This window comes from Acinetobacter sp. YH01022 (assembly GCF_013420235.1).
GTDB lineage: Bacteria > Pseudomonadota > Gammaproteobacteria > Pseudomonadales > Moraxellaceae > Acinetobacter.
The window spans coordinates 1-56,334 of record NZ_VOYP01000004.1 but is presented as its reverse complement, the minus strand read 5'-3'; the positions used below and the strand labels follow the sequence as shown (position 1 = coordinate 56,334).

Below are 56,334 nucleotides of genomic sequence, written 5' to 3'. Positions count from 1 at the left end.
AGTTGTATGAGGGATAGGGGCAAATTGTAGGTTTTATCTCAGGTTCAAATTTAAGATTTTAGCAGCATTACAAACTCTACAATTTGCGTATAGTGGTAGCTAATCACTATATCAATCAAGATACAAGCAGCATTGCTGCGCAAGTTTCCTTTCTTGCACATCGTTTAAAGCAGTGCTTTAAACTCGTTCAGGAGAGGGGACATCACGTAAAATATTCTGTCATTAACTCAGACTTCGTGTAGTCAGTATTTTGATTTAGTAAAAAATGAATGACTAAGCAAAAGGGTTTCTCTCTCCTTGTAGGAGAAGGCTAGGGGGAGGTGAATAATTAAATACTGAATCAAATACTAGGAAAGCATTTATGAACACACCTGTAAAACTGGTTATTTTCGATTGGGATGGCACTTTATTTGATTCGGTCGGTCAAATTGTGGCGAGTTTGCAGTTCGCAGCACAACAATTCCAGCAACCCTTAACCGATGAAGATGCCAAAAGTATTATCGGGCTAGGTTTACCGGAAGTCGCACAGCGTTTATTTCCGGCTGTGCCTGAGTTACATGCCGATATTTTACAGTCCTATTCAGAGCACTATGTTGCCAATTCAACTGGTGATCAATGGTTCGCTGGTGTTGCCGACATGTTAGAAGCATTGGCTCAAGCAGGGGTGAAACTGGCAGTCGCTACAGGCAAAAGCCGTAAAGGTCTGGATCGTGTTTTGAAGCAGACACAAAGCATGGAGCTGTTTGCGGCGACACGTGCGGCCAGTGAAACCCGATCTAAACCCCATCCTTTAATGCTGGAAGAAATTTTGACCCAAACAGGTGTCCAGGCTGAACATGCGATTATGGTCGGTGATACTTCCTATGATCTGGAAATGGCACAAAATATTGCCATGCCGCGTATAGGGGTAAGTTATGGGGTCCATACTCCGGAAGTCCTTTCCCGCTATCATCCGCTGGCCATTGCAGATGAGGTCGCAGATTTGCATCAGCTTTTATTAAACCATGTGAATTTGAAACAGGCGGTTTGATCCAAGCTGAAGACTAAAAAGGGTGATGTAAAGTCACCTTTTTTTTGAACTTCTTTCATAAGGGTCTTTTATTTACCCCGATGGAAGAAATAAAGAGGGTCTCGGTAGTGATGAAACAAGTTTCATCTTTATTTCATTCTAAATTTTTGTAGTTCGGGTTTGTGATTGCCCCAACCCGTCCAGTAATTGGTGACGGTAACGGTTTTGTTTTGAATACTCATGATTTTATAAATTTCATTGCGTGGCGGTGAAATTTCATTGGGACGAATCACTTCAGTCATGACAAAAATTTCTGGTGCAATCCAGGTAATACGCCAGGCATCTTTATTATAGTAGCCGTGGCTGCAGTCCATTTCATTTTGCCATGCTGCAGCAGTCGCCTGGGCATTAAATTTTAAGCCTGCGCATTCAGCATCCGCTAAAACAAGGTATTTGCCTTTTAGTGACTGCTGATAATTCTGTGCGAAAGTTGAGCAGGAAAGGATGCTCAGTAAAATTGTACTGAAAATGGTTTTATGGTTCATAAAGTAGCTGTAGTTTTTTGATTTTAAAAAATATAAATAACATTTTTAGGTCTGCTGAAATAGGGTTTTTGTACTCAAAATAAGCATTCAATCTAGTCTTTTAGTCGTAGATCGATGGTTATTTCATGAATCTGACAATCTGACATTAAGTTCATATGGGAAAACAGTTTTTATATTTGGTTCATATGGCTGTTTTTTTAAAATAAAACCAAGTCAATTTATAGGAATTAGCTATTGTCATAAATAAAATAAGTATTGGCATAAAAAGCGCAATTTTCCGATTCTAAAACCGTTTATACATATACGCGTTTGCCAAGATGGGCAGCAGCCCTTTGCTGATGGCTTTGATCAGTTCACAGATTTCTTCTTGTTGTTCATCGCATTTCCATCGATAACGGTATAAGTCCAATTTTTGCAGTTTAAGGAAACATTGATGTCGAATTCTGCTGTTGTTGAATCAGTTGCGCAAGCATTACGTAACGCTGAATTATCAAAAACTGCGATTGCCCCTGTTCGCCCGCAACTTGGTGGCGAAAGTGCTGACGTGGATATCGCATACGCCGTTCAGGAAGTAAATACAGAGCGCGCATTATCTGAAGGTCGTCGTTTGGTTGGCCGTAAAATTGGTTTGACCTCTAAAGTTGTGCAAGCGCAGCTGGGTGTAGACCAACCGGACTTCGGTATGTTGTTTGCTGACATGGCTTATGGTGATGGCGAAGCGATTCCAGCGGGTCTATTGATTCAACCCAAAGTTGAAGCAGAAATCGCGTTAATCATCAACAAAGATTTAACCCAAGAAAAACACACTTATGCAGACATTATCAGTGCGACTGAATATGCACTGCCTGCTGTAGAAGTAGTCGATAGCCGGATTGAAAACTGGAAAATTTCATTGATTGATACGGTTGCAGATAACGCTTCTTCTGCGGCTTATGTTTTGGGTTCACGTCCTGTGAAACTTGAAAATCTTGATCTTGTAAATTGCAAAATGACCATGAAACGCGGTGAAGAAGTCGTGTCTCAAGGTGTGGGTAAAGCATGTCTGGCTAACCCGTTAAACGCTGCGGTTTGGCTGGCGGATGAAATGGTACGTCGTGGTCGTCCTTTACTTGCAGGCGACATCATCCTGACAGGTGCATTAGGTCCTATGGTTGTCGCTAACCCGGGTGATGAATTCGTGGTTGAAATTGAAGGTTTTGGTTCTGTAACTGCTGCATTCGCTGCTGAATAAGTCCAGATTTTAAGAGCGTTTTTTAAGAGAAATTGTTCATGAAGAAGATTAAATGTGCATTGATCGGTCCAGGCAACATTGGTACTGACTTGCTATATAAATTACAACGCAGTGAATTTCTAGAGCCAGTATGGATGGTGGGTATTGACCCAACTTCTGAAGGTTTGGCACGTGCTGCGAAAATGGGTTTAAAAACCACTGCTGACGGTGTAGACGGTTTACTTCCTCACGTTCTGGAAGACGACATCAAAATTGCATTCGATGCAACTTCTGCCTACGTTCATGCTGAAAACAGCCGCAAGTTGAATGAACTTGGCGTGTTGATGATTGACTTGACACCTGCTGCGATCGGTCCGTTCTGCATACCACCAGTAAACCTGGAAGCTTTGTTGGATGCGGGCGAAGTGCCAAACGTGAACATGGTGACTTGTGGCGGTCAGGCGACTATTCCTATGGTGGCTGCAATTTCGCGTGTTCAACCGGTTGAATATGGTGAAATCATCGCGACTGTATCGACTAAATCTGTCGGTCCGGGTACACGTAAAAACATTGACGAATTCACCCGTACCACAGCCGGTGCGATTGAAAAAGTCGGCGGTGCTAAAGCGGGTAAAGCGATCATCATTATTAACCCGGCAGAGCCACCACTGATGATGCGTGATACGGTTCACTGCCTGGTTGAAGGTGAGCCAGATCAGGCTGCAATCACAGAATCTGTGCATGCAATGATCAAGGAAGTTCAAAAATATGTACCAGGTTACAAACTGGTGAACGGTCCTGTATTTGATGGCAACCGTGTATCTATCTTCCTGGAAGTTGAAGGCCTGGGCGATTACCTGCCTAAATATGCCGGTAACCTCGACATTATGACTGCAGCAGCTGCGCGTACCGCAGAAATGTTTGCAGAACGTGTTTTAAGCGCAGTTGAAGCATAAGGAGCATCTTCATGTCTAAGATTATTATTAATGATATGACTTTACGTGATGGCATGCACCCAATGCGCCATCAAACTACACCTGAGCAAATGGTTGCGATTGCAACGGCTCTGGATGATGCAGGTGTACCTTTAATTGAAGTGACTCACGGTGACGGCTTAGGCGGTAACTCTGTGAACTACGGTTTTGCTGCGGCAACCGATGAAGAATATTTGAAGGCGGTGATTCCAAACCTGAAACAGGCTAAAGTGTCTGCACTTTTACTGCCAGGTATTGGTACCGTTGACCATTTGAAAATGGCGCATGATGTTGGTGTTGCAACTATTCGTGTTGCAACGCATTCAACTGAAGCTGACGTTTCTGAACAGCACATTACTGCTGCGCGTAAACTCGGTATGGACACTGTGGGCTTCTTGATGATGGCGCACATGGCTTCTCCAGAAAAACTGCTTGAAGAAGCACAAAAAATGGTGTCTTACGGTGCAAACTGTATCTATGTGACGGACTCTGCAGGCTATATGTTGCCTAAAGATGTAACCGATCGCGTAGGTATTTTACGTGCCAACCTGGGTTCAGACATCGAAATCGGTTTCCATGGTCACCATAACCTGGGCATGGGTGTAGCAAACTCGGTTGCAGCGGTTGAAGCGGGTGCAAAACGTGTCGATTTGGCTTCTGCCGGTCTGGGCGCGGGTGCGGGTAATACACCGCTTGAACTGTTTGTTGCGGTTGCCAACCGTATGCAGATGGAAACCGGTGTAGACCTGTTTAAGGTTCAAGACGTTGCGGAAGATCTGATCATTCCAATGATGACCCATCAGATTCGTGCTGACCGTGATGCAGCAACTCTAGGTTATGCAGGTGTTTACTCATCATTCCTGTTATTTGCTAAACGTGCCGAAGCGAAATATGGCGTGTCTGCACGTGAAATCCTGATGGAACTTGGTCGTCGTGGCACAGTCGGCGGTCAGGAAGACATGATTGAAGACTTGGCATTGACCATGTCTAAAGCAAAAGAAGCCAATGCTTAATTTATTTTAAGTCACAGCGAAAAAGAGCGTCCGAAAGGGCGCTTTTTTTATGGCTGGACCTTGATTTGACACTTGGCTTTATAGATAAAAAATATCATGAAATAGTTGTAATATATTAATATAATCAATTGCTTAAGTGATTTTTCGACTGGGTTAAACTTAAAAGCGATTAATCAGTTTTTTTTTGCGGTCAAAAAGCCTGAATTCTTTGAAAATAAACCCTGAAACAAAGGTTTAACAATAATGAAATGAAAGGAAGATAAAATGACTTATTGTTTAAAGTTCTTAACGTGGGCTTAATCTTTAAAATAAAAACCAGCGGAAATAGCCATAAAGGCAATAAATCTTAATACTCTGGTCGGATTTCGTTTCTTGTGATTGTTTAGCATGATGGCGCCATAGCTTAATTTGATCACTAAGGAATTCAGCCATGCGTCGTCAAAACTTATGGATAGCAATGCTTGCTGCGACAGCAACTTTAGGAACAACTGCATCGAATGCAGATTTTGTTGACGACAGTAATGTCCAATTAAAATTTAAAAACTTTTATTTAGACCGTGAATATAACCAAGATACAGCTGGAGTTTATAACCCAGGTTATGGCAACTGGACTCAAGCAGTCACTTTAGATGCTAAATCGGGTTATCACGATATTGGTGCAGGCATTCAAGTGGGCGCTGATTTATTAGCACAATATGCGATTGGTCTAAAATCACGTGGTAATGTGAATGACATTCATATGCCATACAATGAAAATGAGAAGAAAACTGAACGTGATAATGCTAAGTTAGGTGCAACTTTAAAAGTTAAAGTTTCTGAAACTGAATTAAAAGTAGGTGACTTACAGCCAATGTCACCTGTGGTGTTCTTTGATCCATCGCGCCAATTATTAACCACTTATAGCGGTGCTTGGTTGGAATCTAAAGAGCTTAAAGATACGAAGCTGACCTTGGCTTATATTGATGGCATCAATGCACGTTATGACAATCAATATCAAGATTTGACCTTGTTCCCACAAAATGATTTTGCTAAAGCAAAAGCGGCGAATAAGTCTACTGATGATGGCATGTACATTGTTGGCGTAGATCATCAATTTACACCAAAATTGGGTGGTAGCTACTGGTATGCAGATGTCACCAACATCTATCAACAGCATTATGTTGCTGCGAACTATAAAACGACTTTGGCTGAAAAAACCAAACTAGATACCCACGTTCGCTATTTTGACAATAGTGAATCTGGCGACAAACTATATGGCAAGATTGACAGCCAAGCCGTTTCTGCAGGTGCTAAAGTAAATCACGGTATGCACACTGTTCAGTTGGGTTATCAACAAATGTTTGGCGACTTTGGTGATGTCGCACTGTTCCCTACATTGGGCGGTTGGGTGCCACAACCATTCCTAGACAACTGGTCTGTTGCAAGTTTCATTCGTAAAGATGAGCGTTCATGGAGTTTAGGTTATACCTATAATTTTGCTGAAGCAGGTGTCCCTGGTCTAACTGCGACAGTACGTCACTTCCGTGGTGACAATATTGATCTAGGTGCAGGTAAGAAGGAAGGCAAAGAAAACGAAAATAACGTGATCGTAAACTATGTTGTACCTGAAGGTAAGTTAAAAGGCTTAGGCTTCAACTACATGTTCATCGATACCAACTATAACTTCGGTAACGACCTTCAAGAACACCGTGTAGCAACAACTTATACTTATAAGTTCTAATTAAGCGGTGTCATAAAAAAGCGGCTTTAAATCAGTCGCTTTTTTTTTGCTGTGTAGAAAGCTATTTTTTATTAAATGTCTTAATAAAAATAAGGGTTTGGTCTTTAATAAATTTTTTAAAAACAAATAGTTAAATTATCGTTTTTTTATAGTATTTGATCGTAAATTTGTATCAGTTTGACCGCTTTGAACAGGTAATATAAGGCGGTAAAAAAGTAAATTTCACCGAGTCAACTTGACGTTAAATTCTGAATCAAGATGGAAACGCAAGCTAAAGACTGTACGAGGAGTATGTATGAGCACTGTTCAAATCCCTGAATATACAACAGATCCATTCTTTGGCTTAGAAGACAAATGGATTGAAACTGCAGAAGGTGAGTTGACTCACTATCACGAAGTGGGTGAGGGTACACCTATCCTGTTCTTGCACGGTTCAGGTACCGGTGTATCTGCTGCGGCAAACTGGTGGCTAAACCTGCCATCAATTGGTGAACAGGCGCGTTGTATCGCTATCGACACTATTGGTTATGGTCAAACTGTAGTAGCGCCAGGTACAGCTTACGGTATCCGTGCCTGGGTAGACCATGCGGTGCGTACTTTAGATGCACTGGGCATTGAAAAAACCTGGTTGGTCGGTAACTCGCTCGGTGGCTGGTTAGCATTCCAGTTGGCTTTAGACTACCCTGAACGTGTACTTGGTATCGTATCTATGGGTACAGGCGGTGCAAAACAGACTGCTGCGCTGAAAGCACATGCCAACCCGGTATTGACTGAGGAAGGCATCAAGAAAACATTGTCTATGTTTGTAGTGAACAAAGACCTGATCACAGACGAACTGGTGAAAGTACGTTTTGCTTCTGCTGCAAATGACTATGCATCGAACCGTTTGATGGACGTAGTGGGCGCACGTGACCGTGACCGTTTCGAATTCCCGTTAGACTTCGAAAAAATGAAAGACATCACTGTGCCTGTATTGTTGATTCATGGTACTCAAGACGTGGTGATTCCAGTTTCTCGTACCTGGGATATCCTGAACATTGTACCCAATGCTGATGCACACATTTTCAGCCAGTGTGGCCACTGGTCTCAAGTGGAAAAAGCTGAAGAGTTCAATACAGTGATTAAAAACTATTTAACTGCTCGTGGCGTTTAATCCCGCCGTCTAGCCAATAAAAAGGATGACTTCGGTCATCCTTTTTTATGCTCTTGCTCAAGGACTGATAAAGTTCGCTGCCATATTGATCGTGATGGCCAGAATGGTGGTATTAAAGCCGTAAGCCAGCAGCAGGTGAAAAGTGTTTAAAACCCGCATTGCGGAGTGGGTAATAGAAACATCCGCTGTTTGTGCGGAAGTGCCGACGATGTAACTAAAATATAAAAAGTCGGGATAAGTCGGTCTAGGGGTTTTGGGGAACTCCAGCCCGCCTTCATTATTCTTGTCGAGTGCCAGATAGAAGTCATGTGCATAATGAATCGCAAAAATGGTATGCATCAGGAACCAGGCAGAGGTAATGGTCACCATGGATAAAATGATATGAGCGGTTTGAATGAGCGTATTGCTCGGCAAATTATTCACTTCAATAATAAGCGCAATGAAGCAGATGAATAAGGTCAGCAGGACCAGAAATAGAATCAGCCATTTACTTGCATCTTGTTCCTTCGCACGTTGCAGGATATGCGCATGATCAATGCGCCAGAGTTTTTTCAGGGTGAAAAATAAATAGGCATAGATGACCAGATTCCAGCTCATTAGCAGGCAGGTTGACCAGTTCCATGAGGTCATCAACTGAAAAGCAGCATACAGCACAGCAATAAACGGAAAGGTTAGAAAGAAATAAAGATGGTGCTGAATCCCTGTTTTTATACGGCGTAATAGATGCATGAGGGGGCAACCTTTTATCGTTATTGTTGTTTTTTAACATTTTAAAAAGTTTGTGGGAAATTTATTAGACTTAAGTTGTAATTCTCGATGATGAAATGTGATTTATAAATGGCTAAAGAAAAAGTTATGCGTTATTCCCTATAAATAGCGTGTTAATGATAAGAAAAAAGCGTAAGACTTAAGTCTAATCTGGACTAAAAATACACAAATTGAAATAAAAAAAACCACCATTATTTATTAGCAAAATAATGGTGGCTTCAATCCGGTGCAAAAGCATAAAAAAAATTTTTAAGTGCGGTTTATATTTAGATAGAACACATGGGTCAGCAATTCAATAAATTTCTTCACTGCGATAGAGCTGCTGTTTTTATGGTAACTCACATACAGGTCGAGGTAAGGCAGTTCTACATCTAAGGGGCGAATCACAGTATTTTCCATGGTTAGTGGTGCAACATAGCCCGGCAGAATGGTGCAGCCTAAACCCATCCCTACAGAATTGATGTTAAACAGGATGTTATCGGCCTTTTGTACAATATTGAATTCAATGCCATTGGCATGGGAAAAATCTATAATGGCATTATGTAATGTTAAGGACTGTTCTGCAGCAGGAATAATAAAGTCTATACCATTCAATTCTTTAACAGGAATGCGTTCATACTTAGCCAAGGGGTGGTCTTTCGGTAAAATAAAGATCAGTGGCTCACGTAACACAAATAGACTTTCAATTTCATCACTATTGAGATTGTGCCGGGTAAAGGTGACATCCAGTTCCCCTTTTTTCAGCAACTTCATTTGTTCACTGTTGTTTAAGCTGAGCAAATCGATTTTTAAATCAGGGTTTTGCACGCGTAAATTCGGCAGTACATAAGGAAAAATTTTCATTTCCGCCACCGGAACAAAGCCGATGCGCAGCATTTGCTGTTTGGCTTGCGAAACCTGGCGTGCCATGGCAATCGCTTTATCTGCCTGTGCCAGGGTTAAGCGCGCCTGCTCGAGAAATACGGCACCTTCTTCAGTCAGCTCAACCTTACGTTTAGTACGATAAAGCAGTTTTACCCCGACATCTTCTTCCAGATCTTTAATTTGCTGACTTAAAGAGGGCTGTGCGGTATAAAGCTTTAATGCAGCCTTACTGAAGTTAAGTTCTTCTGCAACGGTGATAAAATAGCGTAGGTGTCGTAATTCCATATAACTCGTCCAAAAGAGTAATCCAAAAAATGTCTTACTATATTTTTGTAGCAGTATAATCTATAAACAACTATTAGGTGAAGATTATTCTGCCATTTAGAAAATAAATGATCTTGTATTTTTCATTAGTGTTTAAATATATAAGCTACAGTTTTAAGTAATTCATAAAATATCTTAATTAAAACAAAAAAAATATTTCCCCAAAACTGGCTAAAAATCCATTATCGCTGAAAAGTTGAGTCTATTTACTTTGTGCCGTTACTGGTCACAGGAGAGCTTTTCATGAGTGGAAAAATTGATGTGCGCGAAATCGACGCTTTAGTCGATGCACAAAATGGACGTATCTCGCCATCTATCTATACAGACCCAGATCTATATGAACTAGAACTTGAACGCGTTTTTGGTCGTACATGGTTATTCCTTTGTCATGAAAGCCAGATTCCTAAGGCGGGTGACTTCTTCAATACCTACATGGGTGAAGATCCGATTATTGTGGCACGTCAAAAAGACGGTTCAATCAAAGCATTTTTAAACCAATGCCGTCACCGCTCTATGCGCGTGAGCTTCGCAGACTGTGGTAATACCCGTGCATTTACTTGCCCATACCACGGCTGGTCTTACGGTATTGACGGTTCTTTAAAAGACATCCCGCTTGAAGAGCGTGCTTACCCACAGGGTGCATGTAAAGAGCAATGGGGTCTGGTAGAAGTTAACCGTGTTAAATCTTACAAAGGCCTGGTATTTGGCTGCTGGGATGAAACAACACCTGACCTAGAAGAATACATGGGTGACATCGCTTGGTACCTGGATGGTGTTCTTGATCGTCGTCCTGGCGGTACTTGCATCGTTGGTGGTGTACACAAGTGGGAAATCGAGTGTAACTGGAAATTTGCTGCTGAACAGTTTGCATCTGACCAATACCATGCATTGTTCTCTCACGCATCTGCGGTACAAGTTCTTGGTGCAAAACCGGATGATGACGCGTCTAAACAGTTAGGTGCGGCACAAACGGCTCGTCCAGTTTGGGAAACAGCGAAAGATGCTCTTCAATACGGTCAACGTGGCCATGGTTCAGGCTTCTTCTTCACTGAAAAACCAGATGCAAACGTTTGGGTAGACGGTGAAGTAGCAAACTACTTCCGTGAAACTTACGAAGAAGTAAAAGACCGTTTAGGTGAAATCCGTGCGCTACGCCTTGCTGGTCACAACACCATGTTCCCGACATTGTCTTGGTTGAACGGTACTGCAACACTTCGTGTATGGCACCCACGTGGTCCAAACAAAACTGAAGTTTGGGCATTCTGTATCTGTGATGCTGATGCACCACAAGACGTAAAAGAAGCATTTGAACGTTCTGCAACCCGTGCTTTCGGTCCTGCTGGTTTCCTTGAGCAAGATGACTCTGAAAACTGGGTAGAAATTCAAAAAGTATTACGTGGTTATAAAGCTCGTCAAAACAAACTCATTATGGAAATGGGTAAAGGTAACGAAAAAGTACGTGAAGATGGTATTCCAGGTATTACCAACTACATCTTCTCTGAAACTGCTGCACGTGGCTTATACCGCCGTTGGGCAGACCTGCTGATCCATGAAAAATGGGAAGATGTTGAGAAAGCAGCTGAAGCATATGAGAAGGAGCTTGTGAAATGAGTCAAATCAGTTTAGAACTTCATCACGAAATCAGTCAGTTCCTTTACCGTGAAGCAAAATTGCTGGATGACTGGAAATTCCGCGAATGGCTGGACGTAATGGCGGAAGATATTTCGTACACGCTACGTACCACGCCAAACGCACAAACCCGTGACCGTCGTCGTTCAGTTGAGCCACCAACAACTTGGGTGTTCAATGACAACAAACATCTGTTGGAACGCCGTGTAGCGCGTCTGGAAACGGGTATGGCTTGGGCTGAAGAGCCTCCATCACGTACCACTCACATGGTGAGCAACGTGATTGTTGAGCCAACTGAAGTTGCAGGCGAATACGACGTGTACGTGACTTACCTGTTATACCGTTCTCAAAAAGAGAAAGATATTACGATTTACTGTGGTAAACGTCACGACAAGATCCGTAAAGTTGAAGGTGGTTTAGGCTGGCAAATTTTTGACCGCAAAATCACCCTAGACCAAGTGACTTATACCTCACATAACCTGAGTGTGTTCTTCTGATGAATAAGATTTTTGTTTGCCAAGTTGACGAATTGGACGAAGGCGAAGCATTGAAAGTGGATTGCGGCGTGAACGGTATCGAAGCGCTTGCAGTTTTTAACAATGGCGGTGAGTTCTTTGCAATGAACGACCGTTGTTCACACGGTAATGCTTCTATGTCGGAAGGTTATCTTGAAGATGACGGCACTGTGGAATGTCCACTGCATTCAGCACGTTTCTGTTTGAAAACTGGTCAAGCATTATGCTTACCAGCAACTGATCCAATCCAGACTTTCCCGGTGATTGTGGAAGATGGTCAGTTATTTGTAGAGATGGCAGGAGAGTAATCATGGGTTGGCTACAAGGCGAAGTTGCACTTATTACGGGTGGTGGTTCAGGTTTAGGCTGGGCACTGGTCGAACGTTTCCTGGAAGAGGGTGCACAAGTTGCTGTTCTTCAACGTTCACAGGCAAAAGTTGATGCATTGAAAGCCCATTTCGGTGATCGAGTATTAGCAATTGCCGGTGATGTAGCCAGCTATGAAGACAACGTCCGTGCCGTAAACGCAACAGTTGAGCGCTTCGGCAAGCTTGACTGTTTCGTTGGCAATGCTGGTATCTGGGATCATTATGCAGATATCGTCAATACATCGGGTGAGCAACTGGAAAAAGCCTTTGATGAAATCATGGGTATTAACACCAAGTCTTTAATTCTTGGTGCCAAAGCTGCGCTGGATGCATTGATAGCTTCTGAAGGTTCTATCATATTTACTTTGTCTAACTCTGCACTGTACTCGGCAGGCGGAGGCCCTGTGTACACGGCATCCAAGCATGCTGGTGTGGGTATTATGAAAGAACTGGCTTACGAGCTTGCGCCTAAAGTACGAGTGAACGCCGTTGCACCGTCAGGTATGAATGTCAATATCAAAGGGGCAGCATCATTAGGTCAGGAAAATCTTGGTCTGCTGGATGCGCGTGATCCTGAGAAAATTGCACGTGGCATGCCACTGAACTTTTTGCCTGAACCGGAAGACATGACGGGTTCATACGTGCTGTTGGCATCTCGTCAAAATAACCGTCCTTTGACTGGTGTTCTGATCAATGCAGAATGTGGTCTGGGAATTCGCGGCTTACGTCAGCCTCGTGCCGGTTTCTTTGACGAATAAAAATCTAGTCTAAATCAAATGGACTTATCGGCAGCCTGTTCTGGCTGCCTTCCTTTTAAGGAGTCTCTCATGGCCGTTAAACTTATTTGTGCTTCGCACAGTCCGTTAATGGAATTTGCTTCACCACAAGATCAGTCTAAAGAGCAGAAAGTCCGTGCTGCTTTTGAGAAATTGTCTGCTGAAGTCAAAGCTTACGACCCAACCCTGATCATTACCTTTGGTCCAGACCATTTCAATGGTTTCTTCTATGACCTGATGCCAAGTTTCTGTGTGGGCATTCGTGCCAAAGCGGCAGGTGACTGGGATTATGGTAAGGACAATGATCATATTGATGTGCCTGAAGACAAGGCGCTGGCGCTGGTTCGCCGCGTATTGGACGAAGGTGTGGACGTTGCATACTCATACCGTATGCAGGCGGATCATGGTGTGACTCAGCCTTTACATTTCCTGTGTGAAGGTCAGCTTGATCGTTATCCAACGATTCCAGTTTTTATTAATGGCGCTGCAGCACCCATGCCAACCACCAAGCGTACCATCGCTTTAGGTCGTGCTGTAGGTCAGTTTATCAAGTCTTTAAACCTTGAAAATGAACGTGTTCTTGTGCTGGGTACTGGTGGTTTGTCACACGATCCACCGACTCCGCAAATGGGTTCTGTTCCACCAGAAGTGGAAGAATTCCTGATTGCGGGTCGTAACCCAAGCCCTGAAGCACGTAATGCCCGTCAGGCCAAAGTGATTGCTGTAGGACAGAAGCTTGCTGCAGGGGATACCTCAGTTTCTGTACCATTAAGCCCGGAGTGGGATATTGCATTACTGGAGAAATTCAAGAATGCAGATTTCGCTGCACTGGAAGCCATGACTGAAGCTGACATCCGCCGTGACGGTGGCCGTGGTGGTCAGGAAGTCCGTTCATGGATGGCTGCATTCGCTGCCCTGCATGAAATGGGTGAATATGACATGACGACACATTGCTACGAAGACATCAGTGAGTGGATCGCTGGTTTCGGCATCGTATCTGCAGAGTTAAAAGGTTAATGACATGAGCAACATCGAAACCATCGTAATTGTAGGTGCTGGACAGGCAGGTGCAAGTGCGATTTTAGAACTTCGTGGCAATAAGTACGAAGGCAAAATCATTTTGATTGGTGATGAAACGCATCTGCCTTATGAGCGTCCACCATTATCCAAGGATGTGATTCTAAAACCTGAAGAAACCAAGATTGAAATTCTGTCAGAACAGAAACTGGCTGAACTTGGTGTAACAACTATTCGTGGCAATGGCGTGGCTAAAATCAATGCCGAGGCCCATACAGTTGAACTTCAAAACGGTGACGTTGTTGCTTATGACAAGCTATTGCTTGCAACAGGCGGTGCAGCACGTCGTTTACCAAACTTTGATGCGCTGGGTAAACATGTGTATACCCTGCGTAATCTTGAAGATTCACAAGCACTGGTACCTGTGCTTCAAGCCGGTCAACGTATTGTGTTGATTGGTGGTGGGGTGATTGGTCTTGAATTGGCATCATCTGCACGTTACAAAGAATGTGAAGTGACTGTGATTGAACAGGGGCCAATGGTGATGGGTCGTTCATCGCCACGTATCCTGAGCGAATTCTTGTTGGCACAACAACGTCGTGCTGGTGTAGATGTGCGTCTGGAAACTAAGATTGCAGACTGCAAGCTAGATGGTGAAGAAGTTGTCGTGACCCTTGAGGGTGGTGAAGAGCTTCGTGCCGATGCGGTCATTTACGGTATTGGTATCGTGCCGAATGCACAGCTGGCTGTTGAGGCTGGTCTGGATGTTGATTTTGCGGTTAAAGTCAATGAAAACTGCCAAACTTCAAATGCTGACATTTATGCAGCAGGTGACGTAGCGACTCAGCTTCGTGAAGATGGTGAATACCGCCGTGTCGAAACCTGGGAAAATGCCAACCTTCAGGCAGGTATTTTCGCGCGTCATGTGATGGGTGTAGAGCATCCGAAAGCCAATCCGGCATGGTTCTGGACTGATCAACTCGACATTAACTATCAGTTTGTGGGCGATATGGCTGCAGCTGAATGGCATGTTCGCGGTGAAATGGATGCAGCCAAAGGTGCAGACAATTCATTTGTGATGTATGGTGTGACTGGCGGTCAAATCGTTGCCGGTATTACGGTCAATGCCGCAAAAGAGATGCGTCATTTGAAAAAAATGATCAGTAAAAATACCGCATTTGAAGCGGAAAAACATCTTGATTTAAGCCTGGATTTACGCAAAGTGGCTTAAGTTTTATTGAGATATTTCTGGACAGACCTATGTTTTGCATAGGTCTGTTTTTTTATGGCTGTTATATGATTGAGGTAACAGCCTCAAATTAAATTATGAATTGAAATGCATTTGCGCAGGCGTTTTTTACTTTTCAAAGATGAAAAGTAACAAAAATCTTTTACTGATCTGAGGGTATGTCCATATACCCCAGATCAGTGGGCGACATCCCTGTCGCCTTTGACATCGTGTCGATAATGGGAAATAGGCGATTGGCAGTCTTATCCATTATTACAAAATCAAATTGAGCAATTTATGAATTCAAATTCATCTTCCATGATGGTCACGGCAAGTATTTACGCTTTATTGGTATTCATCTGGGCGACGACGCCGCTCGCGATTGTGTGGAGTGTGCAGGAAATTCACCCGATGTGGGTGCTGATCATCCGTTATTTCGGCGCATCGCTGATTGCCTTATTCCTTTTAAAGCTGATGCGTGACCCGCTGCCGTTTGATCAGACTTCGTTAAAAAGTTATGTGGCGGGTAGTCTGAATTTAATTGGTGCGCAGCTGTTTATTTATCTTGCAGCCAATTATCTGACTTCCGGGTTAATGGCGCTGATCTTTGGTTTTTCACCGCTGATTGCAGGCCTGATCGGACATGTGATTTTAAAAACGCAAAAACTGATCTGGCTACAATGGCTGGGTATGGCGATTGCGGTTTCCGGTCTAACCTTTGTCTTTGCCGATTCTGCCGACAGTAAAGTCAATCCAATTGGTGTGGTGTTGATGCTGATTAGCATGGTGTCTTATATCAGCTCGATTTTCTGGGTCAAACAGATTAATGCTCCACTCAAACCGATGTCTCAAGCGACCGGTTCACTGATGGTCTCAGCAGTGGGTTCACTACTGATCATTCCGTTTATCTGGCAGCATTTTCCAACTGTGCTGCCAAGTGGACGAGCCATGATTGGTTTTATCTTTACCATGATCATGTCTTCCATTGTGGCCATGCTGTGTTACTTCTGGCTGATCCGCCGTTTAAATGCCTCTACGGTTTCCCTAAGCAATGTCATGACCCCGGTGATTGCCCTGGTTCTAGGTGCCACCTTGAATAACGAACATATCAGTCCAAATGCCTTTTTCGGCATTGTGGTGGTGATGTTCGGCATTGTGCTGTACTTCTGGAAAGAATGGCGCCAGCAGTATTTTTCTAAGCTGCGTTAATACAACAGGATAAAAAAGGAAGTTTAGGCTTCCTTTTTATGAGCTTGCAATCTGCGTGAATTGTGAAAATGCATCATATTTCATCACAGCGTTTCACATGAAACATCAATATACTTACTGGCGAAATAATCAACAGTTACGCTAAAAACAACAAAAGAATAAACCACGACAACAAAAACATTGAGTACTATGCAAAGAGCTATAAAAATCAAATAGATCTATTTGATAATAACAACGCTTGACAAAAAAACACCCGGGACAAATTTGAATGTCTGATTCGAATAAGATTGTGGTCTATGCAGCACTGGCAGGTAATCTGGCAATTGCACTGGTCAAGTTTGTGGCCGCCTATATCACCAACAGTTCGGCCATGTTCAGTGAAGCTATTCACTCGGTGGTAGACACACTGAACGAAATTTTGCTGCTCTATGGCATGAAAAAATCCCAGCAGCCCGCCAACTATAAGCATCCTTTTGGTTATGGTCGTGAGCTGTATTTTTGGGCTTTTATTGTGGCATTGATGGTTTTTGCACTGGGTGCGATTGTGTCGATTTATCAGGGCATACAACATGTGCTGCATCCTGAAGCAATGCTGAATCCCACTATCAACTATATTGTGCTAAGCATCGCCATCTTGTGTGAAGGCACCTCGTGGTTGGTGGCCTTAAAAGCATTCCGTAAGGTGAAAGGCAAGCAGGGTTATTTCGAGGCTTTTCGACACAGTAAAGATCCCACTACCTTTACCGTACTGTTTGAAGATACTGCCGCGTTATGTGGTCTGTTGATTGCCCTGATCGGGATCTATCTGGCCCATGCCTTGAATATTCCTGAACTGGATGGCATGGCCTCGATCTTTATTGGTCTTGTATTGGCGGTTTCTGCTATTTTATTGGCACGTGAGACCAAGGGATTATTGTTGGGGGAAACGGCCGATCCGCAACTGCGTAATGATATCTTGCTGATTGCCCAGGAAGATGAAGCGGTACAGTCAGCCAATGGCGTGCTGACCGAACAGATGGGTGCGCATCAGGTGCTGGCATCATTAAGCCTGGAGTTTGAAGACAATTTAAGCTCTGATGACATTGAAGCTTGCGTCAATAGAATTGAAGCGAAAATCAAACAGATTCATCCGGAAATTGTGGCATTGTTTATCAAACCGCAAACTAAACAGGTGTGGTTGGAACGTATGCAAGGACGTTTAGAATAAAACGTGATATATATGTCAGTGCATTCAGAATACCGGATTTTGAATGTTGAGGTCAGACTAAGAAATTGAATCTACATGAAGCAGAAGCCTGAACAATTACACTTTCAACTCCCGACCAAAGCATGCTGGTCACATACCTGGCGTCAGCCTTCATTTCGGTTTATGCATTCCAGTCATCATGATGGTGAACAGTTCTTCAATGCCTTGCCCAGTCCTGCAGGGCGTGGACTGATCGAGCTGATCAAGTGGCTGCTTGGCCGCAAGTCATCGACCTGGAATGTTGATGTTCAAAAAGAACAAGCTGAATTCTATGCCAGCAAACGCGCCATTCCCCAGAACCGTCCAAACGCCAGTATAGATGACTGGCAAGTGTGGTTTGTCGGGCATGCTACGGTACTGTTGCAAATCGGGCCCTATAATCTGCTCACCGATCCGGTCTGGTGCGAACATGTCAGTCCCCAGCAGGGCAAAGGTCCGAAACGGGTCATCCCGGCGGGAATTGCCCTGGAAGAATTACCGACCATTCATGCGGTGCTGCTCAGTCACAATCATTATGACCATATGGATCTGGCCAGCCTGGAATGGCTGCATGATCAATTTGCCATGCCGATTTATACCGGACTAGGCAATGCGTGGTATTTGCCAAAAAGTTTTCATGTGCTGGAAATGGACTGGTGGCAATCGTCCTTATTGCATGATTTAAAAATTATCTATACTCCAGCACAACATTTTTCCGGTCGCGGCTTACGCGATCACAACCGGGCACTGTGGGGCGGTTTTTCAGTGCGTGCTGGAAAGGATCATTGTTTCTTTGCCGGAGATAGCGGCTATTCACCACATTTTAAAGAGATTCAAACCCGTTTGGGTGCACCGCGTATTTCATTGTTACCGATTGGTTCCTACCAGCCGCGTGAGCTGATGAACTATATGCATATGAATCCGCAGGAGGCTTTTCAGGCACATCAGGATTTACATTCTAAATGTTCGCTGGCGATTCATTACCACACTTTTCAGCTGACCGATGAAAGTCGGGAACAGCCTGAACTGGACTTAAAAGTGGCCATGAAAAATACCTCCAAATTGATGACCCCTTTTTACTGCATTCGCGAAGGGCGGCGTCTGGTGGTTTGATGTTGTGCAAGATGTTTGTTTCTTAAGATGAAGGTTGGCTCAGCTTTAACAGTTGAAGGGCAAGCATTGAAAGGCAAATCATGGCCATATTCATCACGACCGGGTTAAATGCAGAAGTGAGTTGCAAGGGACTGGTGAGCGCAATCAGCACTAATAATCCGGCTAAACCTAAAATATTCAGCTGATGGATGACGGCTGCTTTTTGCCAAATAAGGAAAGTACAGCCAAACATCATTTCAATTATGCCTGACAGGGTAACCGCCATTTTTGCCAGAGGGAGTTCTAAACCCATGCTTTGCCAAATGGCGATTTCTGCAGCTGACTGAAACAGAATTTTCGGAACCAACCCCTGATAAATCCAGAGTGCAGCAAGTGTGATCTGAATGAGCCGAAGCGGTTTTTCCAATAGAGGCTGATGATTCACGAATGGCAGGTTCCAGAAAATACGGTCTGTTCTCAGCAATAGCGATCATGCTTGATCGACATGATGTGAGGTATTCTTGCTTGTTACGACTTCACTATAGCACATTATTTTTAATCAGAAATATTGTCCAAAATCTCAAATCCTGATCGTCTTTATCACCAATTGATAAAGCAGTTCTAAAAATTTGATCTCTTGTTGTGAGGGTTGATAAATCCTGTTTTTAAGCCCGTTTTAGAATAGGCTTTTTCGATCGTTTTCATTCGTATAACTTGCTTTCTATTGTCATAAAAAACAGCTATTTTGATGATGAGTTAGAAATTTTTAACGGTTCATGACAATCGTCATTTTATGATTAATTTGGAGCTCAGATATGAATAATGATACGAAAACTGCAGGGAAATGCCCGTTCCATCAAGAAGGTGCGAATACCAATGCCGCCAGCTCAAATGCCGCTTGGTGGCCGAATGCTCTAAATCTTAACATTCTTGCTCAACACGATAAAAAAACCAATCCGATGGACCCGGATTTTGATTATGCCAAGGCATTCAATTCACTGGATTTGGAAGCAGTGAAACAGGATTTACGCGAACTGATTAACAGCAGCCAGGACTGGTGGCCATCGGACTACGGTAGCTACATTGGCATGTTCGTGCGTACTGCCTGGCACTTAGCCGGTTCTTACCGTAAACAGGACGGTCGCGGCGGTGCCAATACTGGTAACCAGCGTTTTGCACCACTCAACAGCTGGCCAGACAACGTCAACACCGATAAAGGCCGCCGTCTACTTTGGCCGATTAAACGTAAATATGGCAATAAAATCTCTTGGGGCGATCTGATCATCCTGGCCGGTACAGTGGCGTACGAAGAAGCCGGTCTGAAAACCTTTGGTTTCGGTGGCGGTCGTCAAGACATCTGGCATCCTGAAAAAGACGTCAATTGGGGTTCTGAAAAGAAATGGCTGGATGCCACCAAAAATCGTTATGAAAATCATCAGGACCGTAAGTCATTAGACAATTCGCTTGCTGCCGTGCAGATGGGTCTCATTTACGTCAACCCTGAAGGGGTAGATGGTGTACAGGATCCGCTGCGTACGGCACAGGATATGCGTGTAACCTTCGACCGTATGGGCATGAATGACGAAGAAACTGTGGCCTTGACTGCAGGTGGTCACACCATTGGTAAAGCACACGGTAACGGCAAGGCTGAATTGCTGGGTAAAGACGTTGAAGGTGCGGATGTCGAATTCCAGGGCCTAGGCTGGCATAACCCTGAAGGTACAGGTAACGGTGCCAATACCATGGTCAGTGGTCTGGAAGGGGCATGGACCACGCATCCAACCAAATGGGACAATGAATTCTTCTATTTATTGTTCACCTATGAGTGGGAAAAAACCCTCAGCCCGGCAGGCGCGAAACAATGGGAACCGATCAACATCAAAGAGGAAGACAAACCCGTTGATGCACACAACCCGAATGTCCGCCGTAACCCGATGATGACCGATGCCGATATGGCACTGAAAATTGATCCTGAGTATCGCAAAATCTCTGAGCGTTTCTATAAAGACCCAGCTTATTTTGCTGAAGTGTTTGCGCGTGCATGGTACAAGCTGACTCACCGTGACATGGGGCCAAAATCGCGTTATTTAGGTGCCGATGTTCCTGCTGAGGATTTAATCTGGCAAGACCCAATTCCATCGGTGAACTACGTGTTGTCTGAAGCGGAAATTGAAGACCTCAAAGCGAAATTGCTGAACAGCGGTTTAAGCACAGCCGAGTTAATCAACACCGCTTGGGACAGCGCGCGTACTTTCCGTGGCTCTGACTACCGTGGCGGTGCCAATGGTGCACGTATCCGCTTGGCACCGCAAAAAGACTGGGGCGGTAACGAACCTGAACGTCTGGCAAAAGTATTGGCGAAACTTGAAGAAATTCAGGCAGGTCTTGAGAAGAAAGTCAGCATTGCCGACCTGATTGTACTGGGCGGTACAGCTGCAGTTGAAAAAGCGGCTCAGGCTGCGGGTGTGGATATTCAAGTTCCATTCATGCCGGGACGAGGGGATGCCACCCAGGAACAAACTGATGTCTATTCATTTGAAGACTTGTTGCCGAAACACGACGGTTTCCGTAACTGGCTAAAAGAAGACTACACTGCGCAACCTGAAGAATTGCTGTTAGACCGTGCCCAGTTATTGGGTTTAACTGCACCGGAAATGACGGTACTTGTTGGTGGTATGCGTGTACTGGGAACCAACTATGCGGGTGCAAAAGAAGGTGTGTTCACAGACCGTGAAGGCGTGTTAAGCAACGACTTCTTCGTGAACCTGACTGACATGGCATATAACTGGAAACCGGTTGGCAAGAACCGTTATGAGATTGTAGACCGTGTAACGGGCGCAGTGAAATGGACGGCAACACGTGTGGACCTGGTGTTTGGTTCGAACTCGATTCTGCGTTCTTATGCAGAGGTGTATGCACAAGATGACAACAAAGAAAAATTCGTCAAAGACTTTGTTGCTGCCTGGACCAAAGTGATGAATGCAGACCGTTTTGATGTGAAGAAATAATTTGCATTGGGATGTAAAAAACCGCCTTGAGGGGCGGTTTTTTATTTTTAATAGACTTGATAATCTAAATATTCCCATTTCTGAAATAGGCTTCTATCGCGGGCTTTAGAAATGAGTTCGGGAAATATTTTTTCCAAACTCAGAGTGCTTACTATTTTTTCGGCAAGCTCAATTTGTTGTAAAAAGAATAAGCTACGAATAATTTTTTTTAAAAAATTAGTTTTAAAGAATACATGATTAAAGGTATCTAAAAGAGAAGATTCATTTTTAACCTCTAGTAGATAAGACTCATATAACCAAAGGTAACTTTCAGAATATTTATAATTGTCTCGGGATAAGTAAAATAAACTCCATAAATCTGCAACTAAGTCTATATTTATCTTTTCTTTAAAGGTTTTGTAAACAACTTTTTTTTGTTCTGAATATTCCAATATTTCATCAAATGTTGGAGGGTTAAATGAATCTGATTCATTTGTTAATACAGCGCCTTCTATATTTAAAGAATTTAAATCAGCATGAAAAAATGATACCCATACAGAACATATATCTAGAATAAAATCATCTGGTAGCGTAATTAAATTCTTTTTAATTCCAATCTTAGAACTGATTTCATAATTGTTTTGAACAAAGGTCAAGATTTTTGATAACTCACTACTACTTAAAGTATATTTCTCTTGAAGAGCTGATTTATTTAAATTAGTTTTCCAGCTTTTATGTAATGGTAGCTCTTGCACCAAATTGAAAATTTGAGAGCGTGAAAATTTGCTTGTAAATGTACCTTCTCTGTACTCTTCAATTAACATTTCATTTAGGTAGTGAAGGTTATCAAGATTTTCTTCAAGTTCTTTAAATTTACATTTCAATACTAAGCAATTAATGATGCTTTGTTCGGTTAAGTGCTTTACATTTTCTGTATCAAATGGATATCTAAAAGTTTGTCCCGTAGAATCTATTTCAGCAATATCTAAAATAGTTGTTTTTATAGCATCATTAATTATTTGATAGCGTTGATCTAAATTTTCAGAATTAGTTTTAAAGTAATCCCAAATGTTTCTAATATTATGTGATCCTGCTAAATTAAAGTCAGCTAATTTTAATTTTTGGATCTTAGCTAAATTATTAATCTCTTCAATAGCATCTTTCAATCGTAATTCAATAGAGTGGCGCATGTTGAAACAAATGGGATAGATAAAGGAATCTACATCATTTCCATTGGTATGAATTACTTGATCTAAAATTAGATTGGCAGCTTTCGAAAAACCTTTAGCATAGGTTAAATAATTAACAATACCATTATTTCCTACACAAGCGTTAAATTCTATGGGGTCAGCTCCTCTGAATGTTGAGTTTTCCATGTTTATTACTCTGCAAGTTTGTATATTAAAGAATTATGAAGGTATTTAAAATTTATTTAATAAATTTCAAAAAGTCATTCTATTTATTTTTGATACTCAGTAGAAATTGAAATATATCAAATTCTAATTGTTCCCACTCCCCAAACTCAGGCTCTACCAACAACGTCTGCGACACAAAGCCATAACACACCCGTTGTACATTTAAACTCATCCGCGTGAGCTGTTTAGCATCCTGAATAAAAGGCGCGAGAATACTTTGCCACATCTGCACCATCATCTCATAACTTTTACGGTAACTTTCAATATTGGAAATCTGCCGTTCCAGCAAAAACGTCTGTGCCCATAGAAACTGCTGTGCCTGAATCTGCTCAAGTTGATAATGAATAACTTGCTGTAAATAATCATCTAGAGCCATATCTGTGGATAACTTGAGCAGGCTGTATGCATAAGTTTTTAAGTCCTCGGCATTGTTTTTTACGTGTCTGTGAATGGTCAGTGCAACCAAATCTTCCTTTTTGGAAAAATATTCATAGAAGGTGCCCAAGCCTACACCAGCCAAATCGGTAATTTCCCGAATGGTAATGTCATGTGCGGCATGCTCATGCAAAAGCCGAACAAAACTGTCCTGCAAGGCTTCCTGTGTCAGTTTGGCTCTTGATTGACGCGGCTTACGCCGTACCTGAATCTGTGGATTTTTCATAAAAAGTTTGACCCAACAAAGCCGAACATGCAGTGGCTATTTTTTCTCTATACTGGAATGAAAAGCCCAGAACAACAAGCAGGAAATATAGACGATGAATACATCGAACCAGTTATCGAATCAGGCATGGATGACCCATCAAATCAGCAATCAGTTTGATGAACTGCAAGATTACAATTTATTTTCATCAGATACGGTTTTACATGAAATATTGAAGCGTTATGGCAGCCATGACCAAGCAACCTTGTATGATATGGGTAAAGTGGTGGGATCAGCCGAGTATTATCAATATGCCGATTTAGCCAATAAACACACGCCTATTTTACATGCCTTCGATGCACGTGGTCGTCGTAAAGATTACATCGAGTTTCATCCTGCATGGCATAAATGGATGGCTTTAAACCGCAAGTTTGACAGCCATGCTCATCCATTTAATCATGCAGAATCATCTGCCAAATGGGTGGAATGGGCAGCGCGTTTTTACTTAAGCGGGCAGGTGGAGTGTGGCAGTCTGTGTCCAACTTCGATGACGCTTGGCAGCATTCCCCTGATTCAGCGTGAACCTGAACTGTGGGCAAAAATAGGCGAAAAATTATTATCCACTGAATATGATGAACGTGACCTGCCGATTGCCCAGAAAACATCAATCTGGCTCGGTATGGGCATGACCGAAAAGCAGGGTGGTTCCGATGTGCGCGCCAATGAAACTTTTGCTATGCCTGTAGCTGAATCAGGTCGTGGCCACGCCTATTTGCTGACCGGGCATAAATGGTTTTTCTCTGCCCCAATGTGTGATGCACATTTGGTGGTGGCGAAAACCGAGCAGGATGGCTTGGCCTGTTTCTTTGTGCCGCGCTGGCTGGAAGATGGCACCAAGAACCATATTCATGTGCAGCGCCTGAAAGAAAAAGTCGGTAACCGCAGTAATTCCAGTTCCGAAGTTGAATTCAAAGATGCTTGGGGCATCATGATTGGTGAAGCTGGGCGCGGCATTCCAACCATTATTGAAATGGCGAATTATACCCGTTTGACCTGCTCTGTGGGCAGTACAGCGATGCTGCGTCAGGCCTTGGTGCAATGTATTGCCTATACCCGTCAGCGTAAAGCTTTTGGCAAGCATCTAGCCGAACAGCCGTTGATGCGTGCCGTGTTGGCCGACTTGGCCCTGGAAACCGAAGCGGCGATGCAACTCAGTTTTCATTTGGCACATTGTTATGAACGTGATGATGCTTTGTCTCTGGCATGGAAAAGAATCATGACGCCCGCCTCCAAATTCTGGATCTGCAAGCGTGCAGTCGAATTGACTGGCGAGATGATGGAAGTCTTTGGCGGCAATGGTTATGTCGATAACGGCATCATGGCGCGTATTTTTAAAGAAGCCCCAGTGAATACCATTTGGGAAGGTTCTGGCAATGTCATGTGCCTGGATGTGCTGCGCGCCATTAGTCGTGAACCTGAATCCATTGAGTTATTGTTTAAAGATCTGGCATCAACTGCAATGCACGATGAAACTTTGCAAAATGAATTACAGAGCCTATTCAAGTTGTTCCAGCAATCACCCGAAGAGTTGCAGTTTATGGGGCGCAGTCTGGTCAGCCGTTTGGTAATTTTGGCGCAAGCAGTTTTACTGAAACGTTATGCGCCGGACTACGTGGCCGCTGCTTTTATTGAAACGCGTTATAGCGAATTTTATGGTCGCGTGGTGGGTATGATTGCAGCGAAGCAGGTAGATGTAGAGCGGGTGCTGGAAAGGGCTTTGGCTAAAGAGAAATAATTTTTATACCTCTCCCTTGCGTAGCCGTGCTACTCATCTCCTAGAATGAGAGGGAATTCACAATCAAAATTCTCCCTCCCTATGGGAGGGAGCTAGAGGGAGGGAGAATTAAATAATTAAAGGTTAAGAATCTCTCTTTTGCGTACTCAAAATATATTGTGAATTTTCTAAATGAGGAAAATTCTTTAATAAATTTATTTTTTATTGTGATTTGTAATGAAAGTTGTCCTTCTACCACTTACATAAAAATAATGTTGAAACTGCAAAATTTATATTTATTTAAGAAAACTTATTTAACATGTCATTCATAAATTTTTGATTTTCAGTACTTATATGTATCAAAAAATTAAACAATGGGCCAAAACCATTAAAAAAGAGGTTCTGGTGGTTTGGCTGGTGGCTAAAGACCAGCGCACACCTGTCTGGATCAAAATATTGGCACTGATGATTGCGGCCTATGCGCTATCGCCGATTGATCTGATTCCCGATTTTATTCCAGTGCTGGGCTATCTGGATGATCTTATTATTGTGCCCTTGGGACTGTTATTGGTGATTAAGCTGACGCCACAAGAAATTATAGACGATTGCAGAATTCGTACCTCGCTGTTGGCAGAACGGCCGGTAAACCGTTGGGCGGCAGGCGTGATTATTTTAATCTGGCTGCTCTTTCTGGGCTATTTGGCCCTGTATTTTATCAATATTCAAAAATTATCATAACTGGTTTGTATAAAGACTCTAAATATGAATTTAAATATATGAAATAAATAATTTTTTAATAAATTTATCCAATCCGAAAAACCACTTGAATTCTGTATAAAAAAGCGCAATATATGCTCAACATCATCCATGATGTGAAACTCGAAAACAGGGGAGTAAAATGGCAAAGAAAAAAGCTCTGCCAGAAGTGGTGATTCATAACTTTGTGGCAAAACATATGTATGAGGTCAACAAAAGTCAGGTCTTTGTAGACCGAAAGAAAAATGCAAAACGTGGCTATGACAAGCACAAAAAAGGGAGATACTCAGATGATTATCTCCCTTTTTATTTCACCGTATTTTCTTACATCTAAATAGAATTAAGCACTCACAATACGGGTAGCAGATTTCACCATATCGCCCAGACCATGGGTCTTGAAGTAATACTCCATCCAGCTTTTCACCATCAGTGGATTACTCATTTTTAATACGCGTTCCAGTTGTTCCTGTGCATCGCTCATCGGTACATGACAAATGGCCTTACGTACCCGCAAAATATTGCTTGAACTCATCGACAGGGTATTAAAGCCCATCGCCATCAGCAGCACAGCCGCCAATGGGTCGCCAGCCATTTCTCCACAAATGCTCACCGGTTTGTCATATTTATGACATTCCTGAACCAAACGGCTTAAAGCGCGTAAGACGGCAGGGTGGAAGTGGGAGTAAACATTGGCAACCCGAGGATTATTACGGTCTACAGCAAGTAAATACTGGGTCAAGTCATTTGAACCGACCGAGAAGAAGTCCACCAGTTCAGAAAATTCTTCAATCTGTAACAGCACACTCGGTACTTCAACCATAATGCCAATTTTGGGTTTGGTAATTTTAACCTGTTCTTCTTCCTGCACTGCGGTCCAGTCACGGTCCAGCAGATAGAGGGCTTCTTCCACTTCACTGACACTGGTGATCATGGGCAGCAAAATATGCAGGTTATTCAGACCAATACTGGCTTTCAGCATGGCACGAATCTGAGAAGAGAAAATTTCAGGATGATCCAGGGTAAAACGGATGCCGCGCCAGCCCAGCGCCGAGTTTTCTTCTTCAATCGAAAAATACGGTAAATCCTTATCTGCACCAATGTCGAGGGTACGCATCACCACAGGTTTATTGGCAAAGTGGCTGAGTTGCTGGCGGTAAATGGCACGCTGCTCTTCTTCACCAGGGAAGCGATCACGTAGCATGAACGGAATTTCAGAGCGGTATAAACCTACGCCTTTAGCACCACGTTGTACGCCGCGAACGACATCAATCATTAAACCGGTATTCACATACAGTTTGACTGCAACACCATCAGGCGTAATAGCGTCTTTGGTTTCGTATTGTTTTAGGTCTTTCGCCAGCTGTTCTTCTTCTTTCTGGATTTCTTTATAGCGTGTACGTAAACGGCGCGGCGGATTGATAAACACCCGTCCCTGATGGGCATCGACAATCATCTCCACATCATCCAGGGTATTGATTGGCAGTTCAGTCACACCGACCACGGTTGGAATGCCCAGTGCACGTGCCACAATCACCATATGTGAGTTCATGGCACCTTCGGTGGTGACAATCGCGGCAATTTTATCCACCGGCAATTCAACCAGTGCCGCGGTTGAAATGTCTTCCCCGATCAGAATGCTTTCATCGGTCAGTTCACGATGGCTGGCATCGGCTTCCTGTAAAAATGCCAGAATACGGCGACCGAGATCTTTCAGGTCGGACACACGTTCGCGTAAATAGTCATCTTCCATTTGTGCGAACAGGGCAATGTGATTATCAATGACAATACGGACCGCACCCTGTGCCCAGTTACCATCGCGGATTTCAGCCTTAATTTCAGCAGGCAGGGAGTTTTCATCCAGCATGCGCAAGAATACGCTAAATAAAGCTCGCTCTTCAGCCATTAAGGCATCCTGCATTTTTTCATCCAGTGCCTGAATTTCCTGACGCACTGCATTTAATGCAGCATCCAGAAGTTCCAGTTCTTCACTGATGTCATCTGCTTCACGATCAGGTACAGCCGCCAGATCTGCAGGCGGGTAAAGGATGACCGCACGCCCTAAAGCAATCCCGCCTGAACCGGAAACGCCCTGAAAAGTTTTATAAGCAGGCAAATTGCTTGGCTTGCGGAACACATCGATATTACCCACGGCATGAGCATGGGCAATCACACCGGACAGCTGGGCACACAGGGTGACTAGGAACGATTCCGCTGCTTCGCTAAAATCTTGCGGTTCCTTATTTTGCACTACTAATACGCCCATAACCTTACGGCGGTACATCACCGGAACACCCAGGAAGGAATTATAAATTTCCTCTCCGGTTTCAGGCAGGTACATAAAGCGTTCGTGCTTCGGTGCATTATCCAGATTGACGATTTCTTCGCGTTGTCCCACCAGTCCCACCAGACCTTCGCTGGTATGTAAGGAAACATGCCCCACAGCTTCAGGATTTAACCCTTTAGATGCCATGAGCAGATAACGCTGGTTACGCTCATCGAGTAGATAAATGGAGCAGACATCCACGTGCATGGCTTCAGCAACCTGATTGACCATGATGTCGAGTGACTCATGCAAACTGGTGGACGCATTGATTTCTTGCACAATGCGTCTTAAGGTGTCCAGTTGCATATTCGACATAAAATCTGCTCCAAAATAAGTTTAAAACTGTTTTTATTTATAACAACATGCTACTAAAAAATCTGCATTTTCATGCAATTTTTTCGAGCTAGAGCGAGGGTAACTGCTGACACAGTTCCACCATCGCCCTTCGGTATACATCGCGTTTAAAATTCACGACCTGACCTAATGGGTACCAGTAACTTACCCATTGCCACTGGTCAAACTCTGGTGGGTCTGACAGGTCCAGCTGAATATGCTTTGCTGGCGCTGTCAGCCTGAGTAAAAACCACTTCTGTTTTTGACCAATACACACCGGGTCCGAATCCGGGCGTATATATCTTTGCGGCAAACGATAACGCAGCCAACCTTTTGTTTGCGCTACAATTTGAACATGTTCGGGCAATAAGCCAACTTCTTCTCTCAGCTCACGATAAAGTGCCTGTTCGGGGGATTCTCCAAACTGGATTCCTCCTTGCGGAAATTGCCAAGCATTGTGTCCAATGCGTTTTGCCCATAAAACTTGTCCAATGTCGTTTGCCAAAATGATCCCGACATTCGGTCGGAAACCTTCTGAGTCGATCATTTGGCTACCTAAATCTTCTGTAATGTATGGCTTTTTGTTCGGGGATTGTTATTTCTATATCCATCTCGAAAAAAAGCACAGCTTAAATGTTAAAAATTGCTATGATCTTAACGAATTTCTATCGACTAGCGGAGATAGATTTACAATTTTTTTCTTAAATTTCAGTTTTTACGAGTATTTTCATGAAATTGGCTTTATTTGACCTCGACCACACCTTATTAAATACCGATTCAGATTATTCATGGGGTGAGTTTTTAGTAAACGAGGGTTTAGTCGATCCAATCCGACACCGTCAAATGAATGACAAATTTTATGAGGACTATAAAGTAGGGCAACTTGACCCGATTGCCTATAACGAATTCGTCTTTGAATTTTTAACCCAGCATGATAATGATTATTTGACTGAATTACATGAATTATTCATGAAAAAGGTTATTCGTCCACAAATGCGCCCAGAAGGTTTTGCTGCCATTCAAAAACACCGTGATGCAGGACACGAGCTGGTCGGGATTACCGCAACCTCCGATTTTATTACGGCACCGATTTTTCACGAGTTTGGTATTACTGAAATTATTGCCACCAATGCAGAAGTGGTGGATGGCAAATATACCGGTAAAGTCATCAATACTGCGTGTTATCAAAAAGGTAAATTGATCCGTCTGGAACAATGGCTGCAAGGGCGCGATATTGAGGAGTCATGGGCCTATTCGGATTCATTCAATGACCGTTTCTTGCTGGAATATGCAGATCATGCCATTGTGGTCAATCCGGATGAACGTCTAGAGGCTTTGGCCAAAGCGCAAAACTGGGAAATTCAGGACTGGTCGATTTAACATGCCCTGTCGCCAGATGGGGGAGGGTGTTGAAGATCACTGTTCTCCATGAGGCGTCTTTCATAACGACTGCCCCCTTTTTTATTTTTCTCTCATCGGGAGAAATAAAAGGCATTTATAAAAGAAGTTCATGGGTCGTGAAAAAGATCCAGAAAAATAAAAACAGCTAAAAAGTAAAAACATTTTAGGAACATAATAAGTTGTTAGGTGATTGAAAATTTCCCACTTGGGGCTGGGCTGCTCATGATTATAAAATGACCCTTACTATAGGCCAATCTTTACCGTATAGTAGACTGAAAGCAAAAGGGTAAAAGACAAAATTTATAGTTTGAAATTGAAGAAGAATGGGAGAGAAGAATGAGCCAAACACGTCCAAGAATGACCAATCTTTTTGAGCAGTTAGGATTAGATTCCAGTGAAGAGGCGATTGCCCTGTTTATTGCCACGCATCAGCTCAATGCCCAGACCAAAATTACCGAAGCGGAATATTGGACTGAAGCACAGCGCCAGTTTTTAGCAGAAAAAATTAAATCCGATGGTTCATGGGCCATTATTGTTGACCAGTTAAATGAATCCTTACATGAAGATTCAGTGATTCAATAAAGATCAAAGCGAAATAAAGCCAATCCTCAGATTGGCCTTTTTGATAAAGATTTCATCTCACCCGTTTCCATAAGGTCACTTGGGACAGGCTATGTTGATATTTACGTGCGGTTTCACGAATCACAAATGCCACATCCTGAGGTTCATCGAGCATTTCAAAGTGTTCTTTTAAAAGTTCAGTCGTGCCATCTAGCGTACTGAAGTTTTCCCCATTTTTTTTAAAACCACCGAGCCATTCACTAGGTGCAGTATGTTCCTCTAGCCAAGTATAGGGGGAAGCCAGCATTAAAATGCCACCCAGTTTTAAACGCTGATGGATTTCGGCTAAGAAATCTTTGGGATGATGTAAGCGGTCAATTAAATTCGCAGCTAGAATAAAATTGTAATCAGTAAAATGAGGTTTCAAATTGCAGGCATCGGCCTGGAAAAATTCGACCCGATCTGCATGGGTATCCAGACCCAACTCTTTTAAGTTACAGGCTTTATATTCCATCAGTTCACCTTCAATTGGCAGGGTATAACGTAGCGTTTCACCTTGTGCCAGCTGTACCGCCTGCTGAATAAAGCGCGCGGAAAAGTCCAGTCCTGTGACCTGATCAAAATAAGCCGCCAGTTCAAAGCTGGCACGCCCTGTGGCACAGCCGATATCTAATGCCTTCTCTGTCACAATATTCTTAAAATAGGGGTGTGCAAGGTTAATCAGGCTTTGGGCAAAATTGGGCACGTTAAAATATTCTGCACCGTACTGAAATTCCAGATATTGCGAGATCATCTGGTCAGTTTCATACTGCGATTGAAACTGTTGAAGTTCTTGGGAGGCAGCGACATAGCGGAATCCGGCATGCTGGAAAAAATGCCGGCGGAAGGCATAACGAGAGCTGTGCAAGGCTTCATTGCCGGCAGAAATCCAGGAACCGCCTTTGATTATATTATGTTGTCCGTCAAAGGTTGGGGTGCTGAAATCATCATAGATCGGATGCACCTGAAAACCGTCAAAAGGGTAAATCGGGGTTTCAGTCCATTGCCAGACATTGCCCTGAATATCAAAAAAATCACCCTGCTGAAAATAATTGACCGGGCAGGGACTGGTTCCATATTTCAGTTCGATGTTGGCATGTTCAGGACTGGGCAGGTCAGAATCCAACCCGGCCACATCATACAGCCGATACCACTCATCTTCTGTGGGCAAGCGAATGCTTTGACCGGTTTTTTCGGCTTTCCAGTTGCAGAAAGCTTTGGCTTCAAGATAATTCACTTCTACCGGCCAGTCCCAGGGCATGGAAATTTCTTCCAGCATCAGACGTAGTGACCAGCCTAAAGGGGTTTTTCGCCAAAAGCTGGGATGATGGGTTTGAGAAAATTTTAGCCAGGCCTGTCCTTCTGCGGTCCAGTAGCGGTCAGTTGTATAACCGCCATCTTCCACAAAACTCAAGAATTCCTGATTGGAGACCAGATATTGTGCAGCCTGAAAAGCGGCAACATCGGCCTGATGCTGTCCATATTCATTGTCCCAGCCATAAAAGTTGCTGTCGAAAGTCTTGTTCAGGTTGACCTGTCCCGCAGGAACAGCAATTAGGGTATTTTCCGGCGCAACTCCAGTCATAACCTCGGCATGCCATTGCGGATGATTGTATACATAGTCCAGCTGCTGCTGACGAATCAGGACTGAGGAAGTTTCAAGATGAATCCGTTCATGTTCAATACCCATGAGGATCGACCACCATGGATGATTCCAGTTCAAGGGTAACGTCAGAGGGGCATGCTCAATTAGGTTTAGCACCAGTGTCCTGACCTGAGCACGATAAGCTCGGACTTCTTCTACACTCGGCCAGTCATAATGCTGATCATTCAGGTCGTCCCAGCTCATTTCATCGACCCCGACAGCAAAAATGCTTTCCAGCTGCGGATTCAAGCGATTGCTAATCAGTTTGCTGAGCAGCAGTTTATTGATAAAAAAGGTCGCCGTATGACCAAAATAAAAAATCAGCGGATGACGTAAAGAAATGGGCTTAAGGTAATAGGCTGCATCATTTTTTAGACAGTCAAAGAGCCGTTCATAGCTGTCAAAAGTATTGAGGAAATAATCACGCAAGCTATGCCGTGCCGTGGCTTCATCAGTAAAGTTTAAATCAGGCGTAGGCAACAAAGAAATTTTAGCGCTTTGCCATATATTGGGAGCATCGACATCGGCTGTGACTGGGTTTGATTTAGATTGGGTTGTTTCAGGTGAATTTGTTGTAGATATTGTTGGTGATGAATCCCTCAGCATAGCCCCATACTCCTTCGAATTCTTTTGCACATTTAAAACATGTTGTTTTATGTGTTTTATTTAAAAGTACTCGAAAGCTGTGCCACTGTGCTGAGGATTAAGGTAACAAAATGCTGCATCCAGGCAGATGCAGTGCTAGAGCTGGTTTTAGTTGAGATGGGAGTTTTTCATCATGGCCACCAGTTCCTGTACGGCACGTGACTGGGTACGCCCCGGATGCCAGACCATGCCCAGTTGACGTTGCATTTGCACATTAATATCCAGCATTTGCAAATCCTGATTCAGCAGGGTTTTCGGTAATACCGACCATCCCAAACCAATTGAAACTAGCATGCGGATGGATTCAAGCGGATTATTGCTCATGGTGATTTTCGGTTTAACCCCTTGTTTTTCAAACTCGGCCAAGGTGATTTGCGTGGTATAGGTTTGCGAGGCTGGCAATAGGCTTGGATATTGAATCAAATCTTCCAGACTCAAATGCTTTTTTTGCGCCAGTGGATGAAAAGGTGCCACGACAAAGACCAGCGGATCATTCCAGATGGTCACATAACTCAAGCGTTCATCACCTTTCGGCGGGAGGGTTAAAAAGGCCAGCTCCAGATCACCGGCCAGTACCTGTTCATGCGCCTGTTCCGAATCGACAAAATGCACATCTAAAGTGACGTCAGGAAATTTTTGCACATAATTGCGCAGGTGCTGTGGCAGGTGATGTAAACCAATATGGTGACTGGTGCCAATTTTCAGCTTGCCTTGCACCTGTTCCTGTTCGTGACTGAGGGTATGGTGAATATCACCCAGTTCATTGAGCCAGTTTTTCACTTTTGGTAATAAGGAATGGGCAGCGTGCGTCGCCTGAACACCACGACCGGCAGACTCAAACAGTTTCACGCCAAAGTATTCTTCCAAACTATGAATTCGTTTGGTCACAGCAGGCTGGGTAATAAACAATAAATCGGCAGCCATAGAAATAGAACCGGTTTCCATGACTTTAATGAATGCTTCAAAGGCAGCAAGATTCATAGGGAGATATCTGGTTATATTAAAGTTAAGTAATTATAAAATATTTTTATAACAAAGGGGCGTTTCATCTTAAAAAAGACCGTAAAAAATGTATACAGATGTGAACTTAAAAGGTAAAAATAAAAAAATCACCCCATAGGAATGGAGTGATGATAAAGCGGAAGCGGGCAAGCCATGATCTCTAGTTTAGGCCGATGTAGCCTTTAGATGACTATATTATTGCTATTCTGTCTTTGAGTTGGCTTCGCTTCCCAGATTTTTTCATGGAAGAAGAATGCGATTGCCTGAATCGTCGGCTCAAGCAAGCTGAGGGTTACTGCCATCCAGATACTTCCTGTGACGAAATAACCGACCAACATGGCAATGGTGATGTGCATAATGTAATAGCTAAAGGTTTTCTTGAACATACGCTGGTTGTTATTAACAAATTTTTGAATATGAGCCATGGTTTGTTCCTCAATCTTTGCTTCGGGATATAGATAAATGATAATCAGTCTTATTTAATTTGTAAAAACGAACATTTTTATATTTTTAATCGGTTTTGTAAATTATTTAACTGGTTAAACTGAACCATCAATACAACAACAGGGGAATGGTATCGCCTGGAGATATATGTCTAGAGATACTTTTCTGGCAGGGTGAACATATGGATATTAAACACATCAAATACCTCCTTGATATTTTTGAGGAAGCGGTGGAAAAACGCAGTCAGGTCTATGAAATTGCCGATGATGAAAATGATGAAAATCAGGCTGCCGCCGAATGTGGTGCAGCGAAAGCAGAACTCATCCGGGCAATTGAGCAGCTTATCGTAGCGAAAGAAAACCCGTCGGGCTAAATCCTATCTGTATCATTCCCTGCACGGCGCTTTAAATATGCCTGATTTGTTAAGTCTGAGCATAAGGAGATAGCCGTGTGGTTTAAAAACCAAGAGATAAAATTTTGCCAAAATTCAGGGTTTTAATAGGGTTAAAATTAATTCCAAAAAGTTTTTAAACTAATAAAAATGATAAATTAGATTTATGTGAATACGTGGTTATAATCGAAGTTAATGAAAGCATTACCCAGTTCTATGGAGCGCGTCGACATGGCAGGCAATACCCCAAAAGCAAAAACTTTATATGATAAATTGTGGGATGACCATTTAGTAAAACAACGCGATGATGGCTCAGCCTTACTTTATATCGACCGTCATTTATTACATGAAGTAACTTCACCACAAGCTTTTGAAGGTTTGCAGCTTGCAGGTCGTCAACCTTGGCGTTTAAGTGCCAATGTAGCTACGCCAGACCATAATGTGCCAACTTCAAAAACCGAGCGTGAGCAGGGTATTGCCGGTATTGAAGATGATACTTCGCGTATTCAGGTGCAAACGCTGGATGACAACTGTAAAACTTTCAATATTGTTGAATTTGATATTAACGATATTCGCCAAGGGATCGCGCACGTGGTTGGGCCTGAGCAAGGTTTGACTTTGCCCGGCATGACTGTGGTGTGTGGTGACTCGCATACGGCAACTCATGGTGCATTTGGCTGTTTGGCGCACGGTATTGGGACTTCAGAAGTTGAACATGTATTGGCGACCCAGTGCCTGGTTCAAAAGAAAATGAAGAACATGTTGGTGCGTGTTGACGGTAAATTGGGTCAGGGTGTTACACCGAAAGATGTGGTCTTGGCGATTATCGGTAAAATCGGCACTGCAGGCGGTACTGGTCACGCGATTGAATTCGGTGGTCAAGTGTTCCGTGACATGTCGATCGAAGGCCGTATGACTGTGTGCAACATGGCGATTGAAGCCGGTGCCCGTGTCGGTATGGTCGCTGTCGATGACAAAACCATTGAATACGTAAAAGGCCGCAACTATGCACCAAAAACTGAGCAGTGGGATGCTGCTGTAGCCTACTGGAATACCTTGCATTCTGATGAAGGCGCGCATTTCGATACTGTGGTGGTGTTACAGGGTGAAGAAATTGAACCGCAAGTGTCTTGGGGGACTTCCCCTGAAATGGTGATTCCGGTATCCCAAGCAGTTCCAACGTTGGAACAGGCCAAAGATGACGTGCAACGTAATGACTGGACCCGTGCTTATCAATATATGGGTTTAAATGCTGGTCAGGCATTGGCAGACATCCAGTTAGACCGCGTATTTATCGGTTCTTGCACCAACTCGCGTATTGAAGATATTCGCGCTGCCGCTGAAGTGATTAAAGGCCGTAAAGTGGCTGCTTCAATCAAACAGGCGATGGTGGTTCCGGGTTCTGGTTTGGTCAAACAGCAAGCTGAAGCTGAAGGCTTGGATAAAGTATTCTTGGAAGCTGGTTTTGAATGGCGTGAACCGGGCTGTTCAATGTGTTTGGCGATGAATGCCGACAAATTGCAACCGGGTGAGCACTGTGCCTCAACTTCTAACCGTAACTTCGAAGGTCGTCAGGGCAATGGCGGTCGTACGCACTTGGTGAGTCCTGCGATGGCAGCTGCTGCAGCGATTGCCGGTCATTTCGTTGACGTACGTACGTTTTAATTTCGGTTAAAGGAGCAAATGACATGAAAAAATATACCGTTGAACAAGGTATCGTTGCACCATTAGACCGTGCCAATGTCGATACAGATTTAATTATTCCAAAGCAGTTTTTGAAATCTATCAAACGTACCGGTTTTGGTGAAAACTTATTTGATGAATTGCGTTATCTGGATGAAGGCTATCCGGGGCAGGATAATTCAGTTCGTCCGATCAATCCTGATTTTGTATTGAACCAACCGCGTTATCAAGGTGCGACGGTGTTGATTTCACGTGCCAACTTCGGTTGTGGTTCAAGCCGTGAGCATGCGCCATGGGCGTTGAACGAATACGGTTTCCGTACCGTGATTGCACCAAGCTATGCCGACATTTTCTTCAACAACAGCTTTAAAAACGGCATGTTGCCGGTGATTTTGTCTGAAGAGATCGTGGATCAGTTGTTTAAAGAATGTGCTGCGACAGAAGGCTACCAGTTAACCATCGACCTGGAAGCTCAGGAAGTGCGTACACCATCGGGTGAGAGCTTTAAATTTGAAGTCGATCCGTTCCGTAAACACTGCCTGTTAAATGGTCTGGATGATATTGGCTTAACTTTACAAGCTGCAGATGATATTCGTGCTTATGAAGAAAAGACCAAACAGTCACGTCCGTGGGTATTTCAGGAAATTCACGGTTAGTTGCTTGAATTTTCAGCGCTAGTAGTATCGCAGCCTAACTCTTGCTAATATCGGATCCATAAAAATATTTAGTTGGCTTTATTTGGTGAGGGTTGGGCTCAAACAATGACAAAAGTTTACGGTCAGCTTGCTGTACTGGGTCTTATGGCCGCATCCTTAAGCGCATGCCAAAGTATTGATACAGTACGAATTAAACATGTAAAAGAAACTGAAAGTAGCAAAACAAATGCCTTAATTTACTGTGCGGGTACTGCAAACTGTGAATTTGAACGTTTAAACAAAATTCAAATTATTGATGCAGCACAGCGCCGTGTGAATAGTGCTGCGGTTGAATCGGGTATTTTACGTTTACAGGCGAATTCCTTAAGTCAGCCGAATGCGTTATATCTTTCAATCCCTCCTGGGCAACATGAACTGGTGATCCGCTTTTATCCGATTTCCAAGGATCGTGCCGAAACCCTTCATGTTTTTCACCAGTTTAAGCCGAAGCAGCGTTACATTTTTAAAATGTACCGTGAACGCAACAAACAGCAGGGCAGCTTGCTGAATGTATCTGCACCTGAACCCTTATGTGTAGATCTCCTGCAAGAACACAAGACAATCCGACGTTTCTGCAGACCCTATAATGCCTTGACCGGTCTGGGCGAGTTTGTGGAAAAGAAAATTTAAAATCCCGTCGATTTAATCTATCGACTTCATAAATGGAAACACTCATGTCAAAACATATTTTGATTTTACCAGGTGATGGTATTGGTCCTGAAATCGTAAAAGCAGCTGAACAGGTGCTTGCACGCGTGAATGAAAAATTCAATCTGGGTTTGACTTGGGAACAGGGTTTATTGGGTGGTGCAGCGATTGATGCACATGGCGAACCGTACCCTGCCGTTACGGCAGAACAGGCAAAACGTGCGGATGCAATCCTGCTCGGTGCTGTCGGTGGTCCAAAATGGGATACGATTGAACGTTCAATCCGTCCTGAACGTGGTTTATTGAAAATCCGTTCTGAATTGAATTTATTTGCAAACTTGCGTCCTGCAATTCTTTACCCGCAACTTGCCGGTGCTTCAAGCTTAAAGCCTGAAATCGTTTCTGGTCTGGATATCCTGATTGTGCGTGAACTCACTGGTGGTATCTACTTCGGTCAGCCACGTGGTATCCGTGAACTGGAAAATGGTGAGAAACAAGGCTTCAATACTGACGTTTATAAAGAGTCTGAAATTAAACGTATTGCTAAAGTTGCATTTGAACTTGCTGGTCTTCGTGGTGGTAAAGTATGTTCAGTCGACAAAGCCAACGTCCTTGAAGTGACCGAGCTTTGGAAGCAAACCGTGACTACGTTGAAGGAAGAGCAATATCCAGAAATCAACCTGTCACATATGTATGTCGACAATGCCGCAATGCAGCTGGTACGTGCGCCTAAGCAGTTTGATGTGATTGTGACCGGTAACCTGTTCGGTGACATCTTGTCTGATGAAGCAGCGATGCTTACTGGCTCTATTGGCATGTTGCCATCTGCATCCCTGGATGAAAACGGTAAAGGCATGTATGAGCCATGTCATGGTTCAGCACCAGACATCGCAGGCCAAAACATTGCCAATCCGTTAGCGACCATTCTTTCTGTAGCAATGATGCTGCGTTATACCTTCCGTGAAGAAGCCGCAGCGCAAGCCATTGAAGATGCGGTCGGTAATGTACTGGATCAGGGTTTACGTACTAGCGATATCATGTCAGAAGGCAATACTCAGGTAGGTACCGTGGAAATGGGTCAAGCAGTGGTTACTGCATTGAACTAAGTTTCCAAAACAGCAAAAACGCAGCCATGAGCTGCGTTTTTTTATGGCTTTTCAGAGGGTTTTAACAGGTATGGCCAGTGTAATGAACCGATGTGGCAATGTTGTGTTCTAGGCGATAGATAATTTTACATTGCAAGTTGACATCATAGCTTTGTGCTCGGGGTGTAACTTGTATAGGGATATGACCAGCATTAATATCGGCAGGATTTTGTGCCATTGGTACCGGAATGGTGACGGGACGAATGACGGTATAAGTGAGCGTCTGATCATTCGCGACAGGCGCTAACACCAGCTGGTAACCGATGCGGGTTAAATCGAGCTTAGCTTGAATGCTTTGACTGGTCTGCCCGATGAATTGCTGTAAATAGGCATCACGCTGCATAGCGGTTGTCGTGGATGTTGTCGTGCATGCAGTGAGTAAACTAAAAACCATACAGCATCCCAAAATCAGTGTGAATTTCATGAGTTGTCCTCACACCAAATAAAATCAGTTTAAGTTAAGCAAATTGCAGGCAGAAATACTGTTGTGATTTGATACACGGTACAGAGAGGTGTAGCCATGATGCTAAGCCCTTATTCAATCTGATATAGACCCTTAACCTATGCTCTTGGCAATTAGCAAGCTCTACCAGTATAGTGAATGGATTGAACTATTTCGTCTTTCAGGTTAAATCCTACCTGACATTCCATCTTGATATTGTAGCCACCATTTGAAGGGGTAGACATCGGTGCACCCATCGAAATACTGTGGCTAATATTGGGCGTGCCCATTGGGATATTCATATCACGAACAATGGTATAGCTGAGCAATTCTGCTGTCTGAGTAGGCTCTTGAGTGGTTTTAAATCCCATTTTATTCAGGTCAAGCTGGCTACGAACTTGTGCTGCAGTTTGACCAACATATTGTTGTAGAGACTGGTTAAGACGATGAGAACCACCTGTTTCACATGCTGTGAGCATCAGGCAGGAAAATAGGGTTAAATATTTTATTTTCATCTTTTTTAGCATATCTGCTTAATTTTAATTAAATTATAGCCGTTAAATGATCAAACGGTGTCAAATTGTTTTATTGAATAATAAAAACTGAAGGCAATAAAAAAGCCACTCAAAGGTGGCTTTCATGCTTTCGCTAAAACTTAGCGTGCACGGTAAGTAATACGACCCTTGGTCAAATCGTAAGGCGTCATTTCTACTTTCACACTGTCGCCAGTTAAAATACGAATATAGTGCTTACGCATTTTACCAGAGATGTGGGCAATCACTTCGTGACCGTTCTCTAAACGTACACGGAACATAGTATTAGGAAGCGTCTCGGTGACAACGCCTTCGAACTCGATGAGTTCCTCTTTATTGGCCATAGCCTACCTGAATGAATAAATTGGAAAGGCGCAAATTATAGTCAATTTTTTTGCATAAAACAAGGCGCAATGCGGCTTTGCTCGTTCATCTGTCAGTTAAATAAGCGAACCCTCCGTATACAGATTTTCTGTAAAAAAGCCTATTGTCATGTTGTCAGTTTGGTCAATCGCAGTTAATCTAAAATCAATCTTTTTAAGTATAAATGAAGAACATACAAGGAAGGTCTTTGCGTGGGTCAGCTAACTGATGCATCAGTTGTTTTACGATTGGGTTATCAAGCCATCCGTCGTGCAGGTTTGCCAACTGAAGAAATTTTAATGAAAGCTGGTGTGGCCTTAAATCAGGTCGAAACCAATGACCGTACCCCGCTTAGTGCTCAATATGCGTTTTGGGTGGCTGCGGAAGAGGTCAGTAAAGATCCCGACATTGGTTTGCATTTGGGCGAACACCTGCCTTTATACCGGGGGCAGGTGATTGAGCACCTGTTTATTTCCAGTGAAAACTTTGGTGAAGGCCTCAAACGTGCACTGGCTTATCAGCGCCTGATCAGTGATGCTTTCCATGCCAAACTGGTGATTGAAGATGACCGTTGCTATTTGACCAATGGTGAGCAACCTTGGGGCGAAAATATTGTTAATCGGCATTTTTCTGAGTGTGCGATGTCGGGTGTGCTGCGTTTCTTCAAATTTATTACTGAAGGTCGTTTTCAGCCCATCTATATCGATTTTAATTTCAGTCAGGGCGCGCCTGATGATGAATATTTCCGGATCTATGAATGTCCAGTCAGCTTAGGGCAAAAAGAAACCCGTTTATATTTCGATTCTGCAATTTTAGATTACCAGTTATGGCAAGCAGAGCCAGAGCTATTGCAGTTACATGAGCAACTGGCGATTGAAAAGCTGCAGGAGCTGGCGCGTTATGATCTGGTCGGTGAAGTACGCCGTGCGATTGGTTCGACTTTAGAAAGTGGCGAAACCACTTTGGAAACCGTAGCCACACATCTAAATATCACGCCGCGCCGTTTACGCACCCAGCTGAGTGAAGCCAATACCAGTTTCCAGCAAATTCTTTCCGATTATCGCTGTCGATTGGCGAAAAAGCTTTTGGCGAATACGGCAGAAAGTGTTGAGCGAATTGTCTATCTCACCGGTTTTTCTGAACCTAGCACTTTTTATCGGGCCTTTAAGCGCTGGACCAATGAAACACCAGTGGAATATCGCAAGCGGAAGCAGCGTTAAACTACCATCCTAAGTCCCTCCTGAACGGAGGGATTTTTCATTACCGTATTTTTATAGGGGGTGAGGGGAAGGTCAAAATTTTTAAAAGAAATCACTCCGGCATATTCAGCCAATGCGGGCCTAATGGCATTTTCGGCAGATCAAACTGTTCCGGATAATCAGCGTGGATAAAATACAAGCCATCCGGTGGTGCGGTGATTCCTGCTGCTTTGCGATCTTCAGCGGCAAAAATATGGTCAATATGGTCAACTTCATACATGCCCTGACCGATTTCCAGTAAACAGCCCATAATGTTGCGTACCATATGGTGCAAGAAGCCATTTGCCTGAATATCTAACACCAGATAACAGCCATGTTGAATGAGGCGACAATGTTTGACATGCCGAACCGGCTGATTGGACTGGCAGGCTGCAGCACGGAAACTTTCAAAATTATGCGTGCCTTCAAACTTTTTCGCCGCAGCAATCATCTTCTCCACATCCAGCGGATAGTAGGCATGGGTGACCTGCTTATGCAAAAGTGCAGGGCGCTGCGGATTGTTATAGACGACATAGCGATAGCGGCGTGCCTGAGCTTTAAAGCGGGCATGGAAATCGCTGTCCATCTCCTTGATCCACTGGAAGGCGATGTCTTTAGGAAGCTGACTGTTTGCCCCCATCAGCCAGCCACGAATCGGGCGAATAGCATTAGTATCAAAATGCGCGACCATATTGGTGGCATGGACCCCGGCATCGGTACGACCCGCACCATGTAAGATGATCGGTTCATCGGCAATTTTACTGAGTACTTTTTCAATGGTTTCCTGCACGCTTGGAACGCCAGGCTGTTGAGTTTGCCAACCTCTATATCGAATGCCACAAAACTCAATACCGACTGCAAAACGTTGCATACTTACCTCAAATTACACGTGATCATGCCAATGTGCCTGCCATTGGTCTACAGCGTCGTATTGTAAATACATTTTCAGTGCTTTTGCATAAAGATCTGCATGTCCCAAACAGTCATTCAGAAGAATATGGGTCTGCTGGCTCCATTGGCTGATGGCATAACGCTGATCAATCCTCCCAAAAGGCACTTGAGTGGTGAGAATGACGACGCAGCCTGCTTGTTGCAGTTTTTGAATGCAAGCAATGAATGGTTCATTCACTGCCAGGTTGCCTGTGCCGAAACCTTGCAAAATCAGGCAGTTTGGCGGTGCTTGGCAAATGGTTTGCAGATTGGCAACTTGCTGAGCTAAATCCAGCGGTTGCATCATCAAGCTTAAACAGTTAAACCTCGATGCCTTGCTGATATCACCCTCATGTACGATATAGCTGGGGCTGTGGGTAATGGGCTCGGCTGCGTTGATCCCGCTAAAGGCATCCAGTTCTGTGGTATGAATTTTTAATGCCGTCTGTGCATGTACTAAATGATGATGAAAGGCTAAATAAACTCCCACCGGATATTTAACTACACAGTCCAGGGCAAAGTTTAAATTATCAATGGCATCAGTAAATTCACGGGTATTGTCTCCCGCAGTATTTAACAGGGGGTACTGGCTGCCGGTCATGACCACATGCGCGGATTGACCCAGAAAGCGTGACAGCACCGCACTAGCATAACTGAGGGTGTCGGTACCATGAATAACCACAAAATGCTCAAACTGCTGTAACTGAAGTTGTTGAATAGATTGAACCAGTTTTAGCCAGTCTGTGGCTGTACAAGCACTACTGTCCTGAATGACTGGTGCAACAAAACATTCGATCTGCTGATCGAGAGGCAGAACATGTTGCAGTTTCGGAATAAATTGCTCAGCTGGCATAGGGCTGAGTGGATCACCAATACAGCCAAATGTACCGCCCATATAGATTAACGCTATTTTTTTCATCATAAAAAAAGCAGCCAAGGATGACTGCTTTATAGTAGATCGAAATTGCTTAAGATGCTATTTGATTGCGTAAATGATCTGCCTGTTGGCGTTGTTCAGGTGTATAGCCAGCTTCTTGCTCTGCCAGTAATTCACGTGCCGATTCGAACGCACCAAGCTGGATATATTGCTGCGCCAGTTCTAGATTCAGGTTAATTTCATTGACTTCAATCAGTTCGGGGAAAGACTGAACCAATGGATCATTTTTATCTGCTTTGGCAGCAGATGAGCTGATATTGCTAATATCAAAGTTTAGGCCTGCGGCTTTTGCTGGAGCTACTTCTACAGCTGGCTCTTCAACCGTGCTTGCTGACTCTAAATTAAAGTCCAGTTCCAGGCTTGGCGTAATTTCTTCAGTTGCAACTTTTGTTTCAGCTACTGGAGTTTCTGCAACGGAAAAATCAAAATTAAATTCAGGTTTTTCTTCTACAGTAGGTTCAATGCTAGCCGCTTTCTCTGTTTCTGCTTGCCCGGTTGTTGCAGTGTCTAAACTAAATGAGAAATCCAGAGGCTGAATTTCTTGAACTGGGGCAGCTTCCGGCTTGGTTTCTGCCACAGGTACAGGATCAAGCTTAAAGTTAGTAAAATCTAAAGGCTTGATTTCTTCAGCTGGTGCAGTTGCTGCTTCTGCCGCTGAATCCAGCGATAGACTGCTGAAATCAAGGGGTTTGATTTCTTCCACCGGAGTAGCTGCTATTTCTGCTTTTGGTGCTGTATTTAAAGATGCAGAATTGAAATCAAGAGGTTTGATTTCCTTAACAACTTCCGGCTGAGCCGAACGCGATTCCTGCTGTAACTGATCAAAGGCAAGATCATTTTTTGTTGCAGCGGGTACAGCATCACTCATTAAAGCATCAAAAGCAGCCGTATTTTTTGTTTCTGCAACCGCTGGTTCAGCTGCTTTAGCAACAGTTGATGATGGCTTAAACTCAATCGTATCTTTAGCGTTTACAATTTCATGATTTGGGGCAGGGGTGACACTTTCTTGATCATAGGCTGCTTTTTTAGCAAGTGCCTGTTCTAAAAAATCATCAAGTTCTAATGAGCGCAGGTGATTAATCAGCTGGCTGATGGCAAATTCATCTTTCTGCAAGATATGAATGTCCAGCAACAACAAATACAACTCATGTTGTGAATTGTCTTTATTTAAAGCCTGATTAATCTGTGCTTCGGCTGAGAAAAAGTTCTTTTCGCGAATCAGGGCTTCAATTTTACTGCAGACATCGGCAGCTAAAGGGGTGGTTTTTTTCTTTGCAACAACCGAGCTTTCCACAATTTGAGTTTTTTGCGGTGACTTTTTGGTTGAAGTGACTTTTTTACTTTTCGTCTTTGGTGTTTGTTCTGTTTGTTTACTTGCCTCGCGCTTTTTTAATACAACTGCGATCACTAATAACAATATAAACGGAATCACATAAAGCAGCATGTTGTTACCCCTTGCAGGATTGAGTTTTTATCCATGAAACCCATCCTAAAAAATCAAATTGTATAACACCCTTAGTGCGTTGGCTTTTTCTGTACTTGTTGTGCTTTCAATTGTTGCTGCAATTGGGCAAGACGAGTATTTAATAATTGAATTCTGTGATCCTTGTTACGCAATGCCAATTCTAACTGTGTTACGTTTCTCTGTAATTTAACGGTTTTTTCACGCGATGTCATAACTTTTAATGATAATTCATTTGAAGTTTGCCTTTTTTCTGTGTTCTTTTTGGCAGAACCGCTGGCTGAATCTTGTTCTTTCTCTGCAACCAGGCTCATTTCTGCCTGATTCAAGCGATATTTGGCTTTAGCCGACTGATTGGACGGTTTGGAAGGGGCTTGAGCTAAATGGGCAATTTTTGCTTTTTGCTCTTCTTTAGGGCTGGTCACAGTATTTAAATTCAAAGCAGCGCCACGGCGTAAACGGTTCACATCCCCTTGAATAAAGGCATGTTCATTATTGGCCTTGATTTGTTTCATGACTTCGCCAATCGGACGATTTTGCTCAGTGGCCACACGTGAGGCAATTGCCCACAGTGACTCATTCGATTGCACTACATGCTGGTTGGCTGTTGCTGTAGCCGCAGGCTGAGGTGAGGGTGTAGGCGCTGTTTCTGATTTGGCTTTTGGCGCAGCGGCTGCTACAGGTTCTGCTGTTACTTTTGCTTTAGCCAGGTGTTGATGTGCAGATGCTGCATATTGTCTGACTAAAGGGTCTGTGGAGACATTGTTATTCGAGTTGTTTGAGTTAGCTGAAATTTTCGCTTCATTTTTTGTCAAACGTTGTGCTGCAATGGAACTCTTGGTTTTGAGTGGCGCATTTTGTGGAGTCTGAACCGGCTGGGCAGATAGTGTCGCCATTGCTGAAATGACGGTGGGTGCAGCAGAGGTACTATTTAAAATCGGCGGTGCCGCTTTATGTACCATTAATGGTGCTTCAAATGATTGTGGTAGTGCCGTTTGTGGTTTTTCAATCCGAAATTGCGTACTTTCAGGCAGTTGTAAGGCAATATCTTTTTCATTCACAATGGTGATAGGCATTAAAGGTTTTTCATTGCCTGAGACCCGTGCCTGAGTATTTACCTGGCTGCGCTTCAGAGGGGTCTTGATATGCTGTAAACGTGTCGCATTACCTTCCTGAATTTTAACAATAATGTTCAATTCAGCATCCGTTAAGGGGCGTGATGAGGTAATAGTAATGACACCATTGCCCGAGCTATCGTGACGGGTAAAGAAATTGAGATGTCCGGGAGCATGATAGACAGCGCCTAAAGTTGCGATATCTTCTGCATCAGCCAGGCTGGCCTGGATTTGTGCATGAGGATCAGCATTGCGAAAATTCATTTCCGCATACAATAATTCACCTGCTGCAGATTGAACTTGAATAGGATCAATAGTAATCGCATGAATATTCTGCGAAGCAATAATGGCTAAAATGGCTATCTTTAATTTGTTATATACGGTCATCTTAATCTTTAGCTCGGTTTCTTATCGTATTGCGAAAGTTATACATTAACGAGGTGTTGCAGAATTGTAAAACATTTAACATAAAGGATACATAAAAAAGCCGATCAATTGTGATCGGCTTTTCTTTCATTTAGCACTTAAGCATTTTTGTAATCAATCAGGATACGTAACATACGGCGTAAAGGTTCTGCAGCACCCCATAGCAGCTGATCGCCGACAGTGAATGCGCCAAGGTATTCTTTACCCATATTCAGTTTACGCAAACGGCCCACTGGAACAGACAGGGTACCTGTAACAGCCACTGGCGTCAGATCGGTCATCGATGCTTCACGGGTGTTGGGAACGACTTTTGCCCAATCGTTTGCATTACGGATAATGTCTTCGATTTCATCAAGCGGTACATCTTTCTTCAATTTCAATGTAAGTGCTTGAGAATGGCAGCGCATTGCACCAATACGCACACAGTGACCATCAATAGGAACAATCTGCGAGTTACCCAGAATCTTGTTGGTTTCAACCTGGCCTTTCCATTCTTCTTTCGACTGACCGCTTTCAAGCTGTTTGTCGATATACGGAATCAAAGAACCTGCTAAAGGCACGCCAAAGTTTGCTGATGGGAAACCTTCGCTGCGTTGTAAAGCCGCAATTTTAGAATCGATCTCTAAAATTGGAGAGCGAGGGTCATCTAACAAATCTTTAGTATTGTTATACAAGTAACCCATACCGTTGATGAGTTCACGCATGTTTTGCGCGCCCGCACCAGAAGCGGCCTGATAAGTCATCGAAGTTGCCCATTCCACTAAATTGTTTTGGAACAGACCACCTAAGCCCATCAGCATTAAGGAAACGGTACAGTTACCGCCAACGAATGTTTTAGTACCATTCACCAGGCCATCTTTAATCACGTTCATGTTGACCGGATCAAGCACGATGATGGCTTCATCATCCATACGTAAGGTAGAAGCTGCATCAATCCAGTAACCATTCCAGCCTTCAGCTTTCAGTTTCGGGAAAATGTCAGTGGTGTAATCACCACCCTGGCAGGTAATAATGACATCCATTTGCTTCAGACTGTTAATGTCTGTCGCATCCATAAGTGCTGGGGCAGTCTTACCGCCAAACGCAGGCGCTTCACCACCTGCATTACTGGTAGAAAAATAGAATGGCTCAAAATGAGCAAAATCATTCTCTTCAACCATACGTTGCATAAGGACGGAACCTACCATCCCGCGCCAACCGACCAGACCTACTTTCATGCCACTTCGCCTCGGTGCGTTAAAAAAAATCAAAAGGGATTCGAGTGTATCAAAAAGGGACGTGACTGCAAGTACTACATAATGAAAACATCAATATTATTGAGAGAAATCTCTTGTTTATGTTACATACAAAATTGATAAAGTTTTTCAACTGCAGATCGAATTACCAAGATAAACAGAGTAAAGCTGATGATTTGGGTGGAAATAATTGCAGTTTTAGTGATATGGCTGACATTCTGGTCACTGATTCCACGGGATGAGTGGTGGATTCGAGGTGCTGATTTTCCACGGCTACAAATTCTGGTTTTAGGACTGATTGCTTTTGTTCTGCTGCTGGTCTGGGACCAACCCTGGAATTTAACACGGGAAATTATTTTTATCGGTCTGATTGCGGCACTGGCGTACCAGCTCAAAATGGTGCTGCCTTATACCTTTCTTTGGAAAAAGCAGGTCAAGCATGTTCGCAAACATCAGCTGAATCCAGACAAGCAAATTTCCCTGATCATTTCCAATGTACTAACGTCAAATACCCAATACCAGTTGTTGATTGAGCAGATTCAAAAGCATCAGCCAGATTTGCTGTTAACGCTAGAATCAGATCGGGTCTGGCAAAAAGCACTTTCCGCGATTGAAAAAGATTATCCCTATCGGGTGCCTGTACCTCTGGATAATTTATACGGCATGCATTTGTATAGCCGTTTAGAGCTGAAAGATACCGAGGTCAAGTTCATTTTAAGTAATGAGATTCCTTCCATTCATACCACAGTCATTTTACGTTCAGGTCAACCGGTACAACTTTATTGCTTGCATCCCAAACCGCCGAGCCCCACTGAAGCGAAAGATTCGACGCTACGGGATGCGGAACTATTAATTGTGGGTGACCAGATCAAGGATCTGGATGAAAGCTGTATTGTGATGGGAGACTTGAATGATGTGGCCTGGTCGCGAACGACCCGACTGTTTCAGCGCATGAGTGGTTTGCTCGATCCACGGGTGGGGCGTCACTTTGTCAATACCTTCCATGCCGATTATCCCTTATTGCGTTGGTCACTGGATCATATTTTTCACAGTACTGATTTTGCTTTGGTTCACATGAAACGGTTGCCTCATGTCGGTTCAGACCATTTTCCGGTTTATGTGGTTTTACAGACAGGACGTGTTTTTGAACGGGTGCAAGAAGAACTGGAGCAAACGGATGCTGATGAACAGCAGGCACAAGAAACAATAAAAGAAGGTATTGAAAAAGCTGAAAAAGAAGAAAAACCAGTCACCGATGAAATTACCCAGAGCTATAAAAATGCAATCAAGCAGGCAGATTAAATAATAGAAAAGTGTACGAAATGGCTTACATTGATTTAGGTCAATTGCGAATGTTTCTTTTTTATAAACTAGCTTAATCTGTACTCATCAGCCAAGGAGCCGGGAAAGGAAAATCCCATTATGGAAGATCAAACACATGGCTGATAGAAAGTCATCATGGATATGATGCAGCAATGGATAGCAATAACAGAATAAAAATAACATTTGAAAGCACAACCTCATAGACCCGAGTTTTGCAGGATGCAGAACTCGGGTCTATGGTTTTATAGAACCTCTTGAAAATAAAATTTCAGCCATGTATTTATCAACATTTCAAGAACTTAAAATTTATGTCGTAAATTTTACTGAACTATCACGTGATGCTTTACATATTTATGCAGGGCTGACGCTATTTTTTATCGTGGCGTTTTTCCACCATCATCAGTTGAAGTCGAAGTGGGCGATTTTGGCTGTGCTTATTGTTGCAATTGCTGCAGAGCTGTTGGATGCCCGTGATGATTTAATCAATCATGGGCTGTGGCACATTGGTGCCAGTGTGCACGATATCATCAATACCATTTTCTGGCCGCTGCTCATTTGGCTCATGGCACGATTTCGGGTGTGGAGGGTTTAATACGTTATGGCTTTCGAAATATCAATGCCTGCCATCCTCATCATATATCCAATTATTCAATGTTTACGAAAATTTGCTTTTAATTTCGGTATTACTAACAGCTTGTCGCCATTGAAAAATGACTCATCAATGAAGTCTATTTCAAGACTTGCTTATATAAGTGAAGCGTCTGATCACACATCTCTTTCAAGCTAAACGTTGTGACTGGCTTTACTTGTTGCGGTTCATCCAGATGATTCTTGACTGCATTGAACAGTGCAGTGTGATCATCCACGGCAATTAAACCTTGTGGATACAGCTGCGATAAGATCTCCGCAACCCCGCCACGGTTCCAGCCAATCACCGGAGTGCCTACCGATAGTGCTTCTAAAGCAGTACGACCAAAGGTTTCTGCCTGATTGGAAAGGGAGAGCACCACATCGCTAAATGCCAGCCATTCACGAATATCTGAGCGATGACCAACGAAAGTGATTTTGTCAGTTAAGCCTTTGCCTTGAATTGTGTCCTGCATTTCTTTCAAATAAGCGGCTTTTTTCGGATCGGCTCCACCCACCACTACCGCATGCAAGTTGGGGTATTGTTGCTGTAATTTTTCGACCAATCCAATCAGGGTTTCATGACCTTTTAAACGGGTAATCCGTCCTGGAAGACAGAGTAAAAACTTGTTTTCCAGTTCAGGAAAGTCTTTAAAGGTTTGATTCAGCCACTGCGCAGAAGGCTGATAACTATGCGGAAATGCTACAGGGTCTATACCACGGTAAATCCGCACGATATCTTGTGCTGGGCAATTTTTATAATTGTCGGTGATGTATTTCACCACGCTATCCGATACTGCAATGACTTTTTCAGCCTGGGTCATAATTTGACTATAACGGTTAATCGAATAGAAGCCATGCACGGTACTAATTAAATGTGGACGACGCGCAGCAGGAATGCCTTTTAAAGCAAAATGGGTCAGCCATGCAGGCACGCGGGAACGTACATGCACGATATCTGGTTGGTGCTGTTCAATCAGCTGACGTAGCGGACGAATTTGCCATAAGCTCGACAGGGCTTTTTTATGAATGGCTAGCGTCAAATGTGTTGAACCTTCCGCTTCAAGCTGGGCCACCAGCCGGCCACCATTCGACACCACCAAAGATTTATGACCTTCTGCAACCAAGGCACGGGCGATTTCTAAAGTACCGCGTTCTACGCCACCGCTATTCAGTTCAGGAAGAAGTTGCATCACTTTCATGGTTTTTTGCCTTTAGGGTTGTCGCAAAGCGGAGTTTTACCGTTCATTTATCCAATATTAGGAGTTTATTCTTTACTTTTGTTTCTGCAAAAGTAACTGACGATACATCCATGATATCGCAGTCCAACGGGCGACATCCTTGTCGCCTTTACACAATAGTAGATTCTGTGCGAGGTTTCCTAGTTATCTTAATTATCTTATTAATAGATTTTCTCAAAGCCTTCCGGACGAGTTTTAAAGCGACGATGGAACCACATATATTGGGTCGGGGCAATACGCAGCTGACGTTCAATAATCTGGTTGACACGTGTGGCATCATCGACTTCATCTTCACTGGGCAGATTATCCACCACAGGTTCAATCAGCACATGATAACGCGGATCTTTTAAATCACCGCTACGATAAAAATATAAAGGAATCGGTACGGCTTTGGATATTTTCAGTAAACGGCGATGTGCCGTTACCGTGGCAGCAGGAGTACCGAAAAACGGTGCCATCACACCCTGTTTTAAACCAAAATCCTGATCCGGGCTATACCAGATGGCATGACCCTCTTTCAGATTGCGGATCAGGCCACGCATGTCGTCATGGTCAATCTGGTGGGCATAAATAGTGGCACGACAACGGTAAATCAGCATATCGAGCAAAGGATTGTTCTGCGGACGATAAACCACATCCGGTTCGAAATACTGGGCACACAGGTAGCCACCGGCATCCAGCAAAGTAGAATGCGTACCAAGCAGTAAAACCCCTTTTCCTGCGGCTTGGGCATTTTGAATATGTTCCAGACCTTCAATCGTAACGCGGCCTTTAAACCATTGCGGGCAGTACCAGGCATTCAAGGTTTCAAAAATACCAATCATCTGGTCGATAAAAACTTGACGTGCATTCTCCTGAACTTGCTGTGCAGACCACTCAGGAAAACAAACTTTCAGGTTACGGACTGTGGTTTTGCGGCGCGATTTCAGCTTGTCGAAGGCCAGATTGCCAATAAAAGTGGCCAAGCGGTACTGAATCGCCCAAGGTAAGATCGCCAAAATCATCAGTAAGACAATCCCAATCCAGATGCCCCAATATTGAGGGAGCAGGAAAGACCATTGGAATTCTCCGGGAGTGTAATCTGGCTTTTTACTCATAGTGACCATTTTGAACAAAAGTTTTTTGCAAGTGTAACATGAAGTTATTTTTTTAATAAAAAAGCACCTGCAACGCCAATTACAGGTGCCCCTAGAATGAATCAGATCAGTTGCTGTTAACAAGATTTTCTAATTCTTCCCAACGCTCTAATTTTTCCAGTAACAGGTCATCAATTTCAGTCAAGCGGTTGGAAAGTTTCATGGCTTTGTCTGCATCGCTCACAAACAGGGAACCATCGGCAAGTTGAGCGTTAATTTCAGCTTGCTCTTTTTCCAGCGCTTCCATTTCAGCAGGCAGTTGCTCTAAAGCACGCTGATCTTTATAGCTGAGTTTCACTTTCTTTGCCGGAGCAGGTTCAGCCGCTTTGGCTTCTGCTTTGGCCACGGCTTTTTTGACATCACTTTTCTGATCAACCACAGTCTGATCAGGACGTTGTTGCAAGTAATCCTGATAACCGCCGATGTATTCATCGATATTGCCTTTGCCGTCAAATACCCAGGTGGATGTCACGACGTTGTCCATAAAGGCACGGTCATGCGAAATCAGTAACAGAGTACCTTTATAATCGCCGAGCATTTCTTCCAGCAGTTCAAGCGTTACCATATCCAGGTCGTTGGTGGGTTCGTCCATCACAATCAGGTTGGATGGTTTGAGCAACAGTTTGGCAAGCAGAATACGGTTACGTTCACCACCGGAAAGAGCTTTGACCGGGGTACGCGCACGTTCAGGCGAGAACAGGAAGTCCTGTAAATAGCTATAGATGTGACGACGCCCACCGTTGACATCAACAAAGTCCGAACCTTCAGAGACGTTTGCCGCCACGGATTTTTCCAGATCCAGTGCATTACGCAGCTGGTCAAAGTAGGCAACCTCAAGCTGGGTACCGGTTTTCACCGAACCGCCATGTTCAATTTCACCTAAAATGGCTTTAATCAGGGTGGTTTTGCCGACACCGTTATCACCGACTAAACCAATGCGGTCGCCACGTAAGACCAGCGCTGAGAAATCCTTGATAATGGGTTCCTGATTGCCAAATGCCACACGTAGATGCTCAATTTCGAACACCATTTTGCCTGAACGGTTGGCTTCCTGAGTCGCCATGCTGACTTTGCCTTGCTGGAAGCGACGTGCCTTGGATTCTTCACGTAAGGCTTTTAAGGCACGGACACGGCCTTCGTTACGGGTACGGCGTGCTTTAATGCCTTGGCGAATCCAGGCTTCTTCTTCGGCCAGTTTTTTATCAAACAGCGCATTCTGCTTTTCTTCGGCTTCCATTTGCTGCGCTTTTAAGTCGAGATAACGTGAATAGTTACCTTCATAGCTGCGTAAAATGCCGCGATCCAGCTCTACAATACGGGTGGCAATGTTGTCGACAAATGAACGGTCATGCGAAATAAATAACAGGGTCAGGTTATTTTGATCAAGCAGGAATTTTTCCAGCCATTCAATACTTTCAACGTCCAGATGGTTGGTCGGTTCGTCCAGCAGCAACACATCGGGTTGCATCAACAAAGCACGGGCGAGCAGTACACGACGTTTACGACCACCGGATAAATCAGCCAGATCTGCCTCAGGATCTAGCCCCATCTTGCTTAAAATGGAATTGACTTTGGTCTCTAAAGCCCAGCCATCCAGCTGATCCATTTTATGTTGCAAATGACCCATACGGTCGCAGGCTTCCATATCTCCCAGTACACAGGCATCACTGGCTTCATGATATGCTTTTAATACTTCGGCAGCTTCACCTGCACCCTCGGCAACAATATCAGCGACTTTGCCGGAATCCATCGGGACATCCTGAGCCAGCATGGAGATGGTAATGCCATTTTGCAACGAAACTTCACCGCTATCAGGCAGTAAACTTCCTTCGATGAGTTTAAGTAAGGTAGACTTACCTTCACCATTACGGCCAATCAAACAGACCCGTTCACCGCGTTCCAGATTAAAGTTCGCGCCGTCGAGCAGGGACGGTCCGCCAAACGCAAGTTGGACATCCCTTAAAGTAATATAGGCCATACTGTTTCCTGAAATCCCCAATGAGGACTTAAAATGACTAAACAAAAAAATCTTAATGATCAGGCGTCATTTTCCGCACACTTGGAAGATTTGCAAGTCCGAATTACATTTTTAGATGATTTAGTTGAACAACTCAATGAACAGGTGACACGCCAACATATTGAAATTATGGATTTAAAGAAGCAAATGCAGCTGCTTTATCAGCGTGTGGAATCGGCCGATTTATCGGAAGGCATTGCTGCATTTGACCCGATGACCAACCGCCCACCGCATTATTGAGCCGGACCCGTCCGTGTATTAAAGCCTTGGTATTGATCAGGGCTTTTTTATTTGAAAAAGAACTTAACTTATCCTTTTCTGCGCCATTGAATAACCTTCTAAACGCAGGGCATTCCGGTTAAGTTATGGCGCAGAATAGAAAACCTCAAGCATAAAATATTTGACCTTTGCCATGGTTCCCGTTCTAATGCACCGCATCTGCCTAGCCGAACTGTCTATTCGAAGATATGAGTCATAAAGTCGTTCTTCTTGATCTTGAAAATAATATGCCGACTGCGCAATTGTTACGTAACATCATTCCGCATTACGCGGCAATTTACCTGTTTAATTGCCAGGGAAAATTTGAATATTCTCTGGAAGATTTAACAGAATTTTCAAGTTGGGTCAGCAGCGGGCAAGTGGTCATTCTGGAAACGGCAGAAGTCGAGCATAAAGAGTTTGAATACGCAGTTGTGGTTGGACAACTGCTTGCGCTGCTAGATGCCGATACCTCTATTGAACTCATATCTGCCATGCCAAGCAGTGAAACGCTGCTAGAAATGCTGCAGTCTTCCAACCTGAACTGTAGCCTGATTCAGGTTCAGGCTGAAGAACCGGCTTTAAATTCAAAATACAAAATTCCCAGTGTCGAGACGATTCTGCAAAAACCTGATTTGCTGTTAGTCAAAAAGTATTGTGATGCTTTAGGGAAAATGAAGGGCAAACCGAATACGCTGGAGAAACTGAAGAACTCGCTGGCGAATATTTTGCAAGTCGAAAATGATCAGCTTCAGCATCTCACTGGCTTATTGATTAATCTAAAAATTGTGAAACGTTTTGACCAGCAAATCAGTTTCCGTAAAAAAGTCATTAAGCAATGGATGCAGCTGGACTTGGAGCAGAAAACATCGGTAGAAAAATCTCCAAATATTTCTGCTGCTTTTGCGGAGTTATCTACTGAATCTTCACGACAAGACGTAGAAGAAGTGCAGGACGGACAGGCCAAAACTTTGCATCAGGCGCAAAAAGAGTTATTTAAAAACTTTTCCAAGATTGATCCGGTGCAGGTGATTGTGGCGCAAAAACTACGCGAATTAAAATCCGACAAACCCAAAGACATTTATGCCTTGCGCGATTTGCTGGAGCAGCTTTTCCCGAAGTCGGATGTGCGATTGTTGCTTAAGGAATTGATTGAAAAGGGATATATTTACTGGAATGGCAGTGAGGTCCTGTATAGTCATGAGCTGTTCCTGAATTAATTTCATCGCATGAGGGGAAGCATGAAAAAAATATTATTATTGGATATAGAGAATTTACATAAAACAGAAAAAGATTTATTGCGATATTTATCCCAATATCACTCCATTTATTTGGTTTATGCAAAATCTCCAGTGAATTTCAGCTTAGATGGGTTAGTAAAAATCTCACCCTATGTGATGAATGGTAAATTGAAAGTGCTTAAAATGCCGAGAGTTGGTAAGGATGCTGCGGATTTTGGTTTAGCATTTATTGCGGGTCAATTATCAACACAAGTCAGTGCAAAAGAATTCAATTTTGAGCTAATGTCGAATGATCATTCAATGGATTATATTGCTGATTTACTTAAAATTGCACAATTTGATGTGACTATTATTCAAGAAAAACCGCTGGTCGCTCCTCATATTGTACAGGAGTTAAAAGCTGAGTTTAATGTAGATAAAATGGTTTATCTTTATTGTGAAAATTTACAAAAACAAAATTTTAGCAAACCTGCAAAATTAGAAAGTTTAATCAATTCTTTAAAAGCTAATTTAAAAGTGGAAGAAGAGGTAGCAAAAGTTGTAGTTGAAGAGCTGAAAAAGAAAAAAGTGATTAAAATTGATGCGAATAAAATTAGTTATAATGTTGCTTCTATTTTAAAAGTAGTTAAAGTTTTTTCTGCTGA

54 protein-coding genes are annotated in these 56,334 nt (G+C 43.4%); 32 read left to right on the top strand and 22 right to left on the bottom strand.

Going from position 1 to position 56,334, the window contains the following annotated elements; translation table 11 throughout:
• The first annotated feature begins 361 nt into the window (after positions 1-361).
• Positions 362-1,030, top strand: coding sequence for an HAD-IA family hydrolase (locus FTT87_RS02330; RefSeq protein ID WP_180043079.1), 669 nt, complete (start codon positions 362-364; stop codon positions 1,028-1,030).
• 128 nt (positions 1,031-1,158) lie between these two features.
• On the opposite strand, the gene FTT87_RS02325 is transcribed toward FTT87_RS02330, so the two are convergent.
• Entirely contained in the window at positions 1,159-1,554 is a 396-nt protein-coding gene (locus FTT87_RS02325; protein WP_180174280.1) for a hypothetical protein, read from the bottom strand.
• A gap of 433 nt (positions 1,555-1,987) precedes the next feature.
• Between FTT87_RS02325 and mhpD the strand changes: the two genes are divergently transcribed.
• From mhpD to FTT87_RS02300, 5 genes are all read left to right on the top strand, one after another.
• On the top strand, positions 1,988-2,785 hold the full coding sequence (gene mhpD / locus FTT87_RS02320; protein ID WP_086195278.1) for a 2-keto-4-pentenoate hydratase: 798 nt from the start codon (positions 1,988-1,990) through the stop codon (positions 2,783-2,785).
• 38 nt (positions 2,786-2,823) lie between these two features.
• Positions 2,824-3,720, top strand: coding sequence for an acetaldehyde dehydrogenase (acetylating) (locus FTT87_RS02315; RefSeq protein WP_180174279.1), 897 nt, complete (start codon positions 2,824-2,826; stop codon positions 3,718-3,720).
• An 11-nt stretch (positions 3,721-3,731) separates the two neighbouring features.
• Positions 3,732-4,751 (top strand): 4-hydroxy-2-oxovalerate aldolase, encoded by a 1,020-nt coding sequence (gene dmpG / locus FTT87_RS02310; protein ID WP_092819102.1) that lies wholly within the window; start codon positions 3,732-3,734, stop codon positions 4,749-4,751.
• A 430-nt stretch (positions 4,752-5,181) separates the two neighbouring features.
• Positions 5,182-6,471: an OprD family outer membrane porin gene (locus tag FTT87_RS02305; RefSeq protein WP_180174278.1), complete on the top strand. Its 1,290-nt coding sequence runs from the start codon at positions 5,182-5,184 to the stop codon at positions 6,469-6,471.
• 295 nt (positions 6,472-6,766) lie between these two features.
• Entirely contained in the window at positions 6,767-7,624 is an 858-nt protein-coding gene (locus FTT87_RS02300; RefSeq protein ID WP_180174277.1) for an alpha/beta fold hydrolase, read from the top strand.
• 57 nt (positions 7,625-7,681) lie between these two features.
• Here FTT87_RS02300 and FTT87_RS02295 read toward each other — a convergent pair whose 3' ends face one another.
• Both FTT87_RS02295 and hcaR read right to left on the bottom strand, forming a co-directional pair.
• The gene (locus FTT87_RS02295; protein WP_180174276.1) at positions 7,682-8,353 is read right to left on the bottom strand and encodes a DUF1345 domain-containing protein; all 672 of its coding nucleotides are present in this window, start codon (positions 8,351-8,353) and stop codon (positions 7,682-7,684) included.
• Positions 8,354-8,641: 288 nt separating this feature from the next.
• Positions 8,642-9,541: a DNA-binding transcriptional regulator HcaR gene (gene hcaR, locus FTT87_RS02290; protein WP_086195284.1), complete on the bottom strand. Its 900-nt coding sequence runs from the start codon at positions 9,539-9,541 to the stop codon at positions 8,642-8,644.
• Positions 9,542-9,823: 282 nt separating this feature from the next.
• Between hcaR and hcaE the strand changes: the two genes are divergently transcribed.
• From hcaE to FTT87_RS02245, 9 genes are all read left to right on the top strand, one after another.
• Positions 9,824-11,191: a 3-phenylpropionate/cinnamic acid dioxygenase subunit alpha gene (gene hcaE / locus FTT87_RS02285; protein WP_086195285.1), complete on the top strand. Its 1,368-nt coding sequence runs from the start codon at positions 9,824-9,826 to the stop codon at positions 11,189-11,191.
• The gene (gene hcaF / locus FTT87_RS02280) at positions 11,188-11,706 is read left to right on the top strand and encodes a 3-phenylpropionate/cinnamic acid dioxygenase subunit beta (RefSeq protein WP_086195286.1); all 519 of its coding nucleotides are present in this window, start codon (positions 11,188-11,190) and stop codon (positions 11,704-11,706) included. Before hcaE ends, hcaF begins: the two co-directional genes overlap by 4 nt.
• Positions 11,706-12,032, top strand: coding sequence for a 3-phenylpropionate/cinnamic acid dioxygenase ferredoxin subunit (gene hcaC, locus FTT87_RS02275; protein WP_076752998.1), 327 nt, complete (start codon positions 11,706-11,708; stop codon positions 12,030-12,032). Before hcaF ends, hcaC begins: the two co-directional genes overlap by 1 nt.
• A 2-nt stretch (positions 12,033-12,034) precedes the next feature.
• The gene (hcaB, locus tag FTT87_RS02270; protein WP_086195287.1) at positions 12,035-12,850 is read left to right on the top strand and encodes a 3-phenylpropionate-dihydrodiol/cinnamic acid-dihydrodiol dehydrogenase; all 816 of its coding nucleotides are present in this window, start codon (positions 12,035-12,037) and stop codon (positions 12,848-12,850) included.
• A 69-nt stretch (positions 12,851-12,919) separates the two neighbouring features.
• A complete protein-coding gene (locus FTT87_RS02265) occupies positions 12,920-13,885 on the top strand; it encodes a 3-carboxyethylcatechol 2,3-dioxygenase (protein WP_086195288.1) in 966 nt (321 codons plus the stop codon).
• A gap of 4 nt (positions 13,886-13,889) precedes the next feature.
• A complete protein-coding gene (hcaD, locus tag FTT87_RS02260; RefSeq protein WP_180043086.1) occupies positions 13,890-15,116 on the top strand; it encodes a 3-phenylpropionate/cinnamic acid dioxygenase ferredoxin--NAD(+) reductase subunit in 1,227 nt (408 codons plus the stop codon).
• 294 nt (positions 15,117-15,410) lie between these two features.
• Positions 15,411-16,322 (top strand): DMT family transporter, encoded by a 912-nt coding sequence (locus tag FTT87_RS02255; protein ID WP_180174275.1) that lies wholly within the window; start codon positions 15,411-15,413, stop codon positions 16,320-16,322.
• 268 nt (positions 16,323-16,590) lie between these two features.
• The gene (locus FTT87_RS02250) at positions 16,591-17,529 is read left to right on the top strand and encodes a cation diffusion facilitator family transporter (protein WP_180174274.1); all 939 of its coding nucleotides are present in this window, start codon (positions 16,591-16,593) and stop codon (positions 17,527-17,529) included.
• Between the two features lie 75 nt (positions 17,530-17,604).
• Positions 17,605-18,660 carry an MBL fold metallo-hydrolase gene (locus FTT87_RS02245; protein WP_180174273.1) on the top strand — a complete coding sequence of 352 codons (1,056 nt, stop codon included), beginning with the start codon at positions 17,605-17,607 and terminating at the stop codon, positions 18,658-18,660.
• A gap of 22 nt (positions 18,661-18,682) precedes the next feature.
• Here FTT87_RS02245 and FTT87_RS02240 read toward each other — a convergent pair whose 3' ends face one another.
• Complete coding sequence (locus FTT87_RS02240; protein WP_180174272.1) at positions 18,683-19,084, bottom strand: DoxX-like family protein; 402 nt, start codon at positions 19,082-19,084, stop codon at positions 18,683-18,685.
• Positions 19,085-19,454: 370 nt separating this feature from the next.
• Between FTT87_RS02240 and katG the strand changes: the two genes are divergently transcribed.
• The gene (katG, locus tag FTT87_RS02235) at positions 19,455-21,647 is read left to right on the top strand and encodes a catalase/peroxidase HPI (protein ID WP_180174271.1); all 2,193 of its coding nucleotides are present in this window, start codon (positions 19,455-19,457) and stop codon (positions 21,645-21,647) included.
• A 47-nt stretch (positions 21,648-21,694) separates the two neighbouring features.
• Here the strand turns inward: katG and FTT87_RS02230 are convergent, their stop codons facing one another.
• Together FTT87_RS02230 and FTT87_RS02225 are read right to left on the bottom strand one after the other, a co-directional pair.
• Positions 21,695-23,002 (bottom strand): hypothetical protein, encoded by a 1,308-nt coding sequence (locus FTT87_RS02230; protein ID WP_180174270.1) that lies wholly within the window; start codon positions 23,000-23,002, stop codon positions 21,695-21,697.
• A gap of 79 nt (positions 23,003-23,081) precedes the next feature.
• Entirely contained in the window at positions 23,082-23,702 is a 621-nt protein-coding gene (locus FTT87_RS02225) for a TetR/AcrR family transcriptional regulator (RefSeq protein ID WP_180174269.1), read from the bottom strand.
• 94 nt (positions 23,703-23,796) lie between these two features.
• On the opposite strand from FTT87_RS02225, the gene FTT87_RS02220 reads away from it, so the two are divergent.
• The 3 genes from FTT87_RS02220 to FTT87_RS02210 all read left to right on the top strand — a co-directional run bounded on the left by FTT87_RS02220 (position 23,797) and on the right by FTT87_RS02210 (position 26,545).
• The gene (locus FTT87_RS02220) at positions 23,797-25,476 is read left to right on the top strand and encodes an acyl-CoA dehydrogenase family protein (RefSeq protein ID WP_180174268.1); all 1,680 of its coding nucleotides are present in this window, start codon (positions 23,797-23,799) and stop codon (positions 25,474-25,476) included.
• 333 nt (positions 25,477-25,809) lie between these two features.
• On the top strand, positions 25,810-26,193 hold the full coding sequence (locus FTT87_RS02215; protein ID WP_180174267.1) for a YkvA family protein: 384 nt from the start codon (positions 25,810-25,812) through the stop codon (positions 26,191-26,193).
• A gap of 160 nt (positions 26,194-26,353) precedes the next feature.
• The gene (locus FTT87_RS02210; protein WP_180081715.1) at positions 26,354-26,545 is read left to right on the top strand and encodes a hypothetical protein; all 192 of its coding nucleotides are present in this window, start codon (positions 26,354-26,356) and stop codon (positions 26,543-26,545) included.
• A 6-nt stretch (positions 26,546-26,551) separates the two neighbouring features.
• Here FTT87_RS02210 and ptsP read toward each other — a convergent pair whose 3' ends face one another.
• Together ptsP and FTT87_RS02200 are read right to left on the bottom strand one after the other, a co-directional pair.
• On the bottom strand, positions 26,552-28,849 hold the full coding sequence (gene ptsP, locus FTT87_RS02205) for a phosphoenolpyruvate--protein phosphotransferase (protein WP_180043131.1): 2,298 nt from the start codon (positions 28,847-28,849) through the stop codon (positions 26,552-26,554).
• An 88-nt stretch (positions 28,850-28,937) separates the two neighbouring features.
• Positions 28,938-29,414, bottom strand: coding sequence for an RNA pyrophosphohydrolase (locus tag FTT87_RS02200; RefSeq protein ID WP_086195300.1), 477 nt, complete (start codon positions 29,412-29,414; stop codon positions 28,938-28,940).
• A gap of 182 nt (positions 29,415-29,596) precedes the next feature.
• On the opposite strand from FTT87_RS02200, the gene FTT87_RS02195 reads away from it, so the two are divergent.
• Positions 29,597-30,247: an HAD family phosphatase gene (locus FTT87_RS02195; RefSeq protein WP_180174266.1), complete on the top strand. Its 651-nt coding sequence runs from the start codon at positions 29,597-29,599 to the stop codon at positions 30,245-30,247.
• A 357-nt stretch (positions 30,248-30,604) separates the two neighbouring features.
• The gene (locus tag FTT87_RS02190; RefSeq protein ID WP_086195302.1) at positions 30,605-30,850 is read left to right on the top strand and encodes a DUF2789 domain-containing protein; all 246 of its coding nucleotides are present in this window, start codon (positions 30,605-30,607) and stop codon (positions 30,848-30,850) included.
• Between the two features lie 52 nt (positions 30,851-30,902).
• Here the strand turns inward: FTT87_RS02190 and ovoA are convergent, their stop codons facing one another.
• The 3 genes from ovoA to FTT87_RS02175 all read right to left on the bottom strand — a co-directional run bounded on the left by ovoA (position 30,903) and on the right by FTT87_RS02175 (position 34,585).
• Positions 30,903-33,119: a 5-histidylcysteine sulfoxide synthase gene (ovoA, locus tag FTT87_RS02185; RefSeq protein WP_180174265.1), complete on the bottom strand. Its 2,217-nt coding sequence runs from the start codon at positions 33,117-33,119 to the stop codon at positions 30,903-30,905.
• A 147-nt stretch (positions 33,120-33,266) separates the two neighbouring features.
• Entirely contained in the window at positions 33,267-34,139 is an 873-nt protein-coding gene (locus FTT87_RS02180; RefSeq protein WP_086195304.1) for a LysR family transcriptional regulator, read from the bottom strand.
• A 203-nt stretch (positions 34,140-34,342) separates the two neighbouring features.
• Positions 34,343-34,585, bottom strand: coding sequence for a DUF2061 domain-containing protein (locus tag FTT87_RS02175; protein WP_180174264.1), 243 nt, complete (start codon positions 34,583-34,585; stop codon positions 34,343-34,345).
• Between the two features lie 200 nt (positions 34,586-34,785).
• Between FTT87_RS02175 and FTT87_RS02170 the strand changes: the two genes are divergently transcribed.
• From FTT87_RS02170 to leuB, 5 genes are all read left to right on the top strand, one after another.
• Positions 34,786-34,977 (top strand): hypothetical protein, encoded by a 192-nt coding sequence (locus tag FTT87_RS02170; protein ID WP_086195306.1) that lies wholly within the window; start codon positions 34,786-34,788, stop codon positions 34,975-34,977.
• Positions 34,978-35,226: 249 nt separating this feature from the next.
• On the top strand, positions 35,227-36,660 hold the full coding sequence (gene leuC / locus FTT87_RS02165; protein ID WP_218954182.1) for a 3-isopropylmalate dehydratase large subunit: 1,434 nt from the start codon (positions 35,227-35,229) through the stop codon (positions 36,658-36,660).
• A 23-nt stretch (positions 36,661-36,683) separates the two neighbouring features.
• Entirely contained in the window at positions 36,684-37,334 is a 651-nt protein-coding gene (gene leuD / locus FTT87_RS02160; protein ID WP_180174263.1) for a 3-isopropylmalate dehydratase small subunit, read from the top strand.
• Between the two features lie 105 nt (positions 37,335-37,439).
• Positions 37,440-38,003, top strand: coding sequence for a hypothetical protein (locus tag FTT87_RS02155; RefSeq protein ID WP_166169135.1), 564 nt, complete (start codon positions 37,440-37,442; stop codon positions 38,001-38,003).
• Between the two features lie 44 nt (positions 38,004-38,047).
• The gene (gene leuB / locus FTT87_RS02150) at positions 38,048-39,127 is read left to right on the top strand and encodes a 3-isopropylmalate dehydrogenase (RefSeq protein WP_180174262.1); all 1,080 of its coding nucleotides are present in this window, start codon (positions 38,048-38,050) and stop codon (positions 39,125-39,127) included.
• 61 nt (positions 39,128-39,188) lie between these two features.
• On the opposite strand, the gene FTT87_RS02145 is transcribed toward leuB, so the two are convergent.
• The 3 genes from FTT87_RS02145 to infA all read right to left on the bottom strand — a co-directional run bounded on the left by FTT87_RS02145 (position 39,189) and on the right by infA (position 40,485).
• Positions 39,189-39,590 carry a hypothetical protein gene (locus FTT87_RS02145; protein WP_180174261.1) on the bottom strand — a complete coding sequence of 134 codons (402 nt, stop codon included), beginning with the start codon at positions 39,588-39,590 and terminating at the stop codon, positions 39,189-39,191.
• 152 nt (positions 39,591-39,742) lie between these two features.
• Positions 39,743-40,123 (bottom strand): hypothetical protein, encoded by a 381-nt coding sequence (locus FTT87_RS02140; protein ID WP_180174260.1) that lies wholly within the window; start codon positions 40,121-40,123, stop codon positions 39,743-39,745.
• A 140-nt stretch (positions 40,124-40,263) separates the two neighbouring features.
• A complete protein-coding gene (gene infA / locus FTT87_RS02135) occupies positions 40,264-40,485 on the bottom strand; it encodes a translation initiation factor IF-1 (protein ID WP_001284370.1) in 222 nt (73 codons plus the stop codon).
• A gap of 231 nt (positions 40,486-40,716) precedes the next feature.
• Here infA and FTT87_RS02130 point away from each other — a divergent pair, with 231 nt between their 5' ends.
• The gene (locus FTT87_RS02130; protein ID WP_180174259.1) at positions 40,717-41,724 is read left to right on the top strand and encodes an AraC family transcriptional regulator; all 1,008 of its coding nucleotides are present in this window, start codon (positions 40,717-40,719) and stop codon (positions 41,722-41,724) included.
• Between the two features lie 91 nt (positions 41,725-41,815).
• On the opposite strand, the gene truA is transcribed toward FTT87_RS02130, so the two are convergent.
• From truA to asd, 5 genes are all read right to left on the bottom strand, one after another.
• Positions 41,816-42,613: a tRNA pseudouridine(38-40) synthase TruA gene (truA, locus tag FTT87_RS02125; RefSeq protein WP_180174258.1), complete on the bottom strand. Its 798-nt coding sequence runs from the start codon at positions 42,611-42,613 to the stop codon at positions 41,816-41,818.
• A 12-nt stretch (positions 42,614-42,625) separates the two neighbouring features.
• Entirely contained in the window at positions 42,626-43,594 is a 969-nt protein-coding gene (locus FTT87_RS02120) for an asparaginase (RefSeq protein WP_180174257.1), read from the bottom strand.
• 46 nt (positions 43,595-43,640) lie between these two features.
• Positions 43,641-45,053 carry a hypothetical protein gene (locus tag FTT87_RS02115; protein ID WP_180174256.1) on the bottom strand — a complete coding sequence of 471 codons (1,413 nt, stop codon included), beginning with the start codon at positions 45,051-45,053 and terminating at the stop codon, positions 43,641-43,643.
• 71 nt (positions 45,054-45,124) lie between these two features.
• Positions 45,125-46,573, bottom strand: a complete 1,449-nt coding sequence (locus FTT87_RS02110) for a FimV family protein (RefSeq protein ID WP_180174255.1) — start codon at positions 46,571-46,573, stop codon at positions 45,125-45,127.
• 137 nt (positions 46,574-46,710) lie between these two features.
• Entirely contained in the window at positions 46,711-47,829 is a 1,119-nt protein-coding gene (asd, locus tag FTT87_RS02105; protein ID WP_180081733.1) for an aspartate-semialdehyde dehydrogenase, read from the bottom strand.
• Positions 47,830-48,018: 189 nt separating this feature from the next.
• Between asd and FTT87_RS02100 the strand changes: the two genes are divergently transcribed.
• Both FTT87_RS02100 and FTT87_RS02095 read left to right on the top strand, forming a co-directional pair.
• On the top strand, positions 48,019-49,149 hold the full coding sequence (locus FTT87_RS02100; protein ID WP_180081735.1) for an endonuclease/exonuclease/phosphatase family protein: 1,131 nt from the start codon (positions 48,019-48,021) through the stop codon (positions 49,147-49,149).
• 295 nt (positions 49,150-49,444) lie between these two features.
• Positions 49,445-49,762, top strand: a complete 318-nt coding sequence (locus FTT87_RS02095; RefSeq protein ID WP_180081743.1) for a hypothetical protein — start codon at positions 49,445-49,447, stop codon at positions 49,760-49,762.
• Between the two features lie 136 nt (positions 49,763-49,898).
• On the opposite strand, the gene FTT87_RS02090 is transcribed toward FTT87_RS02095, so the two are convergent.
• From FTT87_RS02090 to FTT87_RS02080, 3 genes are all read right to left on the bottom strand, one after another.
• On the bottom strand, positions 49,899-50,999 hold the full coding sequence (locus FTT87_RS02090) for a glycosyltransferase family 4 protein (protein ID WP_180081737.1): 1,101 nt from the start codon (positions 50,997-50,999) through the stop codon (positions 49,899-49,901).
• A 200-nt stretch (positions 51,000-51,199) separates the two neighbouring features.
• On the bottom strand, positions 51,200-52,135 hold the full coding sequence (locus FTT87_RS02085) for a lauroyl acyltransferase (RefSeq protein WP_180174254.1): 936 nt from the start codon (positions 52,133-52,135) through the stop codon (positions 51,200-51,202).
• Between the two features lie 106 nt (positions 52,136-52,241).
• The gene (locus FTT87_RS02080; RefSeq protein WP_180174253.1) at positions 52,242-54,152 is read right to left on the bottom strand and encodes an ATP-binding cassette domain-containing protein; all 1,911 of its coding nucleotides are present in this window, start codon (positions 54,150-54,152) and stop codon (positions 52,242-52,244) included.
• Positions 54,153-54,185: 33 nt separating this feature from the next.
• Between FTT87_RS02080 and FTT87_RS02075 the strand changes: the two genes are divergently transcribed.
• The 3 genes from FTT87_RS02075 to FTT87_RS02065 form a co-directional block, all read left to right on the top strand.
• Positions 54,186-54,431, top strand: coding sequence for a SlyX family protein (locus FTT87_RS02075; protein ID WP_092819062.1), 246 nt, complete (start codon positions 54,186-54,188; stop codon positions 54,429-54,431).
• A 227-nt stretch (positions 54,432-54,658) separates the two neighbouring features.
• Positions 54,659-55,669, top strand: coding sequence for a hypothetical protein (locus FTT87_RS02070; protein ID WP_180174252.1), 1,011 nt, complete (start codon positions 54,659-54,661; stop codon positions 55,667-55,669).
• 21 nt (positions 55,670-55,690) lie between these two features.
• Positions 55,691-56,334: PIN domain-containing protein (locus tag FTT87_RS02065; protein ID WP_257230557.1), on the top strand; the 644-nt coding region annotated here is incomplete at its 3' end.

Coding starts and splice junctions, on each gene's coding strand:
- FTT87_RS02330 (WP_180043079.1), top strand. CDS start 362: ATGAACACACCTGTAAAACTGGTTATTTTCGATTGGGATGGCACTTTA.
- FTT87_RS02325 (WP_180174280.1), bottom strand. CDS start 1,554: ATGAACCATAAAACCATTTTCAGTACAATTTTACTGAGCATCCTTTCC.
- mhpD (WP_086195278.1), top strand. CDS start 1,988: ATGTCGAATTCTGCTGTTGTTGAATCAGTTGCGCAAGCATTACGTAAC.
- FTT87_RS02315 (WP_180174279.1), top strand. CDS start 2,824: ATGAAGAAGATTAAATGTGCATTGATCGGTCCAGGCAACATTGGTACT.
- dmpG (WP_092819102.1), top strand. CDS start 3,732: ATGTCTAAGATTATTATTAATGATATGACTTTACGTGATGGCATGCAC.
- FTT87_RS02305 (WP_180174278.1), top strand. CDS start 5,182: ATGCGTCGTCAAAACTTATGGATAGCAATGCTTGCTGCGACAGCAACT.
- FTT87_RS02300 (WP_180174277.1), top strand. CDS start 6,767: ATGAGCACTGTTCAAATCCCTGAATATACAACAGATCCATTCTTTGGC.
- FTT87_RS02295 (WP_180174276.1), bottom strand. CDS start 8,353: ATGCATCTATTACGCCGTATAAAAACAGGGATTCAGCACCATCTTTAT.
- hcaR (WP_086195284.1), bottom strand. CDS start 9,541: ATGGAATTACGACACCTACGCTATTTTATCACCGTTGCAGAAGAACTT.
- hcaE (WP_086195285.1), top strand. CDS start 9,824: ATGAGTGGAAAAATTGATGTGCGCGAAATCGACGCTTTAGTCGATGCA.
- hcaF (WP_086195286.1), top strand. CDS start 11,188: ATGAGTCAAATCAGTTTAGAACTTCATCACGAAATCAGTCAGTTCCTT.
- hcaC (WP_076752998.1), top strand. CDS start 11,706: ATGAATAAGATTTTTGTTTGCCAAGTTGACGAATTGGACGAAGGCGAA.
- hcaB (WP_086195287.1), top strand. CDS start 12,035: ATGGGTTGGCTACAAGGCGAAGTTGCACTTATTACGGGTGGTGGTTCA.
- FTT87_RS02265 (WP_086195288.1), top strand. CDS start 12,920: ATGGCCGTTAAACTTATTTGTGCTTCGCACAGTCCGTTAATGGAATTT.
- hcaD (WP_180043086.1), top strand. CDS start 13,890: ATGAGCAACATCGAAACCATCGTAATTGTAGGTGCTGGACAGGCAGGT.
- FTT87_RS02255 (WP_180174275.1), top strand. CDS start 15,411: ATGAATTCAAATTCATCTTCCATGATGGTCACGGCAAGTATTTACGCT.
- FTT87_RS02250 (WP_180174274.1), top strand. CDS start 16,591: ATGTCTGATTCGAATAAGATTGTGGTCTATGCAGCACTGGCAGGTAAT.
- FTT87_RS02245 (WP_180174273.1), top strand. CDS start 17,605: ATGAAGCAGAAGCCTGAACAATTACACTTTCAACTCCCGACCAAAGCA.
- katG (WP_180174271.1), top strand. CDS start 19,455: ATGAATAATGATACGAAAACTGCAGGGAAATGCCCGTTCCATCAAGAA.
- FTT87_RS02230 (WP_180174270.1), bottom strand. CDS start 23,002: ATGGAAAACTCAACATTCAGAGGAGCTGACCCCATAGAATTTAACGCT.
- FTT87_RS02225 (WP_180174269.1), bottom strand. CDS start 23,702: ATGAAAAATCCACAGATTCAGGTACGGCGTAAGCCGCGTCAATCAAGA.
- FTT87_RS02220 (WP_180174268.1), top strand. CDS start 23,797: ATGAATACATCGAACCAGTTATCGAATCAGGCATGGATGACCCATCAA.
- FTT87_RS02215 (WP_180174267.1), top strand. CDS start 25,810: ATGTATCAAAAAATTAAACAATGGGCCAAAACCATTAAAAAAGAGGTT.
- FTT87_RS02210 (WP_180081715.1), top strand. CDS start 26,354: ATGGCAAAGAAAAAAGCTCTGCCAGAAGTGGTGATTCATAACTTTGTG.
- ptsP (WP_180043131.1), bottom strand. CDS start 28,849: ATGTCGAATATGCAACTGGACACCTTAAGACGCATTGTGCAAGAAATC.
- FTT87_RS02200 (WP_086195300.1), bottom strand. CDS start 29,414: ATGATCGACTCAGAAGGTTTCCGACCGAATGTCGGGATCATTTTGGCA.
- FTT87_RS02195 (WP_180174266.1), top strand. CDS start 29,597: ATGAAATTGGCTTTATTTGACCTCGACCACACCTTATTAAATACCGAT.
- FTT87_RS02190 (WP_086195302.1), top strand. CDS start 30,605: ATGAGCCAAACACGTCCAAGAATGACCAATCTTTTTGAGCAGTTAGGA.
- ovoA (WP_180174265.1), bottom strand. CDS start 33,119: ATGCTGAGGGATTCATCACCAACAATATCTACAACAAATTCACCTGAA.
- FTT87_RS02180 (WP_086195304.1), bottom strand. CDS start 34,139: ATGAATCTTGCTGCCTTTGAAGCATTCATTAAAGTCATGGAAACCGGT.
- FTT87_RS02175 (WP_180174264.1), bottom strand. CDS start 34,585: ATGGCTCATATTCAAAAATTTGTTAATAACAACCAGCGTATGTTCAAG.
- FTT87_RS02170 (WP_086195306.1), top strand. CDS start 34,786: ATGGATATTAAACACATCAAATACCTCCTTGATATTTTTGAGGAAGCG.
- leuC (WP_218954182.1), top strand. CDS start 35,227: ATGGCAGGCAATACCCCAAAAGCAAAAACTTTATATGATAAATTGTGG.
- leuD (WP_180174263.1), top strand. CDS start 36,684: ATGAAAAAATATACCGTTGAACAAGGTATCGTTGCACCATTAGACCGT.
- FTT87_RS02155 (WP_166169135.1), top strand. CDS start 37,440: ATGACAAAAGTTTACGGTCAGCTTGCTGTACTGGGTCTTATGGCCGCA.
- leuB (WP_180174262.1), top strand. CDS start 38,048: ATGTCAAAACATATTTTGATTTTACCAGGTGATGGTATTGGTCCTGAA.
- FTT87_RS02145 (WP_180174261.1), bottom strand. CDS start 39,590: ATGAAATTCACACTGATTTTGGGATGCTGTATGGTTTTTAGTTTACTC.
- FTT87_RS02140 (WP_180174260.1), bottom strand. CDS start 40,123: ATGAAAATAAAATATTTAACCCTATTTTCCTGCCTGATGCTCACAGCA.
- infA (WP_001284370.1), bottom strand. CDS start 40,485: ATGGCCAATAAAGAGGAACTCATCGAGTTCGAAGGCGTTGTCACCGAG.
- truA (WP_180174258.1), bottom strand. CDS start 42,613: ATGCAACGTTTTGCAGTCGGTATTGAGTTTTGTGGCATTCGATATAGA.
- FTT87_RS02120 (WP_180174257.1), bottom strand. CDS start 43,594: ATGATGAAAAAAATAGCGTTAATCTATATGGGCGGTACATTTGGCTGT.
- FTT87_RS02115 (WP_180174256.1), bottom strand. CDS start 45,053: ATGCTGCTTTATGTGATTCCGTTTATATTGTTATTAGTGATCGCAGTT.
- FTT87_RS02110 (WP_180174255.1), bottom strand. CDS start 46,573: ATGACCGTATATAACAAATTAAAGATAGCCATTTTAGCCATTATTGCT.
- asd (WP_180081733.1), bottom strand. CDS start 47,829: ATGAAAGTAGGTCTGGTCGGTTGGCGCGGGATGGTAGGTTCCGTCCTT.
- FTT87_RS02100 (WP_180081735.1), top strand. CDS start 48,019: ATGATTTGGGTGGAAATAATTGCAGTTTTAGTGATATGGCTGACATTC.
- FTT87_RS02095 (WP_180081743.1), top strand. CDS start 49,445: ATGTATTTATCAACATTTCAAGAACTTAAAATTTATGTCGTAAATTTT.
- FTT87_RS02090 (WP_180081737.1), bottom strand. CDS start 50,999: ATGAAAGTGATGCAACTTCTTCCTGAACTGAATAGCGGTGGCGTAGAA.
- FTT87_RS02085 (WP_180174254.1), bottom strand. CDS start 52,135: ATGAGTAAAAAGCCAGATTACACTCCCGGAGAATTCCAATGGTCTTTC.
- FTT87_RS02080 (WP_180174253.1), bottom strand. CDS start 54,152: ATGGCCTATATTACTTTAAGGGATGTCCAACTTGCGTTTGGCGGACCG.
- FTT87_RS02075 (WP_092819062.1), top strand. CDS start 54,186: ATGACTAAACAAAAAAATCTTAATGATCAGGCGTCATTTTCCGCACAC.
- FTT87_RS02070 (WP_180174252.1), top strand. CDS start 54,659: ATGAGTCATAAAGTCGTTCTTCTTGATCTTGAAAATAATATGCCGACT.